This window comes from Ensifer sp. (assembly GCF_035999135.1).
In the GTDB taxonomy this organism is placed as follows: domain Bacteria; phylum Pseudomonadota; class Alphaproteobacteria; order Rhizobiales; family Rhizobiaceae; genus Ensifer.
Genome location: NZ_DASYGZ010000217.1, coordinates 1 through 56911, shown reverse-complemented (window position 1 = coordinate 56911; position 56911 = coordinate 1). Strand labels below are relative to the sequence as shown.

The window sequence follows — 56911 nt, the reverse complement described above, 5'->3', positions numbered from 1 at the left end:
ATAAAGCCGCCAGACGTTCGTCTTGAAGGGTTTCGACGCGCTGTTGCCTGTGCCGTCTGCGAAAAGCACGATGTTTTTTTGCATGACATGACGTCCCCGATCGAAACTGCCATGCGGTTGTCAGCGTGCACCGATTGTCGCGTGCTCCGGGTTGATCCCGCATCGGCTGAGTTTTGGAATGTCTGCTGCGACTGCTCTTGTAGGCGCCGTTGGCACGCCCATGACGCCGGGCGGCATCGTCGGCCGACGTAGCTAAAGGGTTCGGTCCCTTCACGCTGCATGCCGGGTCTGCTGCGATGCCGTCCCGCCCCTCTCGCCAGAAAAGCAGTCTTTATTATATGAAGTGCTAATTAATGCGCCGCGGATGCCCTTATGGCAACCATTAAAACTTAAGGGTGCAGCGAACAGCGCCGAACTGCCGCTGACCACCGAAAGTGTCGGCAGATGGCTGCAACGCCAGTGATTGCGAGCGTTGGCCGGAACCACCATTGAAAAAGGGACCGAATGGCAATTGATTAAAATATTGGCATATTCTTCCGGTCGCGATCCAGGGTATCCACAAATCTCGTGCTGGATTGACCGGCGCGACCGGTTGGATATACTTCCTCCTTCTGCCTAAAGCGATCTGTTGCACGACGTGACATGGCGTGCATTTCTAAGCAGTGACTTTGCAACACGTTACTCAATAGATCTATATATTTACAGCTGCGCATTAAGATCTATCTTGAGTTGCCGAGCTCAACGGAAACGGCCAGCGTTTTCCAGGAAAACGTTGCAGTTGCCTGACGAGGGCTCACCTAAACCCACGGCAAAAGGTTTCGGGGAGAGGTATGGCGCAAGCTGATTCAGACATCGGCACCAGCGGCTTCATGGTCGGTCGATCCCCGGCGTTCAAGCGCGTCTCGGAGATGGTGGCCAAGCTTGCCGCTTGCGACGCCAGCGTGCTCATCGAAGGCGAAACCGGCACGGGCAAGGAACTGCTGGCGCGCGCACTCCACTATGGAAGCAGGCGTCGGCGGGGGCCGTTCATTCCCGTCAATTGCGGCGCCTTGCCGGAAATGCTCATCGAAAGCGAGATGTTCGGTGTCTGCCGAGGCGCCTATACGGATGCCCGCTCCGATCGGCCGGGATTGGTGCAATCGGCGCAGGGCGGAACGCTGTTTCTCGACGAAGTCGACTCGTTGCCAGCCCACGCCCAGGTCGCGCTGTTGAGATTTCTCCAGGATGGAACGTTCCGGCCGGTCGGCGGCGTGCACGAGCAGAGATCCGACGCCCGCGTCGTTGCCGCGTCCAACGCCGACCTGCAGGACCTGGTGCGCAGCCGCGCTTTTCGCGCCGACTTGTACTTCAGGTTGAACCTGTTCGTTCTGTCCGTGCCGCCGCTCAGGGATCGCGGCTCGGACTGCGTCCTGCTTGCCGAACATTTCATTCGGGTTTTCGCGCTGCGCTTCGGGCGGCCGGTGCGGCCGTTGCATCCGCTTACCATCGACTGGCTCCCATTCTACGCCTGGCCGGGCAACATTCGTGAACTGGAAAACCTCGTTCTGCGCGCATTCATGCTCAGCGAGGGAGAGACGATTTTCATAGAACCGGTCGCGGCGAACAGCATGACGGCAAGATCCGGCGTTCCCTCCGCGCAGGACGGGTGGAGCGGGCTTCTGCCCTATCGAGAAGCGCGGGCGTCGGCCCTGGAGGCGTTCGATACGGCCTATGTCGAGCAGCTGCTCAGCCAGACGCATGGCAACGTCACGCTGGCCGCACGTCTTGCGGGCAAGGAGCGGCGTGCCTTCGGCAAGCTTATCAAGAAGTACGCGATCAACTCCTCCGCGTTTCGCTCGGAAACGCAAGATAGCCAGGCCCCCCGCACAGACCGACTTTAGCGCGACTATCGCCTTCTGGCCGCGACGACGCTCCCTTCGTGCCGCCAACGGCCGGGTCGGTTGCGACCCAGTGGGTCGCCTTCGTCGGGGCGACATCGACCCACGGGCGCAATTGTCTCCAGCATAACACACTGTTTTGTCTGAGAATTTCGGGCAGGCATCTCTGGCACGCGGATTGCCTCAAGTGCTCGAACTCCACAAGCCGTGAGCAGGCTCTCCAGATGCGCCCGACCGCCGACGAACTTGCCGAGGAAATTCGCCGCTATTGCCGGCTCAATCCGCGCGCCCGCGATTCCCTCGACGGCATCGCCTGGTGGGTGGCGTTCCAGCGCATGGAAGAGGCGCGTGGCGAACTGCAGGCTGTCGTCGACAGCCTCGTCAGCAAAGGAGACCTCAAACGCCAGGAGGTGTCCGACGGCAGCGTCGTGTTCGCCTGTGCGACTTGTGGTTCCGGACCCGAAGCCGAACAGGAGGGAGCGGGGTATGCCTAGCGTATTGAGCTATCCGGGCGTCTATGTCGAAGAGGTTCCAAGCGGCGTCCGCACGATCGTCGGGATCCCGACGTCGGTGACCGCCTTTATCGGCCGCGCCCAACGGGGGGCTGTCAACAGGGCAACGATCATCAACAGTTTTGCCGACTATCAGCGCCTGTTCGGGGGCCTCTGGAACGCAAGCACCATGAGTTTCGCCGTTCGCGACTTCTTCCAGAACGGCGGCGGGCAGGGGGTGATCGTTCGCCTCTTCCATCCGGGTGAAGAGAGCGCGGAAGCGGCGGTCGAGGCCGCCAAGGCCGTTGCCGCAGCGGCAGCGGGCGAGGCCAAGGGTTCGGACGCCAAGGCCAAGGCAAAGACCGCCAAGGACGCCATCGACGGCGATGCAAACAGCAGCCCCGCAGCGAAAGCCGCGGCGGGGAAAGCGCTCGACATCATCAACACTTTGGCCGACGACGACGATGCCGACGCGGTCAAGAAAGCCGCGGCGGCCGCGGCCGCTTCGAGCGCGTCGGTCCGGCGCAAAATCAAGGTCGGCAATCTCGACTTCATCGCCGCCAGCCCGGGCAAGTGGAGCGCCTATCTTCAGGTCGAGATCGAGCGTGTCCCCGAATTGGGAGGTGATGCGGCGGCGACGGAAAAGTTCAACCTGACGGTTCGCGATCCGAACGGGGCGACGGAACGGTTCGTCGGTCTCACGCTGAAACCCGGCGGCCGTCGCGTCGACCGTGTGTTGGAGGCCGAGTCCGAGCTTCTGCGCTGGGGCGGGGCCGACCTGGACAAGTCCGAACCGCCGAAGCTGCCGGAGCTCGGCAAGGACCCCGACACCAGCAAGGCCGTTCCCGTCGTGGTCGCCGACGATGTCACGAGCGCCTACAGGACGTGGCGCGACAGCCTGAAGGGACAAGACCCCAACTCCAGCGATGCAAAGACGAAGCGGGACAAGTATCAGGCCGCCTTGAAGGACGTGGTCAATGCGGTCTCGGATGGTGACCTGCTCGACGATCAGGATTTTTTGTCGGGCGACGAAAGCGGCGACGCCGGCAGCGGCATCAATGCGCTCGAGCAGCTTTTTGCCCGTGACGGCATCTTCAATCTGCTCGTCATTCCGCCCTACAACGACAAGGACGACGTCGGCCTAGCGGTGGTGGCGGCGGCCGCTGCCTATTGCGAGAAACGGCGGGCGATGCTGCTCTTGGACGCGCCCGCAGCCTGGAAGACAAAAAGCACCGCCCGCGACGAGTTCACCGATCCTGACCAGGATAAGGTCGGCACGCGCAGTCGCAATGCCGCACTCTTCTTTCCACGCATTCGGCAGCCCAATCCGCTGCGGGACGGGCAGATCGAGACATTTGCCGCCACGGGCACCGTCGCCGGCGTCATTGCCCGCACCGACGCCCAGCGCGGCATCTGGAAATCGCCGGCAGGCCTCGACGCCGGCCTGGTCGGCGTCACAGAGCTGCACGTCAAGCTGACTGACGAGGAGAACGGCGAACTCAACCCGCTCGGCATAAATTGCCTGCGCTCCTTCCCGGTCTACGGCCGCGTCGTCTGGGGCGCCCGGACCCTGCGCGGGGCCGACGGTTTTGCCGACGAATACAAGTATCTCGCTGTCCGCCGCACGGCGCTCTACATCGAGGAAAGCCTGTTCCGGGGTTTGAAATGGGTCGTGTTCGAACCCAACGACGAGCCGCTCTGGGCGCAGATCCGCCTCAACGTCGGGGCCTTCATGCATGACCTCTTTCGCAAGGGCGCCTTCCAGGGGCGATCGCCGCGGGAGGCGTACTTCGTCAACTGCGACGGCACCACCACGACGCAATCGGACATCAATCTCGGCATCGTCAACATCGACGTCGGCTTCGCCCCGCTCAAACCCGCCGAGTTCGTGGTCATCCGCCTGCAGCAGATCACTGGCCAGATCGAGACGTGAGGAGGCAAGGCGATGGCGCAGTTTACGGTCAATGCCCTGAGGTTTGATCCCTACAAGAACTTCAAGTTCCGGGTGAAGTGGGACAACCGCTATGTGGCCGCAGTCAGCAAGATCAGCGGCCTGAAGCGAACCACCGAAGTTGTGAAGCATCGCGAAGGCGGCGATCCAAGCTCCAGCCGCAAGTCGCCCGGCCGCTCCGAGTTCGAGGCCGTGACGCTCGAGCGCGGCGTCACCCATGATCCCGAATTCGAGAAGTGGGCAAACAAGGTCTGGAATTTCGGCGCCGGCCTTGGCAAGGAGGTGTCGCTCAAGGACTTCCGCAAGGACCTGATCATCGAGATCTACAACGAGGCCGGACAGCCGGCGCTCGCCTACAAGCTCTTCCGCTGCTGGGTATCGGAGTTTCAGCCGATCTCCGATCTCGACGCCAACGCCAATGCCATCCTCATCCAGCACATCAAGCTGGAAAACGAAGGATGGGAGCGGGACTACAAGGTCGTCGAGCCGACGGAGGGCACGTTTACAGAACCGCCGGGAGCCTGAGGCAATGCACGCCGGTCACTGGGATGCGGATCAGATCTTGCGCCTGTGGGAGGCGGGTAGTGGAGCAACGCCCATGCGCCGCGCGCTGCTGCTCGTTTCGCAAACAGTGCCCGCGCACGAGGCGGCCGCTGTCGCCGACCGGACGTTCGGCTGGACCGTCGGCCGGCTGATGGCGCTCAGACAAAGCCTGTTCGGATCCAAGTTCGCCTGCACGGCCGTATGCGCATCCTGCGGCGAAACGGCAGAGCTCGGGCTCGACCTTGCAGCAATCCTTGAAGAGAGCGGGTCGCCGCATACGGAGGAGGTGCCCGGCCGGTTGACCATCGAGGCGCACGGATTTGTACTGGTTGCCCAATCGCCAAACCTTGCCGACCTGCTCGCGGTCGAAAGCTCCACAGGCGATCGCGCCGCAGCGCTTGCGCTGAGATCGATCGTCGCCGCTCATCGCGCCGAAGAGGCGATCGAGCCCAAGGACCTGCCGGTCGAAGTCTGGCGCGTGGTGGAGGAGCGCCTGATGGGTGCCGACCCGCTTGCCGATCTCAGGCTCGAAATCGCCTGCCCCCATTGTGGCCGATGCTGGCTGGAGGCGCTCGATATCGTCTCGGTCCTGTGGAACGAGATCACGGCATTGGCGAGGTCCCTGCTTTTCGAGGTCGCAGCGATTTCGCGCAGTTTCGGGTGGAGCGAGGCGGCCATCCTCAGCCTGTCGCCGGCGCGAAGGCGCGCCTATCTGGAGCTGGCGCTTCGATGACCCGACACATCGCCATTTCCGAGCACGGTTTCTTTGCCCGCCTGGGCGTTGCTGCGGGTGGCGCGGACAATGCTGGCCTCGCAAGTTCCTTGCGACCATTGCTGCGCGCTCCGGGCGAAGGGCTGGACGAAGGCGATGCGCCTGAGGCTGCCGAGCTTACGTGGCCGAGTGCCGTGGCGCCGGTTCGCGCGCCGATCGACTTTGAGCCGAACCGATCGGGGTCGCCGGAGCCGAGGCAACCGGCAATCGCGGAGGGCAAGCCGGGACGGTCGGAAACCGTGCGACCGGAAACCCGGGAGATTTCGCCTTCGTCGTCAAAGGGCGAAGACGGACAAACGCATGACGCTCGCGACAGGCCCGAGACCGTTCGCCAGCCAAGTCCGGTCCCTGCGCCGGACAAGCCGGAAGGAAGTCACGATGGATCGTCCCTGTTGACGGAGAATGTCCGCGCGCCGAAGGCCTCGCCGGACGACAGGCCGTTCCGGGAGTCGTTACGACAACAGATGCCCGCAACGGTTTCTGGTCAGCAGACAGATGTGCGGCGGACACTGCCGAGCCGGTCCGAATGGCCGGCGCGCGACCGCGCCAGGCCGTTTACGGCCTTGCCGTTGCAAGAGCCGGGCGTGCAGCAAACGACCATCGAGATCCATATCGGCGCGATCGAGCTCAGGGGGAGGCCGGCATCGACGTCGCCAGCGCCGGTGACCGCTGCGACCGCCGCGCCTGAAACCGGCAATCAGACCGGCAATCTGGCCGCCTATCTCGCGCGGCGTTCGCGAGGTGGCGCCACATGAGCAGCCCCCTTGCCATCGCTGTCGTGACGGCCGTTCTCAAGGATCTTCTCAACAACGGGCTGATCGACAATGACACCGCCGCAATCGGCTCGGTCACCGTCAGCGCCTTGCCGCCTGATCGCATCGCCACCGGAGAGGCCGAGGGCAACCGCCTCAACCTGTTTCTCTATCAGGTGACGCCCAACCTCGGCTGGCGCAACCAGGACCTGCCGTCGCACGGGCCGGGTGGCGAGAGGAGAAGCAATCCGCCGCTCGCGCTCGATCTGCACTATCTCGTCACCGCCTATGGGCAAGACGACCTGGCCGCGGAAATCCTGCTCGGTTATGCGATGGACATTCTGCATCAGACGCGGGTGCTGCATCGCGGCGCCATCCGGCGTGCCCTGTCTCCCGCCAATCCGATCAACGTCAACCTGATCCCGGCCGATACGCAAGGGCGCGTGGCGGCCGACCTTGCCGACCAGATCGAGCAGGTCAAGATCGCGCCGCACTTCCTGCAGTCGGACGAACTGGCGCGGTTCTGGTCGGCCATGCAATCGCGCTACCGCGTCAGCATGGCCTATCAGGTGTCGACCGTGCTCATCCAGTCTCGGCTGCCGGCGGCCGCAGCTCTTCCTGTCCTGCGGCGCGGCGAGGAAGACCGGGGCATCAACGGCCAACCCGGGCTTGATCAGCCGGCTGCAAACTGGCCGGCGCTCAATGCCGTCACCGTGCTCGATGCCGCCGACCACAGGCGCGTCGCTGCGGAACTTGGAGACAGGCTCGTGTTCGAAGGTTCGCTCCTTTCGGGCGACCAGATCACAGCGGAGTTCCGCCATCCGAAGCTGAGCGATCCGCTGGAACGCGCGGGGGATGCAAGCGTGCCAGGGCAGGTGAGTGTGCAGCTCCCGACGGGGGCCGCCGCGTCGCTGCTTTGGCCGGCCGGAAACTACGCGGTCGTGCTGCGGCTCGAGCGCGCCGGCAAGGCGACACGCTGGACGAACGCGCTCAATATCCTGCTCGTGCCGCGGCTCAGCAAAGTCGAGCTGCAGGGACCGCCGCAAGCGCCCGTGCTGAAAATCCAGCTGCAGCCGGCGATCTGGCCCGGGCAGCGGGTCGAGCTTCTGGTCGGCGGCGAGCCGCTTGCGGTGCCCAAGATCAATGCCAAAACGGAGGACCTGTCGATACCGCTCACCGGCATTACGGCCGCCGACGAGCTCCTGCCGGTGCGGCTGAGGGTCGACGGTGCGGAAAGCCTGCTCGTCCGCGACCCAACGGCCCAGCCGCCGGTCTTCGATCCGTTGCAGTCCGTTTCGCTGCCAGGAGGCCATCCATGACAGGCAACGGGCAAACCGAAAATCAGCTCTTCCTGAGCGCTACACTTAAGTGGCTACGCCTGCTGCTTGCCTTTCACGCCCAGGCGCCGGATGGGCCCGACGAAAGCCGCGTCGGCCTGTTCTGGCGCAGAACCGAACCCGTTCGTGTGCAGCGCGTGTCGAAGGCGGAAGTCGAGAGGGCTCGTCAGGCTCTCGAAGAGACGGCCAGGAATGCGGATATGGTGCCGTTCGCACTCCTGAGCCGGCAGCTGGGATTGTCCGCTTTCGAACAGGACGTGCTTTTGCTTGCGGCAGCCGTCGAGATCGATACCGGCATTGCAGGGCACGTCGGCACGGTGCTCAACGATCCGTCACGACGGGCGCCGACGTTCGAGCTGTGCCTCAAGCTCTTCGAAGGCGGCAGCTGGGATGCTCTGTCACCCACACGCCCCCTTCGCGGCCATGGCCTGATCGAGATGCACCAGAGTGGAACGGTCTCGATGCTGAGCGCACCCATTCGCATCGACGAGCGGATCGCGGCCTATATCAAGGGCCTGAACTATCTGGACGAGCGCATTGCCGCGCTCGCCTCCGACCTCTCCCTGCCGGCATCGTTGCCGACCTCGCAGCTCACCATTGCCGGAATGCTCGCGCGGCGCCTGCGTGATGAGCGCGGGACCGGGATCATCCAGCTTGTCGGCGCCGACAATCTCGCCAAGCGCGACGTGACGGCAGCGGCGGCCGCCATGGCCGGACACGATCTGGTGGTCATCGCGGCAGCAGTGATGCCGACCAACGCCGAAGGCGTGGACACGTTCGTCAGGCTATGGAACCGCGAAGCACGGCTCCTGCGCGTCGCACTCTATATCGAAGGGCTGGAGCCGCGCCCCGGTCACGCTCTGGACGGCGGGGCGCCGCCATCCGCCACGGTCCTGCGCACGCTCGGCCGCCTCAGGGGCGGCGTGATGGTCGAGACCCGCCATCCGATCCAGGAACTTTCCGGAAGCGCCGTCGTCGAAGTCACCCGGCCAAGCGAACGGGAGCAGCAGGAACTCTGGCGCAAGGTGTTGACCGGCGTCGCAGAAAATCCGGCCGACGCCGATGCAAGCGCCGTCAAGCTCGCCGGCGAGTTCAGTTTCGCCGCATCCCGGATTGCCGCCATCGCCGAGGAAACCAAGCAGCAGACGTTCGACACGCAGCAACCCCTGGCCGGACGCCTGCGCGCCGCCTGCATGGCGCGATCCCGGGGTGCGCTCGACAGCCTGGCCGAGCGGATCGAGCCGCGCAGAACCCTCGAAGACCTCATCCTGCCGCCGCAGCAAAAGGAACTTCTGGACAGGATCGTGACGCAGGCCGGCAACCGGTCGACGGTGCTGTGGCGCTACGGCTTTCTCGAACGGGCCAGCCGCGGCCTCGGTACGGTCGCGCTGTTCCACGGCGAGAGCGGAACCGGCAAGACGATGGCGGCCGAGGCCGTCGCCAACGCGCTGGGGCTGGTGCTCTACCGGCTCGACGTCTCGCGCGTCGTCAGCAAATACATCGGCGAGACCGAGAAGCAGCTTCGCCAGTGCTTCGACGATGCCGATGCCGGCGGCAAGCTCATGTTTCTCGACGAGTGCGACAGTCTTGCGGGCAAGCGCAGCGAGGTGAAGGACAGCCACGACCGCTACGCCAACATCGAGATCAGCTATCTCTTGCAGCGGCTGGAGAGTTTTCGCGGGGTCGCGATCCTCGCGACCAACATGCGCCATGCCCTCGATACCGCGTTTCTCCGGCGGTTGCGTTTCGTCGTCGGGTTTCCGTTCCCGGGCGTGGCAGAGCGCGAGGCGATCTGGCGCTCGGTGTTTCCTGCAGAGGCTCCGCTCGGTGACATCGAATGGGAGAGGCTCGCACGGTTCTCGATATCGGGGGGCTCGATCTTCAACGCCGCCTTCGATGCAGCGCATGCGGCCGCGGCCGCCACGGGACGGATCGAAATGCCCCACGTTCTCGACGCTATTCGGCTGGAGATGAACAAGCTCGAACGACCGCTCAACGAAGCCGAATTCCGCTGGAGCGGTCGGGCGAAAGAGGTGGCGGCATGAGGATCAGGCTCGTCATCGATCGGATCATCCTTGACGGACGCGATTGCGCGATCACCGAAGCGCGCGCGCTTGAGCAGTCCTTGTCGCGGTTCCTCGAAGCGGATCTCGCGGCCCGTCTCCAAGGCGTCGACCTGGGTCGAATTCCGCAAACGAGGCTTCATCGCATCGTCGGCTCCCTTCCGGCCGCAATCTCTTCGGGCGATTGGGCGGAGCGGGTGTCCGCAGGATTCGTGGGCGCGCTGGATACCGGTGGCGTTCTGTCGGGGCACGACCGGAACGCGCAGGCAACAGTCCCGCCGATATCAGCGGGTCGAGCTGAGGTCGCCGCCATCAGCAGTCGGGGCGCGCCATGAGCAACCTCGCGCTTCTCAAGGGCGGCAGGACGGAGGCGGTTTCCAAGGGGCCGACGCTCCAGCGCAAGTGTGCCTGCGAGGCGCACGGCGAAACCTGCGAGCGCTGTGCGCAAAAACGCAAGCTGCAGCGCAAGTCCGCCTGGGGAGGAAACCTCTCGGAAACGCCGCCCATTGTCGACGAGGTGCTGCGCTCATCCGGCGAGCCGCTCGATGAGAAGACGCGGACCTCGATGGAGGCCCGGTTTGGACACGATTTCAGCGATGTGCGGATTCATACCGGTGACATGGCCGTCCGGTCGGCGACGATGCTGGACGCTCATGCCTATGCGTCGGGAAACAACATTGTCTTTGCGGCGGGGCGTTACGCACCGGAGACCGCCGATGGAAAGCGCCTGCTCGGCCATGAACTCACGCATGTGATCCAGCAGTCGCGCTCAAGCGTTTCCTCGGAGCCGGATGCGGAGCGGGAGGCGGATCGCGCAGGTGACTCGATCGTGGCTGGGCAGCGAGCGGTGACGACGCTTGGCGCCGCTGGCGGTGTTCAACGCAGCGGGTTGTTCGACTGGGTGCCGTCGACCTCCAAGATCGCCAACGACATCGCCGCCAATCTGCCCGGAAACAACCTTTCGTCGCGGCTGGTCGCGGCGGCGGCCACCGGCCTGATCGAAGAATTGGTCCACCAGGTTCGCGACAACGGCCTTGTCACCAAGCTCTTGCGCAATCTCGGCACCTTCAAGGCCGGCGATGCCCCAAGCCTGGCCGTCGGTTACTCCGTTGGCGTCGGCCTCGGCCTGGTGAGCCCGATCACGGATCTCTACGGCATCATCACGTTCGCTGAGCAGTTGCGGAACATGGGCATCAAGCTGGCGATGAGCGGCTGGGCAAAGGCATCGGCGCTCGCCCAGGATCTTGGCGCTCTCGCCACGGAGTTCAGCAACGCCACGTCCGGCCTGTCGACGTTCCTGGCTTCGTTGAAGTCCGACCCGATGGGATCGCTCATGAAGCTGCTTTCGCTGCCCGGCGCGATCACGGAAGGCGCTGAAGGGCTTGCACGAGAGCTCGGGCGCAAGGGCGGGCGCGAAATCGCCGACGAGATCCTGTCGCCATGGTCGAAGGAGAAGAAGCCGGAGCAAAAGGCGCCCGACCCGTTGATGAGCCCGGCAGCGGCACTCGAGCATCTGGCCGGAAAGGCACAGGACAAGATCATCGACGACCCATGGTCGAAGCTTGGGAAAAAGATAGGCTATGCCATCGGGTTCGTCACGATCCAGGCTCTGCTGATCGCCTTCAGCGGCAGCCTTGGCAACCTGATAACGGAGGCGGCCGCCGGACTGGGGCGTTTCGGTGAAACGCTTGGCTCCCTTGGCAAGGGCGTTGTCACCAGCATCGCCGAGCGGCTTGCCTCTGCGGGCGCTATCGTCACCGAATTGGAGGTTGCGTTCGATGCGCTGATGGCAAGGTTGCTGAAGCCGCTTGGCGCCTTTCTGGACCCGATCATGAAACCGATCGCCGGTGTCATGGAAAAGCTGAAGGTGTTCCTGCGGCGATTGCTGGGACTGGCGGAAAAGGAAGCTGCGCCGATTGCGGGTGCCGCGGTCAAGAAAGGTGTTTCGGAAGCCGGCGGCGCGCTCGAAAGCGGGCTGAAGGCGGCGCCAATTCCGCCACATGCCCCTGCACATGTTACCTCGCCGGCTCCGCCCCATACGTCGCCGCACGCAACGCCGCATCCGGCCACCGATGCGCCAGTCGCCAAACCCAAGGTCTCCCACGAAGGCCTGCCGGCCGAAAAGCCGCCTGCCTCACATGGCACTGCGGCAAACCAGGAGAGTGCGACGACAAAGGCCGGTGGCACGACCATTGAGCCGAAACCGATTGAGGTTGGCGTGGACGGCGGACACCATATCCGCGTCAGTGAACGCGGCATCGAGTTGTGCAGCCACTGCGTCCTCCTCGACGTTGTCTATGTTGATGAGATGAAGCGTTTCCCCGCCTTCCGCGACGAGTTCAACAAGCTCAAAGCTCTGCGGAAAACGGATCCGGATGCCGCCGCGAGCAAGGCGGCCATCCTTCAAAAGGAGCTTGAAAATCTACGAGCAAATCCGCCGACGTTCACAAGATTGCCGGCGCAGCCAACGCCCGAGGGACTGACCGCCGTTCCGAAGGAGGGGCCCAAGCCGCCGGCGAAGTACAGTGACGTGCTGGATCAACCCGGGATCCACGAGGCTCACTCGCCGGGCGGCGCACAGCCAAAACAGGCAACGATCGCGGGGAGCGTATCGCACGAATATTTTGAGGATCTGCCGACACTTCTGCAGCAAAACGCAGAGCAACTGTTGCCGCACGGAACGATCCCAGAGGGGTTCAGGAAAGAATTTGCGATCCCCCATCCCCAGTACCCGCCAGGCCGCGGCCCGCGAATTGATCGGATCAATTTCGAGACCGGGGAAATCCTCGAAATTGGTCCGAGCACGGCTGCCCGCCAGAAGTTCGTGGAGGCGCAGCAATACGCGGAATGGATGGATCGGCTGATGCCGAGAACAAATGGGCAGAGATGGATCCCGGGCGTCCGTACCTACGAAAAGGAAGCCGTGCGGCAGTATCTGCGCGATATCGGCTACTTCGAACAAAAGGGGGCCTCGCTTCCTGCGGGCGAGGCCGAAGCGGTGATCGATGAGGCGATGAACGCCTCTGTTCGATCTGTGCAGAGTGAAGTGCCAGGAACACCGAAAATTCCAGCCCAGCCGGCAACGGATGGACCGATCTCCTTGCCCGACCAAGGGCCTACGCCGCCGTCCGTCCCGGACCCGGCCGCGCCCGCACCAGCGTCAAAGACGTCCAATCGAGTCCCAAGCCACGGTGAACTCCAGGAGCCGATCCTTCAAAAGCAACATTATCCCCATGCCGATATCTTGTCCGAGAAAGCAGGAGGCTTTGATTTTGCCAGCGGGCACAAGAAGGTTTCCGCTCACGTAGAACGAGAGGGCAAGCTCAACGTTGTCACCGAACGCATAGCTGGCGGCAATTGGACTCAGCTTAAAGTTCTGGGCAATGCCGAAGAGGGCAATGTGGTCAAGGAGATCAACTTTGCAATGGAGCGTGCCGACAACGGTTTGAAGGGAATTGCGAAGAACGAGTTGCAGCCTGTCGGCCCCAAGTCGCGCGTATATGAACCGGTGAACGACGATCCGAGGATACCGCGCAAGAACCAATTCGAGCGTATGGAGGGCGGATATGGCTACAGAACGTCATACGCCAGTCGCCCCGATCAGATCACGATTCATCTCCACTTCGAAAACGTCCCGTCCACCGACGCTGCCGCCCTTGATCGGCTCAGGCAGACGGCGGAAACCGCCGTTCTCAGCAATCCGTATGTAACCGACCTGCCGCCTGTGCAGGTTCTGGTGACGGGGAGATAACCATGCGCGAGTTGCAAAGATGACCAGCTTTCCGCGCTCACCCTATATTCTCAAATGCGGGATCGTGCTGCTCGATCCGACGAGCTTCCGCATGCTGCGGACGATCGCGCTCCAGTATAATCCGGATCAGCTTTCGCGCACGCTCCAGGTCCAGAGTGCCGGCGGGGACGGCGGCGGGCGCTCGGAGCCGTTGCGGTTCAAGGGCCCGCCGGTCGAGACGTTCAAGATCGAGGCGGAGATCGACGCGACCGATCAGCTGGAGCATGCCAGCGCCTATGGCGGCTCGGGCGACGCGACAAAGGTCGGGATCTTTCCGCAGCTTTGCGCGCTCGAGGCCCTGATCACGCCCGCAAGCAGTGCGCTTGCCCGCGCCGAGCGCTTTCTTCTGGCGGGAAGCCTTGAAATTGCGCCGGCAGAGGCGCCGCTCGCGCTTTTCGTGTGGAGCCGGCAGCGGGTGGTTCCGGTGCGGGTGACCGAGTTCTCGGCGGTCGAGGAAGCGTTCGATACGGAACTCAACCCGATCCGCGCGCGCGTCACGCTCGGGCTCCGGACCTTGAGCGTCAACGACCTGCCCTTCGGTCACCGGGGTGCTGCGCTCTTCATGGCTTACCTGAAGAACAAGGAAACGCTTGCCGCGCGCGCCATCGCTGGATCCCTCAGCGCACTCGGATTGACGGAGCTGCCATGATCGACCCCCGTACATTCGCAGGCTTTTCGCTCGATGGCGTTCCGGACCCGTTTCCGGAAAACAGCCGCTACCGTGGGCTGGGGCGTCGTGTGCTCGTCGACGAGAACGGCAACGAGACGGTCTATCTCGCACGCCGCATCGTGCCGTCGCCGGAGCGCTTCGTCGAGGTCGGCCAGATCGAGGTCAAGGAAGACGACCGCATAGACAACATCGCCGCCGACCAGATCGGCGACCCGGAACTCTACTGGCGTCTCGCCGATGCCAACGGTGCGCTCAATCCCGCCGAGCTGACCGAGCGGAACGGACGAAAGCTTCGCATTACCCTGCCCGAAGGCATTCCCGGACCGAGCGAGGACGAGCGATGACAACGCCCTTCTCCATCACGCGGCGAAACGGGCCGGGCAACAGGCCGGGGGGCGGGTCATGCTGAAGGGGATCCACCTCACCGTGATGATGGGGTTCGGCGTGCCCAAGCCCGTTCCAGCCGGCGTGGTCGACGCCCTTCTTTCCGTGCAGGTCACGCAAGGCACCGAACAGAAAAGCGGTTTTCAGCTGTCGTTCGACATGGGCAAGAAGGCGCTTGTCTCGCGGCTGTTCGAAAGCGGCTTTTTCGATCCGCCGCAACGGGTCGTGATCATGGTGACGACCAACGGCACGATCAACGTGCTGATGGACGGGGTGATCACGCGGCACAGCGTCAACGCCAGCAACGAACCGGGGCAGACGCGACTGGAGGTGCTCGGCGAAGACATTTCGCGTCTGCTCGACCTGGTTGATCTCAGCTGGCTGATCAAGTATCCGGCGATCCCGGCCGAAGGGCGCGTGGCGCTGATCCTTGCCAAGTACATGCCGCTTGGCCTTGTGCCGGTGATTGTTCCGAGCGTCTTGCTGGCGGTCGAAAATCCGCTGGAGCACATTCCGGGCCAGCGTGGCACGGACCTGCAATATCTCAACCTCCTGGCCCATCAGGTCGGCTACGTCTTCTACATCGATCCCGGCCCGACGCCCGGCCGGTCGATCGCCTACTGGGGGCCGGAGATCAAGGTTGGCAAGGTGCAGGACGCGCTCGTCGTCAACTCCGATGCCGGAAGCAACGTCGAAAGTGCCACCTTCAACTTCGAGGGCTTTTCCAAGACGCTGCATCTCATCCTCCTGCACAATGCCAAGACGAAGATCCCGATCCCGATCCCCGTGCCGGACATCAATCCGCTCTCGCCGCCGCTCGGGCGCCGCATGCCGGTGCCGCTGCGTGCCGAGACGGTCACGGGGTTGTCCAAGTTCACCGTGCCGCAGGCGGCGATGTACGGGCTGGCCAAGGCGGCGCGCGCCGCCGAGGTGATTACCGGATCAGGCACCCTCAACGTGCTGCGCTACGGTCGGCCGCTGAAGCCCCGCCGGTTGGTCGAGGTGCGCGGCGCCGGCACGCCGCATGACGGCGTGCACTTCGTGCGCAGCGTCACCCACCTGATCAAGGCCGGCGACTACAAGCAGAACTTCACCCTCTCTCGAAATGCATTCCATTCCTCGCCGACCTAGGCGCAGACGGAGGATCCTGACATGGACGACAACAGCCCGAGCTGGGGTTTCGCGGAAGGCATGAACATCGACGGCCCGTCGGCCGCCAGCGAGGAACGCGGTGGGCTGAGGCGCTATTTCGGCAAGCATCGCGGCCGGGTCGTCCAGAACATCGATCCGACCGGCTGCGGACGCCTGATGGTGCAGGTCGAGGATGTCTGGGGACCGAATTTCTCCAGTTGGGCGCTGCCCTGCGTCCCCTATGCCGGACCGGGGCTCGGCGCCTTCGTCGTGCCGCCTTTGGGGGCAGAGGTGTGGGTCGAATTCGAGCACGGCAATCCGGATTTCCCGATCTGGACAGGCTTCTTCTGGGGCAGCCAGCTGGAAGCGCCCGTCACCCCGCGCTCGGCCATCCCGGCGTCGGCACACTGGTCGACGGAGACCATCACCAAACACGCAATGAGCATCAGCGATACGCCGGTCGGCCCCCAGCTTCCGGCCGGCGGCATCCTGTTGCGGGCGGGGCAGTCCTATATCGCCGTCTCGCCGATCGGAATCATGATTCATGGGCCGTTCATCGCGATGAACGAGGCGGCCCTGATCGTGAAGTGAGGCGCAGATGGCCGGGTTTGTCGTCACCGTCAGCAACGTCACCTTCTGCCTGCATGCGGGCACCGCGACCGCGCTGCCCGCGCCGCAGTCGCGGCTGTTTGCCTCGGCGATGCCGGTGGTGACGCTTGCCAACAGCTATGTGATTGCCGGTTGCCAGTTTCCGACGATGACGTCGGGCGCCCAGCCGCCCTGCGTCAAGGGACGCTTCGCCGCCGGCGCCACGCGCGTCTTCAGCATGGGATTTCCCGTCGCGACCGTCGCCTCGCTGACGGCCTGCGATCCGCTGCAGACGCCGATGATCGTCGCGCCGGCCGGCCAGGCGAGGGTGGTGGCGCTATGAAGAGCGTGATCCACATCGACTATCCCTATCGGGTCGGGACGCATGCGCTGACGGCGACGACGGACCGGGCCGATCATGTTCGCGACATGCTGACGATGCTCCTGTTCACGCGGCCCGGCGAACGGGTAATGCGGCCCGATCTCGGCACCGGGCTCACGCAGCACATCTTTGCTGCCAACAGTCCGGAACTGGCGGCGACGATCCAGCTGACGATGCAGGCGGCGATCGAGCGATGGCTTGGCGATGTTCTCGAGCTGCGGGCACTCGATGTGACCGCCGAGGACTCCGAACTTCGTGTCGAGATATCCTACATCGTCGTTGCGACCGGCGAAGAGCGCAACGACGTCCTTGTCGGGGGCGCGCCATGACCGACGCCCGCGCAAGGCTTGCGATCACCTGCGACGGCGGCCGCCGCGAGGCCGAAATCCGCCGCGGTGGCAGGCTTGCCGGGATCGATTGCGTCGGGGTCGAGGCAGACGGACGGACGCTGTGCGTGACGTTCTTCGGTGAACCGCCCCGAGATCTCGATGCGCGCCACGTGGTGATCGAAGGTGGTGAACGCATCCGGGACATCAAGGTCCTGCGCGCCGGGTTCCACCGCCATGACGACAGTTCGCGGGACTGCCTGCGCGTCATTGTCGACCGGGCAGGAGATTTTTCGGTATATCAGCTGTGCCTCGTCGAGCCCGCAGATGCGCCGAAAGGGGAGGAAGCCTGCGACGCCGGTTCGCAACAGGATGCCGGACGAAACCCTCCGCCCGGCATCGATCCCCGCCATGCCTGCTATCCGTTTTCCTTCCGCGCCGACTGCCCGTCGCCCATCGACTGTGGCCCTTCTGCCTGCCCGCCGAAGGCGCATCCGCCACCGCCGGCCATCGACTACCTGGCGAAAGACTACCAGAGCTTCCGGCGCCTGCTGCTCGACCGCATGGCCGTCACGATGCCGGACTGGCGCGAGCGCCATGCCACCGACATCGGCATCACGATCGTCGAAATTCTGGCCTACGTCGCCGACCAGCTCAGCTATTTCCAGGATGCGGTCGCCACGGAAGCCTATCTGGCAACGGCCAGGCGGCGGATCTCGGTCCGTCGCCACACGCGGCTGATCGACTACCGGCTGCACGAGGGCTGCAATGCAAGGGCATGGGTGACGATCGAGACCGATGCGGACGACGAGCTGCATCTCGACGAGATCGTGTTTGCAGCACCCCTGTCGGCGGGCGCTCGCCTGCCTGCAGGTGAGATACGGCTCGACGAACTGTTGTCGCTTTCATCGCCGGCAACCACATTCGAACCGGTCCTGTGCGCGGGCGGCAACCCGGTATTGTCGGTGCGGGTCGCCCACACAGCCATCAGGTTCCATCTCTGGGGCGAAGACACATGCTGCCTTCCCGAGGGCGCAACGCGGGCGACGCTTGTCGATGGTGCACCGGCCCGCACGGAACCGACGCACGGCGTCGACAATGCCGACATCGACCATGCCGATGACGGCTCCGGCGCGGACGACAGGCGTCTCGCGCTGAAATGCGGCGACGTGCTGATCCTCGAAGAGGTTGCCGGACAGACCGGCCATGCTGCCGACGCCAACCCTCTGCACCGGCACGCCGTCCGTCTCGTTCGGGATCCGGTGCGCGCTGTCGATCCGCTCGACGGCACGCCTGTGCTTGAAATCGAATGGGGAAAGACGGATGCGCTGCCCTTCGATCTCTGCCTTTCTGTTCGAAGCGCTGCGCCGGACTGCCAGGTGGTCGAGGCGGCGGTGGCGCGGGGCAATGTCGTTCTCGTCGATTCCGGCAGACGATGCATCGAGGCCGATCCCGACTGGACCGTCGTCGGCGAGAGCCTTTCCCAATGCTGCCTCTGCGATGGCGTGCCCGGAGAGGCGGATGGCCGGGCAAGGGATTTTGCCATCACCTTGAACCTCAGGTCGGTGACGCATGCGCAGCCGCTTGCCGATCCGAAGGCGGCTGCCGTCCTGCTACTGCGCCAGGACCCGCGCGCGGCGATGCCGTCGGTCGCGCTCAAGGAAAAGGTGGTGAATTCGACCGACGACACGCCGGCGCGGGTCTGGCATCCGGTCATGGATCTCCTTTCAAGCACCGCTGACGACAATCATTTCGTCGTCGAGGTGGACGACGAGGGACTGGCCAATCTGCGGTTCGACCAGCGACAGCTGGATGGCGCCATCGGCTCCCGCTTCGAGGCGCATTACCGGACCGGTAACGGGCGTGCCGGCAATGTCGGGCCAGACAGCATCGTGCTGATGGCGCGCCGAAATGGGTCGTCGAGCGGCACGAACATGCGGCCGCGCAATCCGCTGGCCGCGGTCGGTGGGAGCGACGCGGAACCTGTCGCCGAGGCGAAACTGAACGCGCCGCACGCGTTTTCGCGTGTTCTCGCTCGCGCCGTGACCGCATCCGACTACGCCCAGATCGCCCGTCAATCAGTGCCGCTTCAGGGCGCCTTCGCCGAGCTTGCCTGGAACGGCAGCTGGTACGAGGCGTGCCTCGCGCTCGATCCTTACGCCGGATCGGACGATCTTTCAGTGCTCTCGGCGGCGCTGATGCCAGGACTTCTGTCGACGCGACGCATCGGTCACGACCTCCGGCTGGTGCCGACGCACTATGTTGCACTGTCGATCGAAATCGACGTCTGCCTGCAGGCCGGCCAGCGACGCGGTGCGTTGGAAAAGGAACTGCGAACCGTCCTGTCGAGCCGCAAGCTGCCGCAGGGCCGCGGCTTCTTTCATCCGGACGCGCTCGGGTTCGGCGACGACGTGGCGGCCTCGCGGCTGATTGCGGCGGTGCAGTCGGTTGAAGGCGTCGCGCATGTCGACCTCCTGCGCTTCGCGCGGATGGACGACGGGATCGATCGACGCAACAACGGGATCATTCCGATCCGGCCAAACGAGATAGCCCAGCTGGAAGCCGATCCGAACCGTCCCGAGTGCGGCATTCTTCGACTGAATGTGAGGGAGATGCGATGAGCTGCTCCTGCCAGTGCAATTGCAGCGGACATTGCGCCTGTGGCGAAGGCGAGACCCTGCGCGCGCCCGACAACCGTCCGGGACGCATAACGATTGAAATGCGGCTCGGCGACTACGCAGCCTTTCTCGACGATGCCTGGCGGCGACTTGCGTCCCGCGACACGCCCGAGTTATCTCGCCTTGGCACACGCGAAGGGTCGGATCCGACCATGGCTTTGGTCGATGCCTGGGCAGTCGCCGCGGACCTGTTGACGTTCTACAACGAACGGCTGGCCAACGAAGGTTATCTGCGCACGGCGCGCGAAGAGTTCTCCGTGCGCGCCCTTGCTGAGCTGGTCGCCTACAGGCCGCGGCCGGGGGTTGCGGCCACCGTGCCTCTCGCCTTCCTCCTGGACGCCAATGCGACACCGGTCGAAATTCCAGTCGGGGCGCGTGCGCAGACAGTGCCGGGGCCGGGCGAGACGGCGCAGACCTTCGAGACCGACGAGCCGCTGCTGGCCCGGGCCGAATGGAGCGAAATGCGCCCACGGCTGACGCGTCCGCCGCGCATCGGCTTTTATGATGCTCTCGTGCGCGATCGGCTGTGGCTGAGCGATGCGATGCTCATCGTCCATCCCGGCGAAAAGATCCTGTTCGTCTTTGACAACAAGCGGCTCGGACAGGTCGTGCGCGAGGTTGCAAGCGCAATCCCGGATGTCGTCAACGGACGGCAACTGCTGCATCTGAAGCCCATTCCCAATCTTACCCTGACGGATGCAATGGAGCTGTTGCGCGCGGTGAAGGCGGCGGATCTTTCGGCCAAGGAGCGCCTGGCGATGCTCGAGGCGGTGGAATCGTTCCTGCTCGGGGGCTCGCTGAAGGAACTCGCAGTCGTCCTGCTCGCCAGCTACGGCGGCGAGGAAGAGGACGATGACATCCGCGACATGGCGATGCGAATGGCGAAGCTTGCCCTTTCGATTGTCGGGCGCCGCCCGGAAGCTTCCGGACCGGTCGAGGGCACCAGTTCGGCGCAGCAGCTCTATCCGCAGCTGGAACGCATGCCCGCACGCCAGCCGCGCAGCGCCCGCGACATGCAACAATCGGCAAAGGCGTTGCTGGGCGAGCGATCGGACGGACCACTGCAGCTTGCAGCGGCGTTGTCGCCGGCAATCGGCGAGCAGCTTCACGCGGCCTGGTCGCAGATGCAGGCAGCCGAACAGGCGGGCGAATTGCAGAGCGTTCACGTGCTTCGGGTCACCGCCGGTGCATTCGGCGGAAACGTGCCGCCGATGGTCCAGGAGGAGGGGCACCGCTTCACGCTGAGTTATCCGCCAAGGGCTCCCGAAGACAATCGCGCCCTTCACCTCGATGCGATCTACGACGGCATCAAGGGCGGCAGCTACGCGGTTCTTCACGCGCCGGTGCGCGCCGCGCGCTATCCTGAGGAGGATGAGCCCCATGGATGAGGAGGAATTCATCATCCTCTGGCGCATCGCGCGGATACTCTCGGCAGAGACGGTCAGCCGCTCCGACTATCTCGTCTCGGCCAAGGTGACGCGACTCGATCTCGAGGCCGTCGACGGCGAGACATTCGACCTCAACTACCAGCGGACAACCGATATCAAGCGGTCGACCCGGGTACTCGGTCGCATCGCCGTCGTTGCGCAAAGCGAGCCCCTGGCGCTCGCAGCCGACGAGCTCGAGGAGGATGTATCGGGTGGCGAGATAGAACTGGACGGACTGTTCGACGGACTGGACAGCGGCCGCACGGTGATCGTCTCTGGCGAACGTGCGGATGTGAGGGATCTCGGCGGCAATCTCGTGCCGGGTATCCGTGCGGTGGAGCAGGCGACGATCGCGCGGGTCGAACATGCCGCAAACAAGGATGCCCCGCTCGACACGCCGCATACGACCCTTTTTCTCGCAACGCCGCTGACCTATGCCTATCGACGGGCAACCTGTGTGATCCATGGCAACATTGCCCGCGCCTCGAACGGCGAAACCGTAACCGAGACGCTCGGGTCGGGCGATGCATCGAAGCCTTTCGCACGGTTTTCCTTCAGTCGCGGACCGCTGACATTCCTGTCGGCCGAGACCGAGAGCGGCGCGGTCAGCAGCGAAACGGTCCGCGTCAACGACGTAAGCTCTCCCAAAGCCGAAAGTCTTCTCGATGTCGATGCGGCCAGCCGCGCCTATACGCTAGATGTCGACGGAACGGGCGTCGCCACCGTCCGTTTCGGCGATGGCGTGCACGGCGCGCGGCTGCCGACCGGGCCAGACAATATCCGGGCAACCTATCGCGTCGGCATCGGCCGCACGGGCAATGTCAAGGCTGGCCAGATCAGCCTGCTTCAAACCAAGCCGCTCGGCGTGCGTGCCGTACACAATCCGCTGGCAGCAAGCGGCGGCGCCGATCGCGACGGGATCGAGCGGATCCGCAGCAACGCCCCGCTCTCGGTCGGGTCGTTCGGACGCCTCGTCTCGGTTGCCGACTATGCGGATTTCGCCCGCGTTTTTGCCGGCATCGGGATGGCAGACGCCCGGCGATTTTCCACGGGCGGCATGGATTTCGTCCACGTCACGGTCGCCGGCGTTGACGATGTCGCACTTGATCCCGCCGGCGACCTGCTTGCCAACCTCAGCGACGCGTTCGATCGCTTTGGAAACCCGGCTTTTCCGGTCGAAATCGCAGTGCGCGAACTTCTCGTCATGGTCATCGAGGCACGGGTCGCGATCGATCCCGACCGATTGTGGGACAAGGTCGAGCCGGAGCTCCGTCGCAAGCTGCTCGATGCGTTTTCCTTCAATCGGCGCACGCTCGGCGCACCCGTTTCGTCGAGCGCGGCCCTCGCCGTGATGCAGACAACGCCAGGTGTTGCCGCTGTCTCCATCGAGACGTTCGGCGCCATCAAGGAATCGGATCTTCGCGACCGGGATGCGCTGGCAGCCGCGGTCAAACAGCTCGGGCGTGCCGGTTTCATTCCGGCAGCCGCAGCGCGGCTGCGCGATCCGGATGTGGTGAAACCGGGGGAAAGCCTGATTGCGCCGGCCCAGCTCGCCGTTCTCCTGCCGCAGGCGCCATTTGCCTTGATCCTCAACCGTGTCGAAGCCGGAGCACTTGCCGATGCAGCCCGATAACGACGCACTCTTCAGGCTGCTGCCTGCGCATATCCGGGTGGAGGACACGAGATCCGGCGGCATGCTGCGCGAGCTGCTTGGCCTCGTCGGCGCCCAGGCGCGGGCGATCGAGCGCGACATCGGCCGGATGTACGACAACTGGTTCGTGGAGACGTGCGAGGAATGGGCGCTGCCCTACATCGCCGATCTTCTTGGCTACCGGCTGCCGCCGGATGGGCTTCAGGGTGGGGCCGGTACCAGCGTCTCGCGGCGCGAAATCGCCAATCTCGTCGCGTCGCGCCGCCGCAAGGGGTCACTCTGGTTGCTGGAGGAGCTCTCGGGCGATCTTGCAGGCTGGCCTGCGCGCGCGGTCGAGTTCTATCGGAGCCTCGCGGTAGCGCAGCATCTCGATCACCCAAACCTCGACCGTCTTGCAACGGCTGACGTTCGTGACGAAGGGCGAACTCGGCTTGTGGGCTCCGCCTTCGACGCCTTGCCTCATCTTGCCGACATCAGGCGTATCGGCGCTCGCGCGTCGCCCGGGCGGCACGGCATCGCCAATGTCGGCCTGTTCGTCTTCCGCCTGCGGGATTACCCTGTCACCAACACCGAAGCCTATTGCCAGGAGCGCATCGGGCGGCATCTCTACACGTTCTCCGCGCTTGGAAACGACACGCCGCTCTTCAGGCGTGCCGATCGGGAGGCGGCGGTCACGGCGATCGCCGAGGAAACGAACCTGCCGGTGCCGATCCGTCGACGCGCGCTCGAGGCCTGGCCGGGCGGTGAGGCCAAGCCGAAGCGGGCCAAGGCGTCCGGCATGCTCTATGGCGAGGGCCGTTCGATCGCGATCCGGGTGCGTGGTTGGCCGAAGGACGAGGACGACGGCATGATCCCGGCAGAGCGGGTCATCCCCGCCGACCTCAGCGATTGGGCCTACAGGGTGCCGAACAACTGCGTGGCGGTCGACCCGGAGCTGGGCCGCATCGCCTTTCCCGCCCGCCAGGCCCCGAGGAATACGGTCTTCGTCGATTATCGCTACGGTTTCGTCGCAGACATCGGCGGCGGCGAGTACCTGCGACCCGTCAACGCCCTGCCCGAACACTACGATATGGTCTGGCTGCACCCGCGCTCCTCTGGCGAGCAGGCGCCGCCCCATTTCAACACGTTTGCCGCGGCATTCGCCCATTGGCGGTCGCTCGAAAACCGGCAAAGCACCCTGATTGTCGAGCTCGCCGAAAGCGGCATCTACGGCGAGGCCTTCAATCTCGACCTGTCGGACGGCGAGACGGTGGTGATCCGCGCGGCAATGCGGACCCGCCCGATCCTGCGGATTGCCGATGTCGAGGTCGGTCGCGCCGACGGGATCTTCGTCAAGGCCGGCCAGGGTGCGTGTCTGATCATCGACGGGGTGATGATCGTCGGGGGCACTCTGGAGATGACCGCGTCCAGGGGCGGCGTCGATCCTTGCGCTCTCATCATCAGGCACAGCACCTTTGTTCCGGGGCTCGACCTCAGGTCCGATTGCACCCCGCGGGTGCCATCCGCCGCAAGCATCCGGCTGAACGCGGTTCCTGCGAAGGTGCTGATCGAAAGCAGCGTCGTCGGCAGCATTCTCGTTGTCGCGGACGCGGACCAGGATCAGCGGCTGCCGGTGGACCTCGTCATTCGCGACAGCATCGTCGATGCGACGGCAACGGAACGGGACGCGATCACCGGTCCATCGCAGGGCCCTGCACACGCGCTGCTCGAAATGGCGCGCTCGACCGTTGTCGGGCAGGTGCGTGTCCGCGCCGTTCAGCTTGTCGAAAACAGCATCCTTGTCGGGCGGACCACCGTGGCGCATCGCCAGGCCGGTTGCATTCGCTACAGCTACATCGAGCCCGGGTCGTCCACCTGCCGGCGCTATGCCTGCGCGCCCGATGTGTCGGAAGAGACCGCTGTCAGCGCGCTTGCGGCTGGCGCCACTGCGGCCGAGAAGGCGGCGGTCCGGTCGACCGTGCGCGATGAGGTCCGCCCGCTCTTCGAGAGCACCCGCTTCGGCACGCCCGCCTACATGCGGCTCGAGGCCTGCGTCGCCGACGCCATCCGTCGCGGCGCCGAGGGCGATTGCGAGATGGGTGTCTATTTCAACCTGTTCGAGCCACGTCGGCTGGCGCTCCTGGCGACGCGGCTTTCGGAGTATTCGCCGGCCGGTTTCGAGACGGCGCTCGTCCTGGTTACCTGAAGGAGGGAACGATGAAAGGGGATTTTGCCCGCATGACTTTCGATCCGGCCGCCCATTTCAGCCGGGTGCTCTTGCAGCAGGGGCGCGTGCTCCTGGAGGCGGACTTCAACGAGCAAAGCGCCATCAGCAATCATCTCCTTCGATGCCTGGTCACCGACATCATCGGTCGCCGCTTCGCTGCAGGATCGGGCTTTGCCATCGAAGACGCGACGGGTCCTGTCGATTTCACCATTCGCGCCGGACGCTATTACGTCGATGGGATCGTCTGCGAGAACGATCGCGATTGCGGTTACACAACCCAGCCGCTCTGGCCGACGCCCGAAAGTGCAACCGACATCGCCGCCAAGCCGCTGAGCGTCTACCTGGACTGCTGGGAGCGGCACGTATCCTGCGTCGAGGAGCCGCGCTTGCGCGAGATCGCGCTTGGCGGGCCGGACACCGCGACGCGCATCCAGACCGCCTGGCAGGTTCGCTTGCTCACCCAGGCCATCGCCAAGGCCATGGTCGATCCGCTGGTCGACATCCTCAAGGCGCGCCTTGATGCGCCGGAATACCAGGACAGTCTTTCAGCGATCAAGGACACGCTCACCGGCCTGACGAGCGCCATGCAGACCTTTGCCGGCACGCCGAATGATTGCGCCGCAGCGCAGGACCTGCTCGACCGGCTGGATGCGGTTGTTCCCCGGCTTGCGGCCCGGGCAAAGCGCGGCCAGGATGACGACGAGCCCTGCACAATCTCTCCGGACGCCCAATACAGGGGCTATGAAAACCAGCTCTACCGGCTGGAAATCCATGATGGCGGCAGCGCCGAGCAGGCGACATTCAAATGGTCGCGCGAAAACGGCTCCGTCGCCTTCAGGGTCCTGAATGCGGTGGCCAATGAAAGCGGCGGCGACTCCGCCACGATGGTGACGCTCGACCGCTTCGGTCCGGACCGGCGCTATGGCCTGTGTGTCGGCGACTGGGTCGAACTCACCGACGATGATGCGCAGCTCACCCAAAGCGTTTGGCCGCTGCTACAGGTCGCTGCCTTCGACCGCCATCGCCGCACCGTCACGCTGAAGGGCGGTGCCGTGCGCGTCAAACCCAGCAGAAATGCCATCTTGCGCCGATGGGATCAGCCCGGCGCTGCGGTATCGGTCAGCAGCGTCGGCGGCGACTGGGTCGAACTCGAGCGCGGCCTTCAGGTCCGGTTTGAAAGTCTCGGCTATTACAGGAGCGGCGACTATTGGCTGATCCCGACCCGCGTCGCGACGGGGGATGTCGAGTGGCCGTTCGAGGCCGACGGCAAGACGCGGGCGCTTGTCGGTCCCTTCGGCGTCAAGCATCACAGGGCGGCGCTGGCCGGCGTGCGCAAGGCAGGGGCCGTGTGGAACGTCGCGCGCTGCGGCTGCGTGCACCAACCGCTCTGCGGCTAGAGCAATTCCAGGAAAAGTGTGGAACGGACTTCCGTCCGGGTTTGCGTAATATCAAAGAGTTGGATCATTTCGCTGTTTCGATGAAACGATGAAATGATCCAACGGATCGAGCCGTCAGGCGTTGCGCTCCGATTGCGCGATCAGGTCATCAGTATTGGCCAGAAGGCGCCGCACGGCATTGCGTGCGGCGTTTGGGCGTCTGAGGCGAATGCCCTTTTCGATGTCCTGGTGCAGCGTGAGCGCGTGAACGGAACTGCTGTCGTCGCGGGTCACCAGCACGAACAGGTGGTTGAGAGCAGATTCGATCATCGCGCCGAGCGGCACCATGAGATCGTTTCCCGACGCGCGCAGGATGGCAAGGTGGAAGCGGGTGTCTGCCTCGGTGCGCAGCTGTAACGTCGTCGCCTGTTCCATGCCGCGCAGTGCCGCGCTGATCTCCGCCATCTGCTCGTGGCTGCGACGGGTGGCTGCGAGCGCCGTCGCTTCGGGCTCGATGATATGGCGAAATTCCTGTACGGTCTTCAGGAACTGGAGCCGATCCGGCGAGACCGCGTACCAGCTCAACACGTCGCGATCGAGCAGGTTCCAGCGCTCCTTCGGCTCGACCCAGCTGCCGATTTTCGGGCGCGAGGCAAGGAGGCCCTTGGCCATCAGTATCTTGATCGCCTCCCGGACCGCGGTGCGGCTGACGTTGAAGATTTCCGTCCACTGCGCTTCGTTCGGCAGGATGGTTCCGGGCGGATAGTCGCCGCGCACGATCCTGAGGCCGATGTCGTCGGCAAGCGACATGTGGACGCTCGGTGCCGATATGCGTGGCGCATCGAGCCGCCGGCTCGCACGCGCTGCGTCCGACGGCGACGATCCGGCCGCGCTCTTTCGTGGTCGTTGTTCAGCCATTTCGTCTGTTTTCTCGATCCTTAGATCAGTTCATTCATCGAAACAGTGAACTGACCTAACTCTTTGATATAACGCCATTCCAGACGGAAAACCGTTCCTCACTTTTCCTGGAATTGCTCTGGTTCATCCACATGGCGTCATTGGACGCCGACATAGTTCCGCCAGCTGTGCTGCGGCTGAAAGCCGAGCAGGGCGCGCGCCTTGCGGTTCGACAAAAGCGTCTCGTATTCGCCGAGGGTCCCTTTGACCGGAACGCCCGGATAGAACTGGTCGATCAGGTCCTTTGTCGGAATATCGGAGGATGTCTCGTCGTTTGCCGCGTTGAAGATCTGGAAGCCGAGACCGTCTGTCTCCACTGCTTTCAGGGTTATCTGGCCAAGGTCGCGCGCGTCGATGTAGCTCCAGGCGATACGCTTGCGAAAACCGGGGTCGGCGAACCAGCCCGGGAAGAGGTGGTACTCGTTTGGCTCGATGACATTGCCAATGCGAAGCGCGTAGATATCGGCGCCGCTCCTGAGCGCGAAGGCGCGCGCCGTCTTCTCGTTGACGACCTTCGACAAGGCGTAGCTATCCATCGGGTCGACGTCATAGTCTTCGTCGAGCGGGAAATACTGCGGGCTTTTCGGCTCGTTGGCGAAGACGAGGCCATAGGTCGTCTCGCTCGAAGCAATGACAATCTTGCGGATGCCGAGCTTCACCGCCGCCTCGATGACGTTGTACGTGCCCATGGCATTGACGCGAAAGAGCTCGTTGTCAGGCGTAATCAGGATGCGCGGGATGGCGGCGAAGTGTACGACGGCATCGATCGGCTGGGGCGCCAGCGACGGATCGAATTCATGCAGCCCGGTATAGCTCGACAGCGCATTGAACACCTGGCCGCTGTCGGTGATATCGGTGATCAGGGTGCGCACCTTGGGATTGTCGAGCGGCCTGGTGTCGAGATTGAGCACCTGGTGGCCGTGGTCGACAAGGTATTGCACGACATGTCGGCCGGCCTTGCCGCTGCCGCCGGTGAAGATGATCCGCTTGCTCATTGTGCTCTCCAGCATGGGGGCGGGTGGTCCCCCCTTCGATCACTGTCGGGGGGACCTTCCAGGCGGCGTCGCTGCAGCAGGTCGCCGACAGCCGACAAGTCGCGCGGCGACCGCCATGTATTGCGGATATGACAAAGTTTGCGGCACCCGTCAAAGGGGAGCTGCGATCATTGACTTACTTCTGGATGCAGGTGTCCGCCGTGTCCTTGGTGCATTCGTCGAGACCCGTGAAGACAGGGTCGTCCACCGGCTTGCCGGCGATCAGGTCCAGCATGACCGAGGGCGCCTTGTAGCCCATTTCGAACGGGCGTTGGCCGACGAGTGCGGTGACCAGACCTTCCTTGGCGATCGCCACCTCGTCGCCGATCGTGTCGGCAGCACCGATGACGAACTCGTTCTTCGCGATCTTGTCGGCCATCGGCTTGAACAGGTCGCGATAGGGCTGCGGCGCACCGAAGAGCGGCCAGCCGCCCATGATGCCGAAGGCGTCGAGATCCGGGTTGGCGGCAAGGATGTCCGTCATCGCCTGCACGCCCTTGGCGCCGTCGTCATTGGTGAAGACCGGGCAACCTGCAACCTCCGTCCAGCCGCCTTCACCTTTCAGCTCCGCCAGTCCTTCCTTGCCCGTCAGCACGTCGCGCATGCCCTGGGCGCGGCGCAAGATGTTGTCGGCCCCCGGGTTGCCCTCGATGGTGCAGATCTTGCCGCCGTTCGGCTTGGCCTTCTTGATGTAGTCGGCGATCCGCGCGCCCATCGTGTAATTGTCGGTGCCGAGATAGGTCTTGCGCAGGCCGGCGTCCTCCTTGGCGAGGTCAGCGTCGAGTGTCATGACGGGAACCGTCGGGTTGGCCGTCTTCAGCGTCTGGGCGATCAGCTTGGCATTGGACGGCGAAATGGCGATCGCGGCCGTGCTGGGCTTGCCGAGCATGTCCTGGACGATCTGCGCTTCGCCGGCTTCGTCCGAGGTCGATGCCGGGCCGGTGTAGAAGCACTCATATTCCGAACTCGTATTCTCCTTGTTCCACTTCTGGCACCCCTGGTTGATCGCCTCGAAGAACGGATTGTCGAGGCCCTTGACGACAATGACGAGCTGCTTTTTTTCCTGGGCGCCGGCAGAGCCGGCTGCCAGCGCGAGCGTCGCGACTGCAAGCACCAATGCTTTCCTCATTTGATCCTCCCGTTGAAACAAGCGGACACCCTCTGTCCGCGGCACAAATCAACCCGGATAAAAGACGATGCGAGGGTCGTTGTCCGGCCGCTCGTATTGCCAGGCCTGGTCGATAAGCTTTTCAAGATCGTATTGCGGCCGCCAGTCCAGCAGGTACCTCGCCTTGCTGTTGTCGAGCCAGTTGGAATGGAAATCGCTTGCAACGTCGACGTATGGCAGGCCGCGCGTGCGGCCGAGGTAGCTTGCGACCTCGCCGTAGTCGACCGGCCGGTCCATGGCAATGTTGAAGCGCTGGCGTTGGGCGCGAGGATTGTCGACGGCGCTGACGATCGCCGATACGAGGTCGCTGACGTGGACGAAATTGCGCTTGAGCGGCCGTCCGTCGGCGTCGCGCAGCAGCGGAACGGCTCCGGCCTCCGCGTAGCGCCGGGCCTCCTCGGGCGGAAAGAAGGTTTTCCAGTCGGGGCCGCCGAACACGTCGTCGCCAAAGGAAAGCGAGTGCCTGAAGTCGTCCTTCTCCATGATCCACGGCGCCCGGAGGCAACAGACATTCATGCCGTACTGGATGGCGTACTGGTCGACCATCACCTCTTCAAGAACTTTCGACAGCGCGTAGCAGCCGGGATAGGCCCGGTGCGGCGTCGCCTCGGTGATCGGCCCGTCATGCGGGTAAAAGAAATGGCCGACCGCGGCGTCGCCGCCGATCAAGATGAACTGCCTGGCCGATGGGCTTGCCCGGAAGGCTTCCAGCAACCAGAAGAGACCCTTGACGGTCACGTCCATGACGTCGTCGGGCGTCTCCTTGCAGGTGGCGAGATGAACGACGTGGCTCACGCCGGCGATCGCCTTGTCGGCGACGGTGCGATCGGCGATGGAGCCGCGGATGACATCAAGCCTTTCGGCGGGAAGAAGGACACGGTTGTGACAGAGCGCGCGAATGCGCGCTTTCGAAAAACGCGGTCGGTCAAGCAGCGCTGATATGAGGTGCCGCCCGACCTTGCCCGTTGCCCCGGTGACAAGGATAAGCATGCCTATCTCCCAGCAATAGCTAATATGCGACTGCCGTCTCCGTCAATCCATTTGTCATACAAAACAGGTTTGGCCGGTAGGGCGGATGATTGACGCATGGGCGTCGATTTGCATAAATAAGCAATCACTCACGCTTGAGGAGGCGTGACGGACGCCGCCGTGTCCCAGAGCAATGGCGCGTCCCGGGCAGTCTGGAGGGCTGGTCGTGCTGCTTGAGCTGAGCAATGTGTCCAAGCACTTCGGCGCCATACAGGCCGTGAGCGATGTTTCGCTGTCGCTTGAGGCCGGGCAGGTCGTCGGGCTGATGGGCGACAACGGCGCCGGCAAGTCGACATTGGTCAAGATGATTGCCGGCAACTACCGCCCGACGCACGGCACCCTGCGCCTCAACGGCAGCGACATCGTCCTTCACCGCCCCGTCGAGGCGCGACAGTTCGGCATCGAGATCGTGCATCAGGATCTGGCGCTCTGCGACAACCTCTCGGCGGCGGCCAATGTCTTTCTCGGGCGCGAACTGAGGCGCGGTGTCGGCCCCTTGCGGATACTGGATTACAGGGCCATGCACCGGCGCGCCGCCGAGATCTTCAAGGAGCTGCGCTCGGAAACCCGGGCGCGCGATCTCGTCAAGCAGATGTCGGGTGGCCAGCGGCAAGCCGTGGCCATCGCGCGCACGATGATCTCCGAGGCGAAGATCGTGCTGATGGACGAGCCGACAGCGGCGATATCCGTGCGCCAGGTCGCCGAAGTGCTGCATCTGATCCGGCAACTGCGTGACCGCGGCATCCTGGTCGTGCTTATCAGCCACCGCATGCCGGATGTCTTCGACGTCGCCGACCGTGTCGTCGTGATGCGCCGCGGTCGCAAGGTGGCGGACAAGGCAATCGCGGCAACGTCACCCGAAGAGGTGACGGGACTGATCACCGGCGCCGTCGAAAGCGGATGAGGGCAGGCGAATTCAAACTTCTGGACACGGAGGACAACGAAGAACGATGGCAACGACGCTGCACCAGACGATCGAACACCGGCAGCGCACGCTTGCAGGCGCGATCTTCGCCAACCAGACCTTCTGGGTGTTGATCGCCGTCATCCTCGCCTGCATCTTCCTTTCGTTTGCTACCGACAGCTTCGCCACGGCGAAAAATCTCTACAACATCACCCGCAACGTCACCTTCGTGGCGATCATCGCGCTCGGCATGACGCTCGTCATCATCACCGGCGGGATCGACCTGTCGGTGGGCTCGGTGCTTTGCCTGTGCAGCATGGTGCTCGCGGTCACGATGCACGCCGGGTACGGTATAGGAACGGGCATTGCGGTGTCGGTCGCAACGGCCCTTGTGATCGGCGCGTTCAACGGCATTCTCATCGCCTATCTCGGCTTCCCGCCCTTCGTCGTGACGCTCGGCATGCTCTCCGTCGCCAGAAGCCTGGCGATGGTCGCGTCCAACAACACGGTGGTCTTCGAGTTCGGCCCCGATCACGACAAGCTGCTGGCGCTTGGCGGCGGCTCCGTCTTCGGCATCGCCAACCCGGTAATCTACATGATCGTCCTCGCACTCCTGACCGGTTTCGTGCTGCGCTGGACGCGCATCGGCCGCTACATCTATGCGATCGGCGGCAACGAGAAGGCGGCCATCGCCACGGGTCTGCCGGTGCGGCCGATCAAGGTCTGCGTCTACATGATCTCAGCGCTCTCGGCCGGCATCGCCGGCATCATCCAGACCGGCTGGCTTGGCGCAGTCACCACCAATATCGGCGCCGGTATGGAGTTGCAGGTCATCGCCGCAGCGGTGATCGGCGGCGGCAACCTTGCGGGCGGCGTCGGCACCGCCTTCGGCGCGCTGGTCGGCGCCGCCCTGATTGAGGTGATCCGCAACAGTCTCGGGCTGCTTGGCATCAACGCCTTCTGGCAGGGGACCTTCATCGGCAGCGCAACCATCCTCGCCGTCCTCTTCGACCGCATCCGCAACTTCCGCCAGAGCGAGTAGCGATCATGCGCCGGCCAGATCGCCCGGGCCAGGCCCCGGTCGGGCCGGACGTCGCGCGAAATTTTCCACAGGCCGCGCCGGCGATTACTCGAATTTTAACGGTTCTGTTAACCGATAGGGATTTCCGACCGATTAGCTTTGCCGCCGCTGGGGCGGTTGTCCGAAAGGGAACAGATGTTTGCTAGAATTCGGTCTTCGCTGACACTCAAATTGTTTCTCGCGTCGTTTGTCAGCACGCATCTCCCACTTGTCGCTGCCCTCATCTACTACCTACAAAACAGGCACCTCGATCCGATCGTGACCATCGGCCTCTTGCTCGCGGCCACGATTGCCGGCACGGCCCTTTGCCTTGGCACGCTCTGGACGCTGCTCAATCCACTCAGGGAGTTACGAGGTGCGATTTGGCAGTTTCGCAAGTCGCGGTCGGCTGCCGACCTGCGCTCGACGCGCCGGGACGAGATCGGCCTGATCACCAACGCCTTTTCCATGCTCACGTCCGAGCTGTCGCGCACGATTGCGACGCTTGAGCATCAGGCGACGTCCGACGTGGTGACCGGTCTTCGCAACAGGCGCTGGCTGGTCGACAACGCGCCCGCAGCGCTCGCCCGCGCCAGGCGCGAGGGAACGGGGCTCGCAGCGATCGTGATGGACCTCGATCACTTCAAGGCGATCAACGATCGCCATGGCCACGACGCGGGTGACCGCGCCTTGACCGCTGCGGGCGCGGTGGTGCTTTCCTGCCTTCGGCCCTACGATCTGGCCGCTCGCATCGGCGGCGAGGAGTTCGCGATGCTGCTTCCGGGGTGCGATCAGCGCGCCGCCATGGATATCGCAAACCGGATAAGATTGCAGCTGGCGGCGCTGTCGGTGCTGCCGGATGGAGAACGCATGACGGCGAGCTTTGGCGTCTGCGAAGCGCTGCCGCAAATAGACGGCCTGTCTTCGATCCTGAAACGCGCCGACGTGAACCTTTACCGGGCCAAGCGCGGTGGGCGCAATCGGGTCTCCGGATCCCAGGTCGATGCCGGCAAGCCGTCTCCTTCGATGCGAGAAGAAAGGATCAATTCGACGCGAGACGCTTGACCTCATTCGACATGACCATTCTTGTAGGGGCTTATCCCTATGGTTGCGAACTTGCATGGATGGTCAATGAGCGAAATCCAGAACAAATCGGTGGCACTCGTGACGCAGATCGAAGGCGCGCTTGCGCACCTGTCGCCATCGGATAGAGCCCTCTCGTTTCTTGAAAAATCGCTGGACCTCTATTTCGCCCTCGGTGGAAGCCCTGACGCAGCGGTCGAGCTCGTGACGCAGACCCGCGGCGGCGCGCGGCCGAGGGTGGAGGCGTCCGTCGCGAATGTGGTGATCGAGCTTGCGGCCGCAAGCCACCTGAGTGACATTGACATGATCCAGGCGGCGTATAATCGCCTCGACGTCGAGCTCGCCGCGCCTCGGGCGAAGCGATAGCACGCATCGTATCGCTTGCCGGGACACCGGAAACTGGGCCATGCAGCCCGTTCGATCGGTGCGGTTATGACGGCGCGCTAGCGTCAAAGAGCGGACGATATTTCGCCAACAGGGGGCCGGTAAACTCGGTGAAGGCGCTGACACGGGCGGTGCGACGCAGATCCTCATGGGTGAGAAGCCAAAGCGCCGTCGCCATTTCGGCGACGGGTGGGCCGATGCGGACGAGACCGGGCGTCCTGTCTCCGAGATAGCAGGGAAGGGCTGCAAGGCCGGTGCCGGTGACGGCCGCCTCCCGCGCCGAAACAAGCGAATCGCAGCGCAAGACGAGTGGCCCCGGTTGCCGCGTCCGCATCCAGCGGCCGACGCTCGATGACGAAAGCGCGTCACCCGGCCCGATCCAGCGCTCGTTCGCAAATGTCACGTCGCTCGGGTCGAGGTCACGTTCCTCAAGATAGGATCGCGCCGCATAAACAGCGAAGGCGACCGTCGCAATGCGCCGGCCCACCAGGGTCTCGGGCGGATCGACTGCCGGCCGGATGGCGACGTCTGCATCCCGGTGCGAGAGATTGGCAAGGGCGTTGGAGGTGTTGACCTCAAGGAGGACGCCAGGATGCCGCCGTTGGAACGCCGTCAGCACCGATGGCAGAACCGACGCCATGAGCGTGTCGGTGGTGGTGATCCGCAGGCTGCCCTCCAGGCGCAGATCCTGCCCCGTCAGGCGGCGTTCGAGCTCCGTGACCGTTTCGGCCATCTGCCGTGCCACGGCCAACAGTTCCTCTCCGCCCGTCGTCAGCGTGTAGCCGGAGGGAAGCCGGTCGAACAGGCGGACCCCGAGTTTGCTCTCGAAAGCGCCGACACGCCTCAGCACCGTCGTGTGGTTGACACCGAGCGCGCGCGCCGCAGCGGCCAGCGAATTCGCCTCCGCGACGGCGAGCACAAAGCGCAGATCTTCCCAGTCGATACGATGATGGCCGTGCATGGTTGCGTCAGCCTATAGCAGTGTCACGCGATGTGCAATTTTGCAGACGTGGACGGCAAAATGGCAGATCGATCTGCGACGGAGCACAGCATACCTAGGAAATGACGGCTGAACGTTTCGTTCGATCGAGGCGCAAAGCCATTTCCTGTTGCTCATCAAGGAGTCCGTCCGATGGAGACCCTGTTCGTACCCCTGGCACTTGTCGCCGGCAGCCTGCTCGCCGTTCAGGCCGGAGCCAATGCCCAGCTTTCAAAGGCCGTCGGCTCGCCGTTTGCGGCGACCACGCTTCAGCTCTCGATCGGCACCGCTCTGCTGCTGATCATCGCCATGTTCACCGGATCTCATACGGTGCTTGGCGCCATTCCAGACGCAGAGTGGTGGCATCTCGTCGGAGGCACGGCATCCGCCGTCTACGTTGTCTCGACCATCGTTCTTTTTCCGCGCCTCGGCGCGGTCGTTTCCGTCGGGCTCTTCATTGCCGGCCAGATGCTCGCCTCGCTGACACTCGATGGATTCGGTCTCCTTGGCGTGACCGCAACCGGGCTTCAGGCCGGGGCAGCGATCGGCACCGTGATCGTGCTCGTCGGCGTCGGCCTGATCGTCTTCGGCCAGGGTGGCCAGGACAATCTCAGTGCGGACAAGCTCGGATGGATCGCCCTCGCGCTCGTCGCCGGAGCCGCCTTGCCGGTGCAAGGAGCCGTCAACGCCTTGCTGCGGCAGGATCTTGGCGGAGCGCCGTTTGCGGTCGGAACGATCTCGTTCTTCGTCGCGACGCTCGCCATGGCCGCCGTGATGCTGGTGGCGCTCGCATGGCAGAAGACGCCACGGCCAAGCTTCGGCGGCGTCCAGACGATGCCGTGGTGGGGCTGGCTTGGCGGCCTCGCCGGAGCGACCTACGTCACCACGGTGTTCACGGCCATCCCGGTGATCGGCGCGGCGGCCGCAGTCGGCTTCACCGTTGCAGGCCAGCAGGTCGCGAGCGTGTTCGTCGATCGCTACGGCTGGTTCCGCCTGCCGCAACGGCCGGTCTCGGGCCTGCGTCTTGCCGGTGTCGTCCTGCTGCTGGTGGGTGTCGCCGTGATCAAGCTTGTCTGAAACGGCCATCCGCCAATACGTGCGCCAATTGCCTGTTCTTGCGATGACCCGATTTGGCTACAATGCCGCCTTATGCAGCCCTGACGTCACGCAGGAGAAGCCGATCGGAGCCCCATGGAGCCGCCATCAATCGTCAATGACCTCGCCTCGATCATCCAGACCTCTCTGGCGCCGGTGTTCCTGCTGGCGGGAACCGCGGGCTTCGTCAACGTCTATGCAACCCGCCTCGGCCGGGTCTCTGACCGCGTCAACGAGATCGGTGAAAAGGACGAGCGGGGCCCGTCGCGACGTTTGCAGCTCGATTATCTGCGCCGGCGAACACTGGCGCTCGAGATCGCCGTGGCGCTCGGGACACTGGCGGCGATCTGCACCGGTTGCGCCATCCTCAACCTGCTCGCCGGCGCGCTCGAATTCCGGTTCCGTGAGCAAAACCTCTTCTGGCTCTTCGGTGGTGCCATCGTCTCGCTCATCGGATCGCTGATCGCCTTCCTGTTCGAGATGGTGATTGCGGGACGCAACATGCTGCGCCAGATGCGCATGGATCAGGCAGTCTCAGAGCGTAGTGAAGAAAGCCCCTAGAGCTCCTGCCTCCGAACGAAAAGACTTGCGGGCAGAAAGATGATTTGGAATCAAAGGACTAGACCATACTATGTGCGTTCGTATGAACGCACTGCGGTCTAGAACAGCATCTCGCCGGTCGAGAGCTTTCGGAGCGCGGTCGCGATATTGGCGACAAGGGCTCCCTTCTTCGGACCGCGGTCCGGGTAGCGGGTCATGTTGTCGCCGTTGTGCATGAACACGTAGCCGCCGCGCCCGTCGACGGTCGGATACTGCCAGATCCAGTCGGCCGGTTTCGGATCGGTCTCGGGTCCGACGTCGGTCAACCAGATGGCGCCCGGCGGCGGATCGCTCCAGCCGCGCGCATATTGCCCGAAGATGCCCTCCCAGCCGTCAAAACCCTCGCCGAGATCGGAAAAGATCTGGAACCGGTCGTCGCGCACGCGCACGCGGATGTTCGAAAAGGGACGGGGAACGACCGCGTGGAACGGCGCCATGAACGGCAGCCACGGCTGGCAGGGCTCGGCGCAGATGATCAGGTTGCCGCCCCGTTCCAGAAACGCGACGAGATCGTCGCTTCGGCTTTTCAGGAAGAACTCGTCGTGGCTGCTTGGGATGTAGAGCGTGTCGGTGCGGGAAAGCAGATCGGGCCCAAGCTCATAAAGCGGCGCGAATGCCGTTTGAAAGCCGGCCAGCTGAAGGCTCGCTTCGATCCACTCCGGATGCCATTCCGACGGCACGTGCGAGCATTGCAGGTAGGTGAAGCGGTTGCGTGCCGGCCGCTCGATGCCGAGTTCGCGGTTGAGCCAGGGATAGAAGGAGCGCAAAAAGCGCGTCGTCGCCGGCATGAAGCGCTGGCCGTTGTGCGAATGCGGGTCGAGCGTTGCAAGCAGCAGCCGGCCGCCATTCTTCAGGGCGGGAAAATCGAGAAAAAGGCTCCCGCGCCCCCCGTCGATCTCGACGATCGAGCGGGCGCCGTCCGGAACGTTATAGGAGCCGCCCCAATGCCAGCTCATATGCGACAGCGGCATGCTTTCGCTGATCGGGTGGTGCGGTGTGGAAAGGCTGATTTCCAGCCTCTCGCCCTTCGTCCACCACAGCCAGTCGCGGCAGTTTCCAGGGGTCCACTCAAGGCCCGGGACGTCCAGCCATTGGGCGTGCCCCTGCAGGAAGACGACGAGAAAACCGCCGCCATTCAGGTAGCTGTTCAACTGCTGCGCATAGGGAAGCACGACAGCTGCATCCATCGCGTCCGGCATGACGACGGCGGCAAAGGGCGTAAGATCGATCTTGGGCAGGTCGTGGATATAGATCAGGTCGTCGATGAAGTGGCGGAAATCCTGGAAGCTTCTGAGCTGCCAGCTGTTGCCCCAGTGGATGTAGGCAATGCGCTTTTGCGGGTTGATTTCGTCAGCCATTGAAGCGACCTCCATCGTGACGAAACACCGGGGCAAAGGTGTGCTTCGACAGACCCTCGAAGTCCGCTCGCGCGATCGGCAGATCGTAGAGGGCCGACAGGTTGTCGGCGCTCAGCGCTTCCGTCGTCGGTCCGCAGACATAGTCGGTGCCGCTCAGCATCAGCAGGGCGTCGCTGGCGATTTCGACGGCATGCTGCGGCATGTGGGTGGAAAACACGATCGTCATGTCATGTTCGTCCCTGAGGTGCTCAAGCAGGCCGAGCACCTTGTCCTGGTTCTTGTAGTCAAGGGCGGCGCAGGGCTCATCGAGCACCAGCAGTTCGCATTCGGATGCCAGCGCCTGGGCGATCATCACCAGTTGCCGCTGGCCGCCACTGAGCGCATTGAAGGCTTGCCGTTCGAAATGTCCGATGCCGAGCAGGTGGAAGAAGTGCCGCACGATCTCGTAGTCCTTCCGCCCCGGCGCACCGAAGAGGCCGAGATGGCGCGCCCTGCCCATCAGGGCGATATCGAGGGCCGAATAGGCGAAGGGAACCTCGAAGAGCTGCGGCACGAAACCGACGGGACCGCCGATCGACAGCCTTCCCGATTTCGGCTTCAGGATGCCGATCAGCGTGTTGATCAGCGTCGTCTTGCCAACGCCGTTGGCGCCGAGCACCGCAAGGATGCGAGCACGTTCCAGCCGCAGGCTGTAGCTCTGAAGGATGGTCCTGCCGCCGCGCTCGATGGTCAGGTCGCTTGCCTCAATCACCGGACCAGCCTCCCTTTGCATGCAGGCGCCGCAAGATGATAGCAAACACCGGTACGCCGATGAGCGCCGTGATGATGCCGAGCGGGATTTCTGCCGTTGTGACCGTGCGCGCCAGGTTGTCGACCAGAAGCAGATAGATCGCGCCAAGCACGCCTGAGACCGGCAAGAGACGCTGGTGATCGGCGCCGACAAGCGCCCGGGCAACATGCGGGATGACGAGCCCGACCCAGCCGATGATGCCCGATGTCGCGACAACGCCGGCTGAAATCAGCGCCGAGGCGACGAGAACGATCCATTGCACTAGCACGACGCGCGCGCCGAGCGCCCGGGCCTTTTCCTCGCCGAGCGACAGAATGTTGATCTGGAAGCGCAGGAGAAAGATCGCGATCGCCGAGGGCACGACGGCCACGGCGAGCAGCAGGACGTCGAGATAGTTGCTGGAAGCGATGCTGCCCATCAGCCAGTAGGTGATGGCCGGGAGCTTCTGAAAGGGGTCGGCAAGCAGCTTGGCGATGGAGATGGCGGCGGAGAAGAAGGCTGAAATCACCACCCCTGCGAGCACCAGCGTCAGCATGCTGGTGCGCCCGCGCACCGTCGACAAAAGCTTGACGAGAAAGACGCTGCCGATGCCGAAAAGGAAGGCCATCGTCAGGAGCAGATAGCCCTGCAAGCCCAAGAGGATCGCCAGCGTGCCGCCGAAGCCCGCACCGGACGTGACGCCGATGATGCCGGGGTCGACAAGCGGATTGCGGAAGAGCCCCTGCAACGCGGCGCCGGACATGGAAAGGCCGAAACCGATGACGATTGCGGCCAGGATCCGCGGCACGCGGACCTGCTCGACCACCACCTCCTGCACCGGATCCCAGTAGGGAACAACGACCGGATGAATGTTGTCGATGAGGATATAGGTGACATCAGCGACGGACAGATCGTAGCGTCCGATCGTCACCGAATAGAGCGTTGCAGCGACGAGAAGACAGAGGAGCGCGGGCAGGACGAAGCCGGAGCCGAGCTTCCGCCCGGCCCCCGTTGCCGTCCTGTCGTCGTCGGCCGTGGCCTTAGCGGAAGAGCTCGGCATACTTGTTCGCCGGCGCGTTGCTTTCGGTCTCAAGGATCGCGTTGACCTGATCGGCGGTCAGTTCGGCGCCGTAGATCAGTTTGTAGGTGGCTGCGATCTGCTTCTGGAATTCCGGTGCGAAACCGGCGCCATGGGCGATGGCGGCGAGCCATTCCGATGTCAGGTAGATCTCCGGCGCATCGGGCGTGCGGGCGAAGACCGGCTGCTTGTAGACGCGCTTCTCCTTGACGGCCTTGAGGCTCGCAAGGACCGGATTGTCGAAGAAGGCCTTGGGGTCGAGATCGGTGGCATAGGCGGGGATGATGATGATGTCGGGGTTCCAGACGAGAAGCTGCTCGAAATCGATGGTTCGCCACCATTCGCCCGATTTGTCGGCCGCCGGATTGGTGACGCCGCTCAGCGACAGATCCTGCGAGCCGTTGGCGATGACCTGAATCTGGTCGGCCACCTTGTCGATGTGGAGCACGGTCGGGAGCGCCGCCTTGTCGAGCTTGGCGACCTTTTCGTCGAGCGACTTCAAGGTGTCCGACTGCGCCTTCAGGATCGCCTGGGCGCGATCGTTGCGGCCGGTCATGTAGCCGCTGAGCGTTACGTAGTCGAGGCGGTCCTGTTCCGAGCAGCATTGCCATCCGACGACGGTCAGCCCGACGCGCTCCAGCGGCTCGATCAGCTTTTCGTCGTGGGTCCACTGGATGACGGCATCCGGCTTTTCGGCGAGGATCGCCTCGACGTTCGGCACGAAACCGTCCTGGGCGGCGCTGGCGCTGATCTTGGCCATCTCCGGCAGCATCTCGGCATAGATGCCCTTGGTGAAATAGCGCGTCAGCGAATCCTTGTTCATGCCGACGATGTTTTTCGCCTTCTCATCGACGGCGCGATAGATGATCGGCGCCGAGCGGACGATGGTGACGACCCGCTCCGGCGGCTTGGCGAAGGTGATCGTCTTGCCGCGGTGATCGAGGAACGAGGTTTCCGCGCGCGCAGCTGGTGCGACGATCGAAAGGGACAGCGCCAATGCAATTGAGGTCCCGAGGCGGCTCGACATAGATCACTCCTTTGACCGGCCATGCGACCGGTCCGGGTGCGCCTATGGCCATGAAAATATCATGAGTTCTCTAGTCAACTTAATGCGGCCTGTCCAGCATGCGTTTGGGCTAATCTACGGATCGGTCGGGGCCGCGACGTCGGCCAGTTCTAAGCCCCGACCGGCCCGTTGCCCTGACCGCCGAGGAGCCAGGCAATGTTGACCTGCAGGATGCCGGCCATCATGTCGAGGCGGTTGGACCTCGGCTCGGCCCGGTCGTTCTCCCAGCTGGTCCAGGTCTCCTCGGTCACGCCGGCGATCGCCGAGATCTGCCCGACCGAAAGCCCGATGGCGTCGCGGGCAAGCGAGATGCGGCCACCGATCGTGTCGTCGGTGCTATCGGCGAGGGCGCGCGGTGCAAGTGTGTCATTCAACATGTCGATGGTCCTTTGTCGAAAGAAAGACGCCCGCAATGCAAGGTGCGAGCGTTGATCGGCGGCGAGCGGCCGCCTTCAGCCGGCATCCTTGGCAAGCCACGCCCGGACCTGGTCCGGATGATCGGCGATGTACTGGTCGACGGCTTTTTCGTAGGACGTCTTTTGCGCGTTGAACATCGCCGCCTCGAGATCGGCGATCGGCAGTTTCATGCGCGACAGGAAGGCGGCGACCTCGGGATTGTCCTGCTCGAAATCTTTGCGGGCGAGCACGTTCACCTGTTCGGCCTTGCCGAGCGCGTTTTTCGGGTCGGCGATGTAGCGCAGCTCGTATTTGCCGAACATCCAGTGCGGGCTCCAGGCGGTGGCGACAAACCACTCCTCCTTGCGCATGGCCCGGTCGACGGTCGTCAGCATGCCGGCTTCGCTGGAGATCTGCAGCTTGTAGCCGTCGAGCGCGTAGTCCTTGACCGCCTGCTCCGACAGCCGCGTCAGGCCGGCGCCCGGATCGATGCCCTGGATACGGCCCTTGAGCTTGTCCTTCACCTCGTCCTTGTTGAGGTCCTCGATCGAGGCGATGGCGTCTTCCGGGACGTATTTCGGCACCACCCAGCCAAGCCTCGCGCCGTCATAGACGGTGCCGAGCGTCGTCACCTTTTCCTTCACCTTGGCGAAGTAGTCGGCATGGGTTTCGGGCAGCCAGGCCATCATCATTGCGTCGAGGTCGCCACGGCTCACACCCTGGTAGAGCGGTGCTATATCCGTCTGGACCAGCTCGACCTCATGGCCAAGTTCGTCGGTGATGAGTTTTGCGGCGAGCTTGGTGACGAATTCCGCGTCGGACCAGGCGGCCCAGCCAATCTTCACCGGCTGCTTCTCGTCTGCCGCGGCCGAGCCGCAGGCGCCGATGGCGATGCCGGCCGCGACTGTCATGGTAACAATGGTCTTGAACATGATTGCTCCTCTTTTGAAGGTTCGGCGACGCGGGGCCGCCCTGTCGGTGGGGGAGGCCATCAGGCCGTGACGGGTGCTGCTTCCGGCTGTCGCGCCGGTCGGCGCATGAGGAAGCCGAACGGATTGCTGCGCTCCTTGCCGAAGCTCTGGGTGATGCGGTCGAGAATGACGGCGAGAATGACGACCGCGAGACCGCCCTCGAAGCCGGTGCCGACGTCGAGACGCTGGATGCCGGTGAGCACCGTGTTGCCGATGCCGCCAGCCCCGATCATGGAGGCGATCACGACCATGGAGAGGGAGAGCATGATCGTCTGGTTGATGCCGGCCATGATCGAGGGCAGGGCGTTCGGAAGCTGGACCTTCATCAGCAGCTGCCAGGCGGTGCAGCCAAAGGCGTTGCCCGCCTCGATGAATTCGACGTGCACCTGGCGGATGCCGAGATTGGTGAGACGCACCACGGGCGGCATGGCGAAGATGACCGTCGCGATCGTTCCAGGCACGGCGCCGAGGCCGAAGAACATCGCCGCCGGGATGAGGTAGACGAAGGCGGGCATGGTCTGCATGAGATCGAGCACGGGGCGCACGAAGGCGGCGACCCGACTGTTGCGCGCCATGGCGATGCCGAGCGGCAGGCCGACCAGCATGGCGACAAGTGTCGATGCGATGACCAGCGACAGCGTTTCCATCATCGCGGACCAGAGGCCCATGTGGTCGACCAGCATCAGCGACAGCGCCGTGAAGACGGCAAAGCCGAAGCCGATGCGCCATAGCGACAGAAGCACGAAGATCGCAAGACCGGCGGCCAAGGGCATGGCGAGCAGTGCCGTCTGGATCAGGTCGGTGACCGTGCCGATGGCCGCGGCGATCAGATCAAGCAGTGGAGCGAAATTGTCGAGGATGTAATTGACGGCGCTGTCGACGCCGTCACCGATATCGAATGTCATGGTGGGTCTCCGGGCAGGCGGGATCAGGCGGAGCGATCGAGCGTTTCGAGAAGCGCGGATTTGCTGATCGTGCCGAGGTAGCGGTTGGCCTCGTCGGTGACGGGCATGGGAAAGGCGCTGGCTGCGACCTTGCCAAGCACGTTGGAGAGGCTTTCCGATGCGGCGATCGGCTCGATGCCTGGCAGGAAGGCGCGCCGGTAGGGATCGGCGCCGCCGTCACGGGTGGTTGCGATCAGCGACGCGCGGCTGACCATGCCGTGATAGGTCTTGTCGCGACCGAGAATGATGGCGACATCGCGATCAGAGTGTTCCATGCGCTCGAGCGCTGCTGCTGCCGAAACGCCCTGACGCTCGATGATCGTGACCTGGGTCTTGCGGGCGACATCGCCGGCGCGGAAAACCTGCGACACGTCGACGTTGCGGAAGAACGACCGCACATAGTCGTTTTCGGGCCTGAGAACGATTTCGTCGGGGGTGCCGACCTGCACGACCTCGCCGTTCTGCATGATGCAGATGCGGTCGCCGATGCGCATCGCTTCGTCGAGATCGTGGCTGACGAAGACGATGGTGCGGCTGTGTTCGGCCTGAAGGCGGACCAGCTCGTCCTGCATTTCCATGCGGATGAGCGGGTCGAGGGCGGAAAAGGCTTCGTCCATCAGCAGCACGGAGGGTTCGGCCGCCAATGCCCGGGCAAGGCCGACACGCTGCTTCATGCCGCCGGATAGCTGGTCGGGGCGGCTGTCGTCGTAGCCGTCGAGGCCGACGGCGCGAAGCGCGGTGCGCGCGCGGGTCTTGCGCTCGGCCTCGCCGACGCCCGAGACTTCGAGGCCGAAGGCGGCGTTGTCGATGACGCTGCGGTTGGGCAGAAGCGCGAAGGACTGGAAGACCATGCTGATGTCGCGGCGGCGAAGGGCGATGAGCTCGCTGCGCGGCAGACGGGCGACGTCTTTCCCGTCGATCTCGATCGCGCCGGAAGTGGGTTCGATCAAGCGGTTGAGCAGGCGCAGCATGGTCGACTTGCCGGAACCCGAAAGCCCCATGATGACGAAGATCTCGCCGGCGCGAATGTCGAAGCTCGCATTGTTGACGCCGATGGTGCAGCCCGTCTCGGCGTGGATCTCCGCCTTGGTCCTGCCGGCTTTCAGAAGGCTCAGCGCCTCGTCCGGCCGCTCGCCAAATACCTTGTAGACGTTCTTGATACTGATCTTGACCGGTTGCTCGTTCGTCGAGGGGTCGCTCTCAGTTTGAAATGCCATATGTCTTGGGCCCGGCTCCGGAAGTCGGGCACTCTCCTTTGTTGCTTGGGGGCTGACGAAGGATCAGCGAAACGGACACGCACCGCCGGAAAGGCGTTGCGCGAATACGACATCATGTCGCTTGATGGATATCTTCTGGCACATTGATGCCGCAATGTCCACATTGCGAGAATAAAAAACTATTGTTAGGCCATTTACGCCGCAAGAATTGGAATTCTTTCGCGTGTCTGGAGGCATTGATCAAACGCGCCGTGCCAGGTCTCTTCGTCCCGGGAAATCTGGCTGAACGAAAAACGCGCCCGCCGGTGGGCGAGCGCGCATCGGGCGGGGCTGCGCGATTACTTCTTCAGCTTGCCGTAGTCGAATTTCGGTGCCTTGGAGAGGTCGTCCTTGTTGGTGTCCACATAGGCTTTCCAGGTGCCGTTGTCGTCGGCAAGGGCAAGGGAGGCCGGGTCGATGACGACGTAGCTCTCGCCGAGGCCGAGGAAGCCGCCGACACTGGCGATGATGCCGATCACTGACTTGCCGTCGCCGATAACGACGTCGGAAATCTCGCCGACCGTCTCGTTCTGCTTGTTGTAGATATCGACGCCGACGAGCTGCGAGTTGACGAGGTCGGTGTCCTTGATCTCCACGTATTTCAGCGGCATTGTCGCGGCCGTCCCCATCGTGATGCCCGGCCCGACCAGCATCGCGTCGGCGCCGCTGGCTGCGGGCTCCTGGGCGAACGCGGCGCTGGAAACAAGGGCTACGGAAAGCGCGGCAACGGTCACATACTTCATGCAAATCTCCTATCGAAGTCTTGCCACGCGCAGGTCTGCCGTGGCGGACCCTAAACGGAGCGCGCGCCAGATAGTTCCAACGAATCAGAGATATAAGCAGACGCTGCCGGACGCTACGTTTCGCGATGAAACAGGGGCAGCACCTCGGAGCCAAGCTCGGCGACGACGTCCCTTAAGCTGCGGGCCGGCGCGGACAGGCCGAAGGAAACATGATGCGTGCCGCCGTCGCGCATGCCCTTCAAGAGATCGACAAGGCCGCGCCGGCCGACGCGGTAGCCGAGCGGGATGACGGTTGCCGGCTCGTCCGGATCGGCGCTCAAGTCGAGCTTCACCGTGACGCCGAAGGCGCGGAAGGCGCCTGCGGCATCGCGGGTGACCGCATCCCTCCACATGGCGTAACGCGCCTTCTGGGCGTCCGGCTCGCGGTGATAGGTCATCCAGCCGAGCGCATGGCGGGCAATCCAGTTGACGCTCTGGCTGCCGGAGCCGACGGCGACCAGCGGGATGTCGGACCGGATCGCCGGCAGGAGCAGGAACTCCGGCGCGTCCGGCGCCGCAAGGTCGGGTACGATGTGGGATGGATGCCCGAGAGCGGCGGAGACAATCTCCCAATTGCGCTGGAACAGATCGCGCCGCGCGTCGGTGTTCTTGCCGAACGCCGCATATTCGGCAGGCCGGTCTCCGGATCCGAGGCCGAGAACCAGCCGTCCCTCGGAGAGGGCGTCGATCGAGGCGGCAGCCTTGGCGATGTGGAGCGGGTGGCGCAGCGTGAGCACGATTGCGCCGGTTGCGAGCGCAATCCGTTCCGTCTGGGTTGCGAGCGCGCCGAGCAGCGCCCATGGGTCGAGGTGCCCGACAGGGTCCGGGTAGTCAGCACTGTTGAGCGGCACATCGCGGACCCAAAGCGCTCGAAAGCCGAGCCTGTCGGCAAGTCCGGCGAGTTCGAGTTGTTCACGAACATCGATCACCGTTTGTCCTTGCTTCAATAGGGGAAGCGAAAGACCGATCGAAAGCGCACCCTCGCGAAACACGCGGCGTGCCATGTCGACGCTCTGGTGATCGTTGCCTGCCATTCCTGTTCTCCGCCTGCATTTTCTGCCTGCCGGGAGATGTGGGGGCAGGAAAGCCTCGGTGAAAGCCCAGCCTGCGAAACTTGGACGCTAGAGGCCTAGCTTTCGATCAGGCCGTCGAAAACTTCGAGCATGGCCTCACTGATGGCCTTTCCGAGCGCTGCGGCGGTCTCAGTCAGCGCCTGCTCGTCCATGTCACGGGCGGCAACCGCAAAGGCGGCACCTTCGATGGTCATGATTTCCTGCGCCCGCGCGATCGCCCAGAGGGCGAAGTCGCTGCGGCCATTGATTTCGACGGTCTCGTCCACGGTCTTGATGCCTTTTCCTGTCTTCCTGGAGCGGGTGTCTTATAGCGGAACCGGCCGCAGCGATATCCTGAAGTTCCACGGTCGCCGGCCCGGGTTCGGTTGGGCGCCCGAAGGGCTTGTTCCGACTGCGCGCCGCACTGTAGGGTCGCCGTCCAAGCATGCTTCGAGGTATCACATGGTCAGTATTCCGGTCGTCAAGGTCAGGGTTTCGGCATCCGCCGATCCGTGTCACAGGGGTACCCTCTCGATCGGCGACTGGACCGTCCCGTGCGTCGTCGGGCGCGCCGGCCTTGTGCCGGCGAACCTGAAGCGGGAGGGCGATGGGCGAACGCCGATCGGTGTTTTCCCCTTGCGCTACGGCTTTTTCGATCCGGTCGCCAGGCCGGATTTCCCGCGGGACCTCGCTTTTCCCTTCGTGCCTGCATCCGCCGACATGATCTGGGAGGAGGCGGGACCGCACTACAACCGGCTTGTTTATGCCGAGGACGGCGAGCGCACCGACGACAGGCTGACGCGCAAGCGCGCGGAGCCGTTGTTCGACGTCGTCGTGCCGATCGGTTTCAACGACGCGGTTGCACGCGTCAACGGCGGCAGCGCCCTGTTCATCCACGCAGCCAGGGCCGATCTTGCAGGAACCGCCGGCTGCGTGGCGGTGGCCGCCGCCGACGTCATGAGCCTGATGCGGCATCTCCGGCCCGGCATGCTGATCGACATCGATTTCGAGCCGCGTTCCGCCGCGGCTGATACTGAGGATGACGGAGACCCGATTGAGGTGGTGCGTTTCTGCGGGCTGGAACGCGGACCCAAGCTCATCGTCACCGGCGCTGTCCATGGCAACGAGACCTGCGGCCCGGATGCGATCTGGAAAGTGATACGCGCCTGCCGGACGGGGGAGCTGTCGGTGCGCCGCGGCGAGGTCACCTTCGTCCCCGTGGTCAATGGCAAGGCCTATCGGCAGGGAACGCGCGAGGGCGACCGCAACCTCAACCGCGATCTGCGCGAGGCGCCGGTCGTGCTCAACTACGAGGACCGGGTCGCCAACGTGCTCTGCCCGCTCTTGCGCCAGCACGACGTCCTGCTCGACATCCATTCCTATCGCTCAGCAGGCGAGCCCTTCGTGTTTCTCGGGCCGGAGAACAACACGGGCACGGCCCAGCCTTTCGCCCGCGCCGAAGAGGAGGAGAGCCTTGCCGTCAGGCTCGGGCCGCAACTGATCATGCACGGTTGGCTCGATGCCTATGCGAAGTCCGTTGCCGAACAGGCGCGGCACGGCGGAACCGGAGGTGCGTTGTCGCATGCCGTCGGCACGACGGAATACATGCGCGCCTGCGGTGGCTACGGGCTCACCCTGGAGTGCGGCCAGCATCAGGATCCGGATGCGGCCGACGTTGCCTATCAGGCGATCGTTAGGACCCTTGCGCATCTCGGCATCATCGACGCGCCGGCGCCGGAAGCCGTTTTGCCGAGGGTCATTCATCTGGCCGACGTCGTTCTTTGCCTGTCGGCGGGAGACCGGCTTGAGAAAACCTGGCGCACGGGCGACCCGGTCATGTCAGGAGAGATCATCGCACGCCGGGCCTCCGGCGAGATCATCGCCGCGCCGCGGGAAGGGTTCGTCATCTTTCCCGATGCCGCGGCCGAACCGCTCAAGGAGCTGTTCTATTTCGGCGTCGCCAGCGACCGTTTCGCCGATCATTGAGAGGGAAATGGCGGAGGGGAGTGGGGGTCGAACCCACCCGGGACAGGCTCGCTGCCCCAACCGGATTTGAAGTCCGGCCGTCCCACCGGAGACGATTCCCTTCCTCAGCGCTGAAACAGATCGCTGCGATGCGGATTTATGCGACGCAAGTCTCCACGGCGCAAGGTCAGGCCGAGCCGATCGAAGAAATCGAGGATTTCGATTGCGACCTTGCGGCCGTTTTGGACGCGGTCGCGAAAGGCGGGTGCGGTGAACCAGCCATCATCGGCCTCCGCCGCCACGGCGATCACGATATCGGCCATGTCCTCGACGACCGAACGGGCGAAGAAGTGGTCGTGGGCGATCTCGTGCACCTGACCGAGCTTTTGGGCGAGTTTCATGACGCGCCTGACGTCACGTTCCTCGGCGTCAAGCAGGGGCACGAGATCACGTACGCGCGGCGGCCGGAAGCGGCTGTCGTCAACGAGCAGCGGTTGGATGCGTTGCCAGAGGCTCTCGTCGGCAGCCGTCAGCCGCACCGCGTGTCCCGGCAGCCGCAGGAAGGCGCCGTCGAACACGATCTGTCCGTCAGCCGCTTCCGTCTTGAGGACGGAAAGGAAGGCATTTTTCGGCAGGCGCGGCTTGAGCAGAAGCCGCAATCTCTCGCGGCCGAGGCCGGCGAGATCGGGGTTCTCGGTGTGAAAGTCGGCGAGGGTCGCAACGAGGCTCGCGCGCAGCCCGGACAGGGTTGCCGTCGAGAGGGCGTGGTCGGCGACGATCACGGCGCCTGCGGCGGAAACCAGCTCAGAGCGCCTGTCTTCGCCAAGGCCGCGATCGCGCAGGAAAGCGTCAAGGTCGATCGGGCCGAGGTCAGTCAGGGCCGCAAGCGCCGCCACGGGGTTCTCGGTGCTGGAGGCGGCGAGGAAGGCAAGACGCTCGGGTGTTCCCCGTTTGCGCGCCGGCGGTCGAAGGTCGAGAAACCGGCCGCCGCCGACCGTGCGGCTGGCGGACGTATCGCGCAGAATGAAGCGGTCGCCGATGGAGGCGGCGATGGGACGGTCGAGGACCAGTTGCACCAGCCCTTCTGTGCCTGGATCGACAGCACCGGACAGCGGCACGATCCGCGCGCCGACCTCGGTCGCGTGGCTGTGAAGCCGCACCGGAAACCAGGTGCCGACAGGCTTTGCTTCCGAGGCGAGAACGCGGAGCATTGCGTCGATCCGGTCCGTCGGCGCGTGCAGCGCGGGGGCAAGCACCATGTCGCCACGGTGGATCGCGTCTTTCGTGACCCGTTCGCCGACAAGGTTCAGCGCGCAGCGCTGGCCGGCAAATCCTGTGGTTGCTTTCCGGTTCTGTGCGTGAATGCCTCGCACGCGGGCGATGAGGCCGGACGGGCTGACAGTGACGATATCGTCGAGGCGCACGCGTCCGCCAAGCACCATGCCGGTCACGACAGTACCGGCGCCTGAAAGCGTGAAACTGCGATCGACGGCAAAGCACAAGAGGCCACCATCGTTGCGGGCGGCCGTTTCGGTTTCGGCGCTTGTCAGTGCCGCACGCAGGTCTTCGATGCCTTCACCGGTAAGCGCCGAGACGGCAATGATCGGCGCGTGCGCGAGACCGGTGCCGGCGAGAGCCGCACGGATCTGCGCGGTCACCTCGTCGCGGCGCTCGGGGCCAGCGAGATCGGCCTTGGTCAGCGCGACGACGCCCCTGTCGATGCCGAGCAGGTCAAGGATCGCCAGGTGCTCGCGCGTCTGCGGCATGATGCCGTCGTCGGCAGCCACGACCAGCAGAGCAAGATCGATGCCGCCGGCGCCGGCAAGCATGGTGTGGATCAGCCGCTCGTGACCGGGCACGTCGACGAAGCCGGTGATCGCGCCCTGGCCGAGATCAGCATAGGCAAAACCAAGGTCGATGGTGATGCCGCGGGCTTTTTCCTCGGCAAGACGATCGGCATCCGTGCCGGTCAAGGCCTTTACGAGCGCCGTCTTGCCGTGGTCGATATGCCCCGCGGTTCCGACGATCATAGGGCCGTCAGAGCCTTAATGAGTGCTGCGTCGCTGTCGAGGCAACGTAGGTCGAGGATCAGCGCCCCATCGCGGATATGGCCGACCACCGGCGAGGGCAGGCGGCGAAGGCGCGTTGAGAGCCGCTCCGGCGCCTCACCGCCTTCCCCCGTCAGCCGCAATCCGGCGCTCGGGATGGTGTCGACCGGCAGCGCGCCGGAACCCACCTGGCTCTGACAGGCACAGGGTACCGCCGAATAGCCGTGCGGTTGGAGGAGCTTATCGACCAGAGGGGCGAGACGGGCCGCCTGGGCGGCGATTTCCGGTTCCGGGCGGGCGAGAAAACGCAGCGTCGGCAGCCGCTCCTTCAACCGGTCGGGATCGCGGTAGAGCCTGAGCGTCGCTTCCAGCGCGGCGATGCGGATCTTGTCGAGGCGCACCGCACGTTTCAGCGGGTTGCGGTTGATGGCGGCAATCAGATCACGGCGGCCGACGATGAAGCCTGCCTGCGGGCCGCCGAGCAGCTTGTCGCCCGAAAACGTCACGAGATCTGCGCCCTCGGCGATCGCTTCCGCGACGGTCGGTTCGCGCCTTAGGCCGAAGGCGGCGAGATCGACGAGGGAGCCGGACCCGAGGTCGTTCAGAAGCGGCACGCCGGCCTTGCCGGCGATTTCCGCCAGCCTGGATGCTGACACCTCGGCGGTAAAGCCCTCGATCCGGTAGTTGGAGGTGTGAACCTTGAGGATCACGCCGGTCTGAGGTCCGATCGCGGCTTCGTAGTCGCGCGGATGGGTGCGGTTGGTGGTGCCGACCTCCAGAAGCTTCGCGCCGGCGCGGGCCATGATATCGGGCATGCGGAACGCGCCGCCGATCTCGATCAGCTCACCGCGCGAAACGATCGCGTCACGGCCGTCAGAAAGCGTGTTGAGCGCGATCAGCACCGCCGCGGCATTGTTGTTGACGATCGTCGCATCTTCGGCGCCGGTCAATTCGCGCAGGAGGCCGCGCAGGTGGTCGTCGCGTTGGCCGCGTCCGCCACCGTCGAGATCGAACTCCAGCGCCAGCGGGTGGGCCATGGCGGCGGAGGCGGCCCGCACTGCGTCCTCGGCCAGAATGGCGCGGCCGAGATTGGTGTGCAGCACGGTTCCCGTCAGGTTGAGGAGCGGACGAAGGGCGCCCCGGGCGGCTGCGTCGAGTTCCGCCGCGACCCGGCGCGGCAGGTCGGCAGCGAGCCCTGCTGCATCTTCGCCTGCGCGGATTTTTTCGCGGGCGATCTCAAGTCCGGCGCGAATGGCGGTGACGGTGGCAAGGCGGCCATGCTGGTCCGTCAGCGCCAGCCCCTCTGGCGAGGTCAGCACCTGGTCGACAGATGGAAGGAGGCGGAATTCCTGCATCAATAGCCCACAAGGAAAGGGTTGAAGCCGCCACGCTGGAATTCGGTCTCCTTCATCAGGATGTCGAGCCCGAGACTGCCGACATCGTCGGCGATCGGGTCGAGGCTCGGGTTCTTTACCTGGTAGAGGATCTTCACCCAGGATTGACACTGCCGGCACGTTTCGGCCTTCACCGTTGCCTCGCTCACTTCGACCGAACGATAGCTGACGCCCTTGGTCGAACCGCAGCAGAGGCACTTCACCCGCACCTCGTTCCACTGCGTGCTGCAGCAGGCGCAAGCGGCGTAGCGAACGTTCTCGATCCCTTGTGTGCCCATTACCGAGGACGTGGCCGGCCGGCCGCCGCAGGCGGGACAGAGACCGAGGCTGACCGGAACGAGCGATTGCGCATCGAGCGTTGCGGCCAGTCGCGCCAGGTGCACCTGGACTGCGGCCGCGGCGAAGAGATGCGGTGCCGCACTGTCGGCCGGAACTTGATCGGAGAGGATATTGGCAAGCAGCCAGCGCCGATCGTCCTCGCCGGCCGCGCGCACGGCATCGAGCGCCAGCCGGGCTGGCTCGGGCATCGCGATGTCGGCTGCCCCTTCAACAACCGCCTCGAGCGTTGCGACGAGCGCTGCGTCCTCGGCAAGGCTTGCCCGGTCTATGGGCGGCATCGTCGCTCGCGCCGCCTCGGCGATGCGGCTCGCTGGCACTGCGGTCACGGCTGGAAGCGTTGCCGCCAGACGCGCCTGAAGTTTGGAGAGCGCCGCAAGGAACGTCAGGTAGGGCGCAAGCGAATTGTTCTCGGCCAGAAAGGCGAAGCGACGGGCGCGCGCCTGAAACAGTCGGATCGGCTCTGGCAGAAGGGCCAGCGGCGGTGTCGGCACGCCACCGATGAGGGAGGGATCGGGTTGCAGGTCTTCGGCCATCGCATCTCCGGCAATCCGGCCGGAAGCCGGGTCATGCGCTTAACGAGAACACCATGCGCGTGTATGAACGCACAAAGCACGCTCCAAGCGGTCATTTTGACGGGTCCGAGCCCTGACGTCCAGCCAGTTCACGCAACCATTTGCGATGATGGCGGAAGGCCCAGCCGCCGGTGACGGTCCCGCGTGTCATCGCCCGGATCGTGCCGCGCGTCCAGATCGCCGCATAGACATGGACGATGAAGATCAGGATGGTGAAGAGGGCCGCCAGCGAATGCACGGCGACCGCGATGCGGCGCACGGGGATGGAGACGAGGTGCGGGAAGTACTGTTCCCAGATCATGATGCCGGTGGTGACAAGCAGCAGGATCAGCGCCGACATGCCCCAGAAGACCACCTTCTGGCCGGCATTGTACTTGCCGAGTTCGGGCAGGCTTTCCTCGTTGCCTTGTAGCAGGTCGCCGATCTTGCGGCTCCACTCCACATCTTCGCGGCGCGGCAGGTTGAGCTTCCACATCTGCGCAAAGAGCAGCAGGAAGCTTGCGACCAGGACGACACCGACGATCGGATGCAGCCAACGCGTCGTCTGCCCGCCGCCGAAGAGAGCGGTCAGGAAAAACAGCGACGGGTGGAAGAAGGAGAGGCCGGAGATCAGGAGCACGATCATGCAGGCGGCGGTGACCCAATGGTTGAGGCGCGTGTAGCCGCGGTACCGGTTGACGGTGACCGGGTGTGTCGTCTCGATCTTGTCGCCGGGGGCCGAATAGACGCGTTCGTCAGTCATCACGCCTCCCTGTCGCCGCGTATCGGCTTGCGGTCGTCGACGAGTTCCTCGGCCTCGCCCTCCTCATGCGCGGTGACCTCGTTCGGGCGGGCGAAAATGCCGTGGAGCATCGCACCGGCGGCAGCCAGGCCCGCCACCGCAAGACCCACGGTCTTTGCCGGACCCTTCCAGCCCTTGACCACCGGCGAGATCTTCGGATCGTCCGGCAATCCCGCATAGAGCGAGGGGGTGTCGGCATGGTGCAAGACGTACATCACATGCGTGCCGCCGACGCCCTGCGGATCATAGAGGCCGGCATTGTCGTAGCCACGCGACTTCAGATCCTCGACCCGCTCATGGGCAAGCTCGACCATATCCTCCTTGGTGCCGAAGGAGATCGCCTTGGTCGGGCACGCCTTGGCGCAGGCCGGCCCCTGGCCGACAGCCACGCGGTCCGAACAGAGCGTGCATTTCTTCGACACATGGGCGGTCTTGGAGATGCGCGGGATGTTGAAGGGACAGCCGGCGATGCAATAGCCGCAGCCGATACAGTTGTCGGAAATGAAATCGACGATGCCGTTGGAGTATTGCACGATCGCGCCGGGAGCCGGGCAGGCCTTCAGGCAGCCCGGATCGGCACAATGCATGCAGCCATCCTTGCGGATCAGCCATTCGAGCTCGTTGGTTTTTGGGTTCTCGTATTCGGTGAACCGCATCAGCGTGAACATGTCCGGCGTCAGATCGTGCGGGTTTTCGTAGACCCCGACATTTTCCTCCAGGTCCGGATGGGTGTCATTCCATTCGATGCAGGCCGATTGGCAGGCCTTGCAGCCGATGCATTTCGAAACGTCGATCAGCTTGGCGACTTGCGTGAGCTGCCTGTCGGGCGTCGGAACGTCGCTCGTTGCCGAAACCTTGATGACGTCGCTCGGCAGCAGGTTCGACGCCAGCGGCTGCAGCGGCGGGTTGGCGGCGGCGGTGACCGGTTCCGGTGCGCGTTCGCTCATGCCGTGGCTCCTTCTTCCGGGGCCGGTTCGATGTTGACCAGGAAGGCCTTGAACTCCGGCGTGTCGATATTGGCGTCGCCGACGAAGGGGGTCAGGCTGTTGGGCCCGAAGCCCTTGCGGGCCGCACCCATGAAGCCCCAGTGCAAGGGAATGCCGACCACATGGACCGGCTTGCCGTTGCAGATCAGCGGCCGGATGCGCTTCGTCACCACCGCTTTCGCCCAGACCTCGCCGCGCGCGCTCCACACCCGTACCCGACCGCCCTTGGTTATGCCCCGCTCGGCTGCCAGTTCCTCGCTGATTTCCACGAAGAATTCCGGTTGCAGCACGGCGTTCACGCGGCTGTGCTTGGTCCAGAAGTGGAAATGCTCGGTGAGGCGATAGGAGGTTGCAACGAAGGGGTAGTCGCTGCTCGTGCCCAGCTGTTTAAGGTCTCCGGGGAAGATGCGGGCGACGGGATTGCCGCGGAGCTTGGCGTTGAACGGATTCTCGACCGGGCTTTCGAAGGGCTCCATGTGGGTGGGGAACGGCCCGTCCCGCATCAGCTTGCGGGCAAAGAGCCGGGCGGTGCCCTCCGGCGTCATGATGAACGGCATCACGGTCTCGGGCTTTGCCGTCACCGCGATGTCGGGAACGTCAAAGCCGGCCCAACGCTCGCCGTTCCATTCGATGAGTTTGCGCGCCGGATCCCACGGCTTGCCCTCGAGATCGCAGGAGGCGCGGTTGTAGAGGATGCGCCGGTTTGCCGGCCAGGCGAAGGTCCATTTGAGGAAGGTGCCGACGTCACCCGGATCGCTGTTGTCGCGCCGGGCCATCATGTTGCCTTCCTCCGTCCAGGAGCCGGCATAGATCCAGCAGCCGGACATGGTGGACCCGTCGTCGCGAAGGACGCCGAAGTTGGGTACGAGCTTGCCCGCCTCGACCAGCACCTTCGTCGGATCGGTGGGATCGTAGAGGGTCTGCAACGCCCGTCCGTTCATCTCCTGGGCAAGCTCGGCGGGTTCCGGCTCGTATGGGTCCTTGTAATCCCAGGCAAGGTTCAGGATCGGCTCGGGACAGACCCCGCCTTCCTTCAGATAGAGGTCGCGCACCCGCAGGAAGATGTTTGCGAGGATCCAGGTGTCGTGCTTGGCATCGCCCGGCGGCGTCGAGCCCGGCCAGTGCCATTGCAGCCACCGGCCCGAATTGACGGTGGCGCCTTCGTCCTCGGCAAAACAGGTCGCCGGGAGTTGCAGCACCTCCGTCATGATCTTTGAGGGATCGACGTCGTTGTAGATGCCGTGGTTTTCCCAGAAATGCGCCGTCTCGGTCTGAAGCGGGTCGATGGTCACAAGCAGCTTCAGCTTCGACAGCCCCTCCGTCAGCTTCTTCCGGTTGGGGAAGGAAAGCAGCGGGTTGAAGCCCTGGCAGAAGTAGAGGTTGACCTCCCCACGGCTCATCATGTCGAACATCCGGAGGATGTCGTAATAGGGCACGTCGAGCTTCGGCAGCCAGTCGAAGCCCCAGTCGTTTTCCTTGGTGGCGGCGCTGCCCCACATGGCCTTCAGGAAACTCACCATGAATCTGGGCGTGTTCTGCCAGTAGCTGGTCTGGCCGGGAACGAGCGGCTTGTTGCCGCGCGTCGACATGTAGGTCGCGAAGTCCGTCTCCTTTTCCGTCGCCAGATTCATGTAACCCGGCAGCGAGTTGGAAAGCAGGCCGATGTCGGTCAACCCCTGGATGTTGGAGTGGCCGCGCAGCGCGTTGACGCCGCCGCCGGGCAGGCCGACATTGCCGAGGATCAATTGCAGCATCGCCATGCCGCGGATGTTCTGGGCACCTTTCGAATGCTGCGTCCAGCCGAGCGCGTAGAGCGAGGTCATCACCTTGTCGCGGGCGGACGTCGCACCGATTATCTCGCAGATCTTCAGGTAGCGGTCTTTCGGCGTGCCGCAGATGTTTTCCACGAACTCCGGCGTGTAGGCCGCGACGTGCTGCTTCAAGAGGTTCCAGACACAGCGCGGGTCGGAGAGTGTCGGATCGGTTTTCACCGTTCCGTCCTCGTTCAGCTGGTATTCCCAGGCGCTGCGGTCGTAGTCACGCTTCTCCTCGTCATAGCCGTTGAAGAGGCCATCGGCCCAGCCGAACTCCGGGTTCACCAGGTAGGTGGCGTTGGTGTAGTTCTTCACATAGTCCCACTGCACCTTGTCGTTCTCGATGCAGTAGCGGATCGCGCCCATCAGGAAGGCGATGTCCGAGCCGGGTCGGATCGGGGCGTAGACGTCGGCGACCGATGCGGTGCGGTTGAAGCGCGGATCGACGACGATCAGCCGGGCGCCACGATGGTGCTTGGCTTCCGTCACCCATTTGAAGCCGCAGGGATGGGCTTCCGCCGCGTTGCCACCCATGACGATGACGAGGTCGGTGTTCTTGATGTCGGTCCAGGCGTTCGTCATTGCGCCGCGGCCAAATGTTGGAGCCAAACTGGCTACCGTGGGGCCGTGTCAGACGCGTGCCTGGTTGTCG

The 56911-nt window shown here is 64.2% G+C and carries 51 protein-coding genes and 1 tRNA gene (1 of these 52 cut by a window edge); 28 read left to right on the top strand and 24 right to left on the bottom strand.

The annotated features are described in order from the left end of the window. Window positions 1-84, bottom strand: the 5' portion of a protein-coding gene (locus VGO12_RS29250; protein ID WP_327516242.1) for a DUF2235 domain-containing protein. It extends 2442 nt beyond the left edge of the window; the window shows 84 of its 2526 coding nt (coding positions 1-84); the start codon lies at window positions 82-84; the stop codon falls past the left edge of the window. 746 nt (window positions 85-830) lie between these two features. Between VGO12_RS29250 and VGO12_RS29245 the strand changes: the two genes are divergently transcribed. The 21 genes from VGO12_RS29245 to VGO12_RS29145 all read left to right on the top strand — a co-directional run bounded on the left by VGO12_RS29245 (window position 831) and on the right by VGO12_RS29145 (window position 26416). Beyond that, window positions 831-1880 (top strand): sigma-54 dependent transcriptional regulator, encoded by a 1050-nt coding sequence (locus tag VGO12_RS29245; RefSeq protein ID WP_327516241.1) that lies wholly within the window; start codon window positions 831-833, stop codon window positions 1878-1880. 221 nt (window positions 1881-2101) lie between these two features. Then, the gene (locus tag VGO12_RS29240; protein WP_327516240.1) at window positions 2102-2371 is read left to right on the top strand and encodes a hypothetical protein; all 270 of its coding nucleotides are present in this window, start codon (window positions 2102-2104) and stop codon (window positions 2369-2371) included. Further along, window positions 2364-4301 (top strand): phage tail sheath family protein, encoded by a 1938-nt coding sequence (locus VGO12_RS29235; RefSeq protein ID WP_327516239.1) that lies wholly within the window; start codon window positions 2364-2366, stop codon window positions 4299-4301. The genes VGO12_RS29240 and VGO12_RS29235 overlap by 8 nt, the downstream gene beginning before the upstream one ends. A gap of 12 nt (window positions 4302-4313) precedes the next feature. Beyond that, entirely contained in the window at window positions 4314-4844 is a 531-nt protein-coding gene (locus tag VGO12_RS29230; RefSeq protein ID WP_327516238.1) for a phage tail protein, read from the top strand. Between the two features lie 73 nt (window positions 4845-4917). Further along, a complete protein-coding gene (locus VGO12_RS29225) occupies window positions 4918-5595 on the top strand; it encodes a hypothetical protein (RefSeq protein ID WP_327516237.1) in 678 nt (225 codons plus the stop codon). A gap of 623 nt (window positions 5596-6218) precedes the next feature. Next, on the top strand, window positions 6219-6389 hold the full coding sequence (locus tag VGO12_RS29220) for a hypothetical protein (protein WP_327516236.1): 171 nt from the start codon (window positions 6219-6221) through the stop codon (window positions 6387-6389). Further along, window positions 6386-7705, top strand: a complete 1320-nt coding sequence (locus VGO12_RS29215) for a DUF4255 domain-containing protein (protein WP_327516235.1) — start codon at window positions 6386-6388, stop codon at window positions 7703-7705. Before VGO12_RS29220 ends, VGO12_RS29215 begins: the two co-directional genes overlap by 4 nt. Next, complete coding sequence (locus VGO12_RS29210; protein WP_327516234.1) at window positions 7702-9768, top strand: ATP-binding protein; 2067 nt, start codon at window positions 7702-7704, stop codon at window positions 9766-9768. Before VGO12_RS29215 ends, VGO12_RS29210 begins: the two co-directional genes overlap by 4 nt. Next, window positions 9765-10121 (top strand): hypothetical protein, encoded by a 357-nt coding sequence (locus tag VGO12_RS29205; protein ID WP_327516233.1) that lies wholly within the window; start codon window positions 9765-9767, stop codon window positions 10119-10121. The genes VGO12_RS29210 and VGO12_RS29205 overlap by 4 nt, the downstream gene beginning before the upstream one ends. Next, entirely contained in the window at window positions 10118-13537 is a 3420-nt protein-coding gene (locus VGO12_RS29200) for an eCIS core domain-containing protein (protein ID WP_327516232.1), read from the top strand. The genes VGO12_RS29205 and VGO12_RS29200 overlap by 4 nt, the downstream gene beginning before the upstream one ends. A 19-nt stretch (window positions 13538-13556) precedes the next feature. Then, window positions 13557-14225, top strand: coding sequence for a hypothetical protein (locus VGO12_RS29195; protein WP_327516231.1), 669 nt, complete (start codon window positions 13557-13559; stop codon window positions 14223-14225). Next, window positions 14222-14590: a LysM domain-containing protein gene (locus tag VGO12_RS29190; protein ID WP_327516230.1), complete on the top strand. Its 369-nt coding sequence runs from the start codon at window positions 14222-14224 to the stop codon at window positions 14588-14590. The genes VGO12_RS29195 and VGO12_RS29190 overlap by 4 nt, the downstream gene beginning before the upstream one ends. A 58-nt stretch (window positions 14591-14648) precedes the next feature. Next, window positions 14649-15761 carry a hypothetical protein gene (locus VGO12_RS29185; RefSeq protein ID WP_327516229.1) on the top strand — a complete coding sequence of 371 codons (1113 nt, stop codon included), beginning with the start codon at window positions 14649-14651 and terminating at the stop codon, window positions 15759-15761. 21 nt (window positions 15762-15782) lie between these two features. Continuing rightward, a complete protein-coding gene (locus VGO12_RS29180) occupies window positions 15783-16352 on the top strand; it encodes a phage baseplate assembly protein V (protein ID WP_327516228.1) in 570 nt (189 codons plus the stop codon). A 7-nt stretch (window positions 16353-16359) separates the two neighbouring features. Beyond that, the gene (locus tag VGO12_RS29175; RefSeq protein WP_327516227.1) at window positions 16360-16692 is read left to right on the top strand and encodes a hypothetical protein; all 333 of its coding nucleotides are present in this window, start codon (window positions 16360-16362) and stop codon (window positions 16690-16692) included. After that, window positions 16689-17060, top strand: a complete 372-nt coding sequence (locus VGO12_RS29170) for a GPW/gp25 family protein (RefSeq protein WP_327516226.1) — start codon at window positions 16689-16691, stop codon at window positions 17058-17060. The genes VGO12_RS29175 and VGO12_RS29170 overlap by 4 nt, the downstream gene beginning before the upstream one ends. Continuing rightward, window positions 17057-19678 (top strand): hypothetical protein, encoded by a 2622-nt coding sequence (locus VGO12_RS29165; protein WP_327516225.1) that lies wholly within the window; start codon window positions 17057-17059, stop codon window positions 19676-19678. Before VGO12_RS29170 ends, VGO12_RS29165 begins: the two co-directional genes overlap by 4 nt. Beyond that, window positions 19675-21123: a hypothetical protein gene (locus VGO12_RS29160; RefSeq protein ID WP_327516224.1), complete on the top strand. Its 1449-nt coding sequence runs from the start codon at window positions 19675-19677 to the stop codon at window positions 21121-21123. The genes VGO12_RS29165 and VGO12_RS29160 overlap by 4 nt, the downstream gene beginning before the upstream one ends. Next, a complete protein-coding gene (locus VGO12_RS29155; RefSeq protein WP_327516223.1) occupies window positions 21116-22795 on the top strand; it encodes a putative baseplate assembly protein in 1680 nt (559 codons plus the stop codon). The genes VGO12_RS29160 and VGO12_RS29155 overlap by 8 nt, the downstream gene beginning before the upstream one ends. Then, window positions 22782-24998, top strand: a complete 2217-nt coding sequence (locus VGO12_RS29150) for a hypothetical protein (RefSeq protein WP_327516222.1) — start codon at window positions 22782-22784, stop codon at window positions 24996-24998. Before VGO12_RS29155 ends, VGO12_RS29150 begins: the two co-directional genes overlap by 14 nt. An 11-nt stretch (window positions 24999-25009) precedes the next feature. Beyond that, window positions 25010-26416 (top strand): DUF6519 domain-containing protein, encoded by a 1407-nt coding sequence (locus tag VGO12_RS29145; RefSeq protein ID WP_327516221.1) that lies wholly within the window; start codon window positions 25010-25012, stop codon window positions 26414-26416. 114 nt (window positions 26417-26530) lie between these two features. On the opposite strand, the gene VGO12_RS29140 is transcribed toward VGO12_RS29145, so the two are convergent. The 4 genes from VGO12_RS29140 to VGO12_RS29125 all read right to left on the bottom strand — a co-directional run bounded on the left by VGO12_RS29140 (window position 26531) and on the right by VGO12_RS29125 (window position 30544). Continuing rightward, entirely contained in the window at window positions 26531-27313 is a 783-nt protein-coding gene (locus VGO12_RS29140) for a FadR/GntR family transcriptional regulator (protein ID WP_327516220.1), read from the bottom strand. A gap of 137 nt (window positions 27314-27450) precedes the next feature. Next, the gene (locus VGO12_RS29135) at window positions 27451-28347 is read right to left on the bottom strand and encodes an NAD(P)-dependent oxidoreductase (protein ID WP_327516219.1); all 897 of its coding nucleotides are present in this window, start codon (window positions 28345-28347) and stop codon (window positions 27451-27453) included. Between the two features lie 175 nt (window positions 28348-28522). After that, window positions 28523-29515 (bottom strand): sugar-binding protein, encoded by a 993-nt coding sequence (locus tag VGO12_RS29130; protein WP_327516218.1) that lies wholly within the window; start codon window positions 29513-29515, stop codon window positions 28523-28525. A 48-nt stretch (window positions 29516-29563) separates the two neighbouring features. Continuing rightward, the gene (locus VGO12_RS29125) at window positions 29564-30544 is read right to left on the bottom strand and encodes an NAD(P)-dependent oxidoreductase (RefSeq protein ID WP_327516217.1); all 981 of its coding nucleotides are present in this window, start codon (window positions 30542-30544) and stop codon (window positions 29564-29566) included. Between the two features lie 172 nt (window positions 30545-30716). Here VGO12_RS29125 and VGO12_RS29120 point away from each other — a divergent pair, with 172 nt between their 5' ends. From VGO12_RS29120 to VGO12_RS29105, 4 genes are all read left to right on the top strand, one after another. Then, on the top strand, window positions 30717-31487 hold the full coding sequence (locus VGO12_RS29120) for an ATP-binding cassette domain-containing protein (RefSeq protein WP_327516216.1): 771 nt from the start codon (window positions 30717-30719) through the stop codon (window positions 31485-31487). Window positions 31488-31533: 46 nt separating this feature from the next. Further along, entirely contained in the window at window positions 31534-32529 is a 996-nt protein-coding gene (locus tag VGO12_RS29115; protein ID WP_327516215.1) for an ABC transporter permease, read from the top strand. A 174-nt stretch (window positions 32530-32703) separates the two neighbouring features. Then, a complete protein-coding gene (locus tag VGO12_RS29110) occupies window positions 32704-33612 on the top strand; it encodes a GGDEF domain-containing protein (protein ID WP_327516214.1) in 909 nt (302 codons plus the stop codon). Between the two features lie 66 nt (window positions 33613-33678). Continuing rightward, window positions 33679-33996, top strand: a complete 318-nt coding sequence (locus tag VGO12_RS29105; RefSeq protein WP_327516213.1) for a hypothetical protein — start codon at window positions 33679-33681, stop codon at window positions 33994-33996. A 64-nt stretch (window positions 33997-34060) separates the two neighbouring features. Here the strand turns inward: VGO12_RS29105 and VGO12_RS29100 are convergent, their stop codons facing one another. Further along, entirely contained in the window at window positions 34061-34975 is a 915-nt protein-coding gene (locus VGO12_RS29100; RefSeq protein ID WP_327516212.1) for a LysR family transcriptional regulator, read from the bottom strand. A gap of 171 nt (window positions 34976-35146) precedes the next feature. Between VGO12_RS29100 and VGO12_RS29095 the strand changes: the two genes are divergently transcribed. Continuing rightward, window positions 35147-36070 (top strand): DMT family transporter, encoded by a 924-nt coding sequence (locus VGO12_RS29095; RefSeq protein ID WP_327516211.1) that lies wholly within the window; start codon window positions 35147-35149, stop codon window positions 36068-36070. Window positions 36071-36184: 114 nt separating this feature from the next. After that, window positions 36185-36649 carry a DUF2721 domain-containing protein gene (locus tag VGO12_RS29090; RefSeq protein WP_327516210.1) on the top strand — a complete coding sequence of 155 codons (465 nt, stop codon included), beginning with the start codon at window positions 36185-36187 and terminating at the stop codon, window positions 36647-36649. 98 nt (window positions 36650-36747) lie between these two features. On the opposite strand, the gene VGO12_RS29085 is transcribed toward VGO12_RS29090, so the two are convergent. The 11 genes from VGO12_RS29085 to VGO12_RS29035 form a co-directional block, all read right to left on the bottom strand. Then, window positions 36748-38046, bottom strand: coding sequence for a hypothetical protein (locus VGO12_RS29085; protein ID WP_327516209.1), 1299 nt, complete (start codon window positions 38044-38046; stop codon window positions 36748-36750). Then, complete coding sequence (locus tag VGO12_RS29080) at window positions 38039-38797, bottom strand: ABC transporter ATP-binding protein (RefSeq protein ID WP_327516208.1); 759 nt, start codon at window positions 38795-38797, stop codon at window positions 38039-38041. Before VGO12_RS29080 ends, VGO12_RS29085 begins: the two co-directional genes overlap by 8 nt. Then, complete coding sequence (locus tag VGO12_RS29075) at window positions 38790-39875, bottom strand: iron ABC transporter permease (protein WP_327516207.1); 1086 nt, start codon at window positions 39873-39875, stop codon at window positions 38790-38792. The genes VGO12_RS29080 and VGO12_RS29075 overlap by 8 nt, the downstream gene beginning before the upstream one ends. Beyond that, window positions 39856-40920 carry an ABC transporter substrate-binding protein gene (locus tag VGO12_RS29070; protein ID WP_327516206.1) on the bottom strand — a complete coding sequence of 355 codons (1065 nt, stop codon included), beginning with the start codon at window positions 40918-40920 and terminating at the stop codon, window positions 39856-39858. The genes VGO12_RS29075 and VGO12_RS29070 overlap by 20 nt, the downstream gene beginning before the upstream one ends. 149 nt (window positions 40921-41069) lie before the next feature. Next, complete coding sequence (locus VGO12_RS29065; RefSeq protein ID WP_327516205.1) at window positions 41070-41336, bottom strand: helix-turn-helix transcriptional regulator; 267 nt, start codon at window positions 41334-41336, stop codon at window positions 41070-41072. A gap of 75 nt (window positions 41337-41411) precedes the next feature. After that, complete coding sequence (locus VGO12_RS29060) at window positions 41412-42287, bottom strand: glycine betaine ABC transporter substrate-binding protein (RefSeq protein ID WP_327516204.1); 876 nt, start codon at window positions 42285-42287, stop codon at window positions 41412-41414. Between the two features lie 59 nt (window positions 42288-42346). Next, window positions 42347-43231 (bottom strand): proline/glycine betaine ABC transporter permease, encoded by an 885-nt coding sequence (locus tag VGO12_RS29055; protein ID WP_327516203.1) that lies wholly within the window; start codon window positions 43229-43231, stop codon window positions 42347-42349. Window positions 43232-43254: 23 nt separating this feature from the next. Next, window positions 43255-44487 (bottom strand): glycine betaine/L-proline ABC transporter ATP-binding protein ProV, encoded by a 1233-nt coding sequence (proV, locus tag VGO12_RS29050; protein WP_327516202.1) that lies wholly within the window; start codon window positions 44485-44487, stop codon window positions 43255-43257. A gap of 338 nt (window positions 44488-44825) precedes the next feature. Further along, entirely contained in the window at window positions 44826-45269 is a 444-nt protein-coding gene (locus VGO12_RS29045; protein ID WP_327516201.1) for a PRC-barrel domain-containing protein, read from the bottom strand. A gap of 113 nt (window positions 45270-45382) precedes the next feature. After that, window positions 45383-46342: a TIGR03571 family LLM class oxidoreductase gene (locus VGO12_RS29040; RefSeq protein WP_327516200.1), complete on the bottom strand. Its 960-nt coding sequence runs from the start codon at window positions 46340-46342 to the stop codon at window positions 45383-45385. Between the two features lie 95 nt (window positions 46343-46437). Then, window positions 46438-46647 (bottom strand): hypothetical protein, encoded by a 210-nt coding sequence (locus tag VGO12_RS29035; protein ID WP_327516199.1) that lies wholly within the window; start codon window positions 46645-46647, stop codon window positions 46438-46440. A gap of 175 nt (window positions 46648-46822) precedes the next feature. Between VGO12_RS29035 and VGO12_RS29030 the strand changes: the two genes are divergently transcribed. Beyond that, window positions 46823-48346: a L,D-transpeptidase family protein gene (locus VGO12_RS29030; RefSeq protein ID WP_327516198.1), complete on the top strand. Its 1524-nt coding sequence runs from the start codon at window positions 46823-46825 to the stop codon at window positions 48344-48346. 8 nt (window positions 48347-48354) lie between these two features. Here the strand turns inward: VGO12_RS29030 and VGO12_RS29025 are convergent. From VGO12_RS29025 to fdnG, 7 genes are all read right to left on the bottom strand, one after another. Beyond that, window positions 48355-48450: transfer RNA gene (locus tag VGO12_RS29025), tRNA-Sec, on the bottom strand. Continuing rightward, complete coding sequence (selB, locus tag VGO12_RS29020) at window positions 48451-50355, bottom strand: selenocysteine-specific translation elongation factor (RefSeq protein ID WP_327516197.1); 1905 nt, start codon at window positions 50353-50355, stop codon at window positions 48451-48453. It abuts the tRNA gene before it with no gap. Continuing rightward, window positions 50352-51728 carry an L-seryl-tRNA(Sec) selenium transferase gene (gene selA, locus VGO12_RS29015; RefSeq protein ID WP_327516196.1) on the bottom strand — a complete coding sequence of 459 codons (1377 nt, stop codon included), beginning with the start codon at window positions 51726-51728 and terminating at the stop codon, window positions 50352-50354. Before selA ends, selB begins: the two co-directional genes overlap by 4 nt. Continuing rightward, on the bottom strand, window positions 51728-52639 hold the full coding sequence (fdhE, locus tag VGO12_RS29010) for a formate dehydrogenase accessory protein FdhE (RefSeq protein ID WP_327516195.1): 912 nt from the start codon (window positions 52637-52639) through the stop codon (window positions 51728-51730). The genes selA and fdhE overlap by 1 nt, the downstream gene beginning before the upstream one ends. A gap of 91 nt (window positions 52640-52730) precedes the next feature. Further along, window positions 52731-53420 (bottom strand): formate dehydrogenase subunit gamma, encoded by a 690-nt coding sequence (locus VGO12_RS29005; protein WP_327516194.1) that lies wholly within the window; start codon window positions 53418-53420, stop codon window positions 52731-52733. Further along, window positions 53420-54406 carry a formate dehydrogenase subunit beta gene (fdxH, locus tag VGO12_RS29000; RefSeq protein WP_327516193.1) on the bottom strand — a complete coding sequence of 329 codons (987 nt, stop codon included), beginning with the start codon at window positions 54404-54406 and terminating at the stop codon, window positions 53420-53422. The genes VGO12_RS29005 and fdxH overlap by 1 nt, the downstream gene beginning before the upstream one ends. Next, window positions 54403-56911: formate dehydrogenase-N subunit alpha (gene fdnG, locus VGO12_RS28995; protein ID WP_327516192.1), on the bottom strand; the 2509-nt coding region annotated here is incomplete at its 5' end. The genes fdxH and fdnG, both read right to left, overlap by 4 nt.

What these genes read in the sequence shown, in the direction of transcription:
- VGO12_RS29195 (WP_327516231.1), top strand. Translation starts at nt 13,557, where the DNA reads ATGACCAGCTTTCCGCGCTCACCCTATATTCTCAAATGCGGGATCGTG.
- fdxH (WP_327516193.1), bottom strand. Translation starts at nt 54,406, where the DNA reads ATGAGCGAACGCGCACCGGAACCGGTCACCGCCGCCGCCAACCCGCCG.
- VGO12_RS29135 (WP_327516219.1), bottom strand. Translation starts at nt 28,347, where the DNA reads ATGAGCAAGCGGATCATCTTCACCGGCGGCAGCGGCAAGGCCGGCCGA.
- VGO12_RS29065 (WP_327516205.1), bottom strand. Translation starts at nt 41,336, where the DNA reads ATGTTGAATGACACACTTGCACCGCGCGCCCTCGCCGATAGCACCGAC.
- VGO12_RS29095 (WP_327516211.1), top strand. Translation starts at nt 35,147, where the DNA reads ATGGAGACCCTGTTCGTACCCCTGGCACTTGTCGCCGGCAGCCTGCTC.
- VGO12_RS29155 (WP_327516223.1), top strand. Translation starts at nt 21,116, where the DNA reads ATGGATGAGGAGGAATTCATCATCCTCTGGCGCATCGCGCGGATACTC.
- fdhE (WP_327516195.1), bottom strand. Translation starts at nt 52,639, where the DNA reads ATGGCCGAAGACCTGCAACCCGATCCCTCCCTCATCGGTGGCGTGCCG.
- VGO12_RS29105 (WP_327516213.1), top strand. Translation starts at nt 33,679, where the DNA reads ATGAGCGAAATCCAGAACAAATCGGTGGCACTCGTGACGCAGATCGAA.
- VGO12_RS29230 (WP_327516238.1), top strand. Translation starts at nt 4,314, where the DNA reads ATGGCGCAGTTTACGGTCAATGCCCTGAGGTTTGATCCCTACAAGAAC.
- VGO12_RS29150 (WP_327516222.1), top strand. Translation starts at nt 22,782, where the DNA reads ATGCAGCCCGATAACGACGCACTCTTCAGGCTGCTGCCTGCGCATATC.
- VGO12_RS29190 (WP_327516230.1), top strand. Translation starts at nt 14,222, where the DNA reads ATGATCGACCCCCGTACATTCGCAGGCTTTTCGCTCGATGGCGTTCCG.
- VGO12_RS29005 (WP_327516194.1), bottom strand. Translation starts at nt 53,420, where the DNA reads ATGACTGACGAACGCGTCTATTCGGCCCCCGGCGACAAGATCGAGACG.
- VGO12_RS29055 (WP_327516203.1), bottom strand. Translation starts at nt 43,231, where the DNA reads ATGACATTCGATATCGGTGACGGCGTCGACAGCGCCGTCAATTACATC.
- VGO12_RS29125 (WP_327516217.1), bottom strand. Translation starts at nt 30,544, where the DNA reads ATGCTTATCCTTGTCACCGGGGCAACGGGCAAGGTCGGGCGGCACCTC.
- VGO12_RS29205 (WP_327516233.1), top strand. Translation starts at nt 9,765, where the DNA reads ATGAGGATCAGGCTCGTCATCGATCGGATCATCCTTGACGGACGCGAT.
- VGO12_RS29160 (WP_327516224.1), top strand. Translation starts at nt 19,675, where the DNA reads ATGAGCTGCTCCTGCCAGTGCAATTGCAGCGGACATTGCGCCTGTGGC.
- VGO12_RS29040 (WP_327516200.1), bottom strand. Translation starts at nt 46,342, where the DNA reads ATGGCAGGCAACGATCACCAGAGCGTCGACATGGCACGCCGCGTGTTT.
- VGO12_RS29060 (WP_327516204.1), bottom strand. Translation starts at nt 42,287, where the DNA reads ATGTTCAAGACCATTGTTACCATGACAGTCGCGGCCGGCATCGCCATC.
- VGO12_RS29070 (WP_327516206.1), bottom strand. Translation starts at nt 40,920, where the DNA reads ATGTCGAGCCGCCTCGGGACCTCAATTGCATTGGCGCTGTCCCTTTCG.
- VGO12_RS29030 (WP_327516198.1), top strand. Translation starts at nt 46,823, where the DNA reads ATGGTCAGTATTCCGGTCGTCAAGGTCAGGGTTTCGGCATCCGCCGAT.
- VGO12_RS29130 (WP_327516218.1), bottom strand. Translation starts at nt 29,515, where the DNA reads ATGAGGAAAGCATTGGTGCTTGCAGTCGCGACGCTCGCGCTGGCAGCC.
- VGO12_RS29240 (WP_327516240.1), top strand. Translation starts at nt 2,102, where the DNA reads ATGCGCCCGACCGCCGACGAACTTGCCGAGGAAATTCGCCGCTATTGC.
- VGO12_RS29170 (WP_327516226.1), top strand. Translation starts at nt 16,689, where the DNA reads ATGAAGAGCGTGATCCACATCGACTATCCCTATCGGGTCGGGACGCAT.
- VGO12_RS29225 (WP_327516237.1), top strand. Translation starts at nt 4,918, where the DNA reads ATGCGCCGCGCGCTGCTGCTCGTTTCGCAAACAGTGCCCGCGCACGAG.
- VGO12_RS29180 (WP_327516228.1), top strand. Translation starts at nt 15,783, where the DNA reads ATGGACGACAACAGCCCGAGCTGGGGTTTCGCGGAAGGCATGAACATC.
- VGO12_RS29100 (WP_327516212.1), bottom strand. Translation starts at nt 34,975, where the DNA reads ATGCACGGCCATCATCGTATCGACTGGGAAGATCTGCGCTTTGTGCTC.
- selB (WP_327516197.1), bottom strand. Translation starts at nt 50,355, where the DNA reads ATGATCGTCGGAACCGCGGGGCATATCGACCACGGCAAGACGGCGCTC.
- proV (WP_327516202.1), bottom strand. Translation starts at nt 44,487, where the DNA reads ATGGCATTTCAAACTGAGAGCGACCCCTCGACGAACGAGCAACCGGTC.
- VGO12_RS29120 (WP_327516216.1), top strand. Translation starts at nt 30,717, where the DNA reads ATGGCGCGTCCCGGGCAGTCTGGAGGGCTGGTCGTGCTGCTTGAGCTG.
- VGO12_RS29235 (WP_327516239.1), top strand. Translation starts at nt 2,364, where the DNA reads ATGCCTAGCGTATTGAGCTATCCGGGCGTCTATGTCGAAGAGGTTCCA.
- VGO12_RS29075 (WP_327516207.1), bottom strand. Translation starts at nt 39,875, where the DNA reads ATGCCGAGCTCTTCCGCTAAGGCCACGGCCGACGACGACAGGACGGCA.
- VGO12_RS29110 (WP_327516214.1), top strand. Translation starts at nt 32,704, where the DNA reads ATGTTTGCTAGAATTCGGTCTTCGCTGACACTCAAATTGTTTCTCGCG.
- VGO12_RS29140 (WP_327516220.1), bottom strand. Translation starts at nt 27,313, where the DNA reads ATGGCTGAACAACGACCACGAAAGAGCGCGGCCGGATCGTCGCCGTCG.
- VGO12_RS29085 (WP_327516209.1), bottom strand. Translation starts at nt 38,046, where the DNA reads ATGGCTGACGAAATCAACCCGCAAAAGCGCATTGCCTACATCCACTGG.
- VGO12_RS29215 (WP_327516235.1), top strand. Translation starts at nt 6,386, where the DNA reads ATGAGCAGCCCCCTTGCCATCGCTGTCGTGACGGCCGTTCTCAAGGAT.
- VGO12_RS29090 (WP_327516210.1), top strand. Translation starts at nt 36,185, where the DNA reads ATGGAGCCGCCATCAATCGTCAATGACCTCGCCTCGATCATCCAGACC.
- VGO12_RS29045 (WP_327516201.1), bottom strand. Translation starts at nt 45,269, where the DNA reads ATGAAGTATGTGACCGTTGCCGCGCTTTCCGTAGCCCTTGTTTCCAGC.
- VGO12_RS29245 (WP_327516241.1), top strand. Translation starts at nt 831, where the DNA reads ATGGCGCAAGCTGATTCAGACATCGGCACCAGCGGCTTCATGGTCGGT.
- VGO12_RS29115 (WP_327516215.1), top strand. Translation starts at nt 31,534, where the DNA reads ATGGCAACGACGCTGCACCAGACGATCGAACACCGGCAGCGCACGCTT.
- VGO12_RS29200 (WP_327516232.1), top strand. Translation starts at nt 10,118, where the DNA reads ATGAGCAACCTCGCGCTTCTCAAGGGCGGCAGGACGGAGGCGGTTTCC.
- VGO12_RS29175 (WP_327516227.1), top strand. Translation starts at nt 16,360, where the DNA reads ATGGCCGGGTTTGTCGTCACCGTCAGCAACGTCACCTTCTGCCTGCAT.
- VGO12_RS29210 (WP_327516234.1), top strand. Translation starts at nt 7,702, where the DNA reads ATGACAGGCAACGGGCAAACCGAAAATCAGCTCTTCCTGAGCGCTACA.
- VGO12_RS29185 (WP_327516229.1), top strand. Translation starts at nt 14,649, where the DNA reads ATGCTGAAGGGGATCCACCTCACCGTGATGATGGGGTTCGGCGTGCCC.
- VGO12_RS29165 (WP_327516225.1), top strand. Translation starts at nt 17,057, where the DNA reads ATGACCGACGCCCGCGCAAGGCTTGCGATCACCTGCGACGGCGGCCGC.
- VGO12_RS29145 (WP_327516221.1), top strand. Translation starts at nt 25,010, where the DNA reads ATGAAAGGGGATTTTGCCCGCATGACTTTCGATCCGGCCGCCCATTTC.
- selA (WP_327516196.1), bottom strand. Translation starts at nt 51,728, where the DNA reads ATGCAGGAATTCCGCCTCCTTCCATCTGTCGACCAGGTGCTGACCTCG.